This is a genomic window from Paenibacillus sp. OSY-SE (assembly GCF_000283315.1).
Lineage (GTDB): Bacteria > Bacillota > Bacilli > Paenibacillales > Paenibacillaceae > Paenibacillus_B > Paenibacillus_B profundus.
Genome location: NZ_ALKF01000183.1, coordinates 57,672 through 107,803 on the forward strand (window position 1 = coordinate 57,672; position 50,132 = coordinate 107,803).

35 protein-coding genes and 1 pseudogene (1 of these 36 only partly in view) are annotated in these 50,132 nt (G+C 49.3%); all 36 read left to right on the forward strand.

Annotation, left to right across the window (positions count from 1 at the left end):
* On the forward strand, positions 1-643 hold the 3' portion of the coding sequence (locus A372_RS0115545; protein WP_019421793.1) for a trans-sulfuration enzyme family protein. It extends 560 nt beyond the left edge of the window; only the last 643 of its 1,203 coding nucleotides appear in the window; the start codon falls outside the window, past its left edge; the stop codon is at positions 641-643.
* 275 nt (positions 644-918) lie between these two features.
* Entirely contained in the window at positions 919-2,058 is a 1,140-nt protein-coding gene (gene mqnC / locus A372_RS0115550) for a cyclic dehypoxanthinyl futalosine synthase (RefSeq protein WP_019421794.1), read from the forward strand.
* 704 nt (positions 2,059-2,762) lie between these two features.
* The gene (locus A372_RS0115555) at positions 2,763-5,873 is read left to right on the forward strand and encodes a collagenase (protein WP_019421795.1); all 3,111 of its coding nucleotides are present in this window, start codon (positions 2,763-2,765) and stop codon (positions 5,871-5,873) included.
* Between the two features lie 301 nt (positions 5,874-6,174).
* On the forward strand, positions 6,175-7,095 hold the full coding sequence (gene ytxC, locus A372_RS0115560) for a putative sporulation protein YtxC (protein ID WP_019421796.1): 921 nt from the start codon (positions 6,175-6,177) through the stop codon (positions 7,093-7,095).
* A 533-nt stretch (positions 7,096-7,628) separates the two neighbouring features.
* Positions 7,629-9,593 (forward strand): threonine--tRNA ligase, encoded by a 1,965-nt coding sequence (gene thrS, locus A372_RS0115565; protein ID WP_019421797.1) that lies wholly within the window; start codon positions 7,629-7,631, stop codon positions 9,591-9,593.
* Positions 9,594-9,621: 28 nt separating this feature from the next.
* Positions 9,622-9,762 carry a hypothetical protein gene (locus A372_RS37410; RefSeq protein WP_019421798.1) on the forward strand — a complete coding sequence of 47 codons (141 nt, stop codon included), beginning with the start codon at positions 9,622-9,624 and terminating at the stop codon, positions 9,760-9,762.
* A 148-nt stretch (positions 9,763-9,910) separates the two neighbouring features.
* Positions 9,911-12,151 (forward strand): M1 family metallopeptidase, encoded by a 2,241-nt coding sequence (locus A372_RS0115575; RefSeq protein WP_019421799.1) that lies wholly within the window; start codon positions 9,911-9,913, stop codon positions 12,149-12,151.
* Between the two features lie 544 nt (positions 12,152-12,695).
* Positions 12,696-14,096: an ammonium transporter gene (locus A372_RS0115580; protein WP_019421800.1), complete on the forward strand. Its 1,401-nt coding sequence runs from the start codon at positions 12,696-12,698 to the stop codon at positions 14,094-14,096.
* Complete coding sequence (locus tag A372_RS34035; RefSeq protein ID WP_019421801.1) at positions 14,068-15,231, forward strand: DUF294 nucleotidyltransferase-like domain-containing protein; 1,164 nt, start codon at positions 14,068-14,070, stop codon at positions 15,229-15,231. Before A372_RS0115580 ends, A372_RS34035 begins: the two co-directional genes overlap by 29 nt.
* Positions 15,228-15,965 carry an exonuclease domain-containing protein gene (locus A372_RS0115590; RefSeq protein ID WP_019421802.1) on the forward strand — a complete coding sequence of 246 codons (738 nt, stop codon included), beginning with the start codon at positions 15,228-15,230 and terminating at the stop codon, positions 15,963-15,965. Before A372_RS34035 ends, A372_RS0115590 begins: the two co-directional genes overlap by 4 nt.
* 163 nt (positions 15,966-16,128) lie before the next feature.
* Positions 16,129-17,664: an MDR family MFS transporter gene (locus A372_RS34040; protein ID WP_019421803.1), complete on the forward strand. Its 1,536-nt coding sequence runs from the start codon at positions 16,129-16,131 to the stop codon at positions 17,662-17,664.
* Positions 17,665-17,681: 17 nt separating this feature from the next.
* Complete coding sequence (locus A372_RS0115600) at positions 17,682-18,281, forward strand: PadR family transcriptional regulator (RefSeq protein WP_233698331.1); 600 nt, start codon at positions 17,682-17,684, stop codon at positions 18,279-18,281.
* 130 nt (positions 18,282-18,411) lie between these two features.
* Positions 18,412-19,284, forward strand: a complete 873-nt coding sequence (locus tag A372_RS36425) for a 3D domain-containing protein (protein WP_019421805.1) — start codon at positions 18,412-18,414, stop codon at positions 19,282-19,284.
* Positions 19,285-19,426: 142 nt separating this feature from the next.
* Entirely contained in the window at positions 19,427-19,636 is a 210-nt protein-coding gene (locus A372_RS0115610) for a hypothetical protein (RefSeq protein ID WP_019421806.1), read from the forward strand.
* Positions 19,637-19,866: 230 nt separating this feature from the next.
* Positions 19,867-20,898 carry a cell wall-active antibiotics response protein LiaF gene (gene liaF, locus A372_RS0115615; RefSeq protein WP_019421807.1) on the forward strand — a complete coding sequence of 344 codons (1,032 nt, stop codon included), beginning with the start codon at positions 19,867-19,869 and terminating at the stop codon, positions 20,896-20,898.
* A 7-nt stretch (positions 20,899-20,905) separates the two neighbouring features.
* A complete protein-coding gene (locus A372_RS0115620; protein WP_019421808.1) occupies positions 20,906-22,000 on the forward strand; it encodes a HAMP domain-containing sensor histidine kinase in 1,095 nt (364 codons plus the stop codon).
* A gap of 27 nt (positions 22,001-22,027) precedes the next feature.
* On the forward strand, positions 22,028-22,693 hold the full coding sequence (locus tag A372_RS0115625; RefSeq protein ID WP_019421809.1) for a response regulator: 666 nt from the start codon (positions 22,028-22,030) through the stop codon (positions 22,691-22,693).
* A gap of 35 nt (positions 22,694-22,728) precedes the next feature.
* Positions 22,729-23,145: a YugN family protein gene (locus A372_RS0115630; protein WP_019421810.1), complete on the forward strand. Its 417-nt coding sequence runs from the start codon at positions 22,729-22,731 to the stop codon at positions 23,143-23,145.
* 494 nt (positions 23,146-23,639) lie between these two features.
* Positions 23,640-25,304, forward strand: coding sequence for a S1C family serine protease (locus A372_RS0115635; RefSeq protein WP_019421811.1), 1,665 nt, complete (start codon positions 23,640-23,642; stop codon positions 25,302-25,304).
* 163 nt (positions 25,305-25,467) lie between these two features.
* Positions 25,468-26,154: a response regulator transcription factor gene (locus tag A372_RS0115640; protein WP_019421812.1), complete on the forward strand. Its 687-nt coding sequence runs from the start codon at positions 25,468-25,470 to the stop codon at positions 26,152-26,154.
* Positions 26,155-26,157: 3 nt separating this feature from the next.
* Positions 26,158-27,636 carry a sensor histidine kinase gene (locus A372_RS0115645; RefSeq protein WP_019421813.1) on the forward strand — a complete coding sequence of 493 codons (1,479 nt, stop codon included), beginning with the start codon at positions 26,158-26,160 and terminating at the stop codon, positions 27,634-27,636.
* A 44-nt stretch (positions 27,637-27,680) separates the two neighbouring features.
* Positions 27,681-28,631, forward strand: coding sequence for a 4-hydroxy-3-methylbut-2-enyl diphosphate reductase (locus tag A372_RS0115650; protein ID WP_019421814.1), 951 nt, complete (start codon positions 27,681-27,683; stop codon positions 28,629-28,631).
* A gap of 57 nt (positions 28,632-28,688) precedes the next feature.
* Positions 28,689-29,159, forward strand: coding sequence for a DUF2062 domain-containing protein (locus tag A372_RS0115655; protein ID WP_019421815.1), 471 nt, complete (start codon positions 28,689-28,691; stop codon positions 29,157-29,159).
* Between the two features lie 309 nt (positions 29,160-29,468).
* Positions 29,469-30,530 (forward strand): 3-deoxy-7-phosphoheptulonate synthase, encoded by a 1,062-nt coding sequence (aroF, locus tag A372_RS0115660; RefSeq protein ID WP_019421816.1) that lies wholly within the window; start codon positions 29,469-29,471, stop codon positions 30,528-30,530.
* A 393-nt stretch (positions 30,531-30,923) separates the two neighbouring features.
* Positions 30,924-32,348: a type I glutamate--ammonia ligase gene (gene glnA, locus A372_RS0115665; protein ID WP_019421817.1), complete on the forward strand. Its 1,425-nt coding sequence runs from the start codon at positions 30,924-30,926 to the stop codon at positions 32,346-32,348.
* Between the two features lie 196 nt (positions 32,349-32,544).
* Complete coding sequence (locus A372_RS0115670) at positions 32,545-33,840, forward strand: sugar ABC transporter substrate-binding protein (RefSeq protein ID WP_019421818.1); 1,296 nt, start codon at positions 32,545-32,547, stop codon at positions 33,838-33,840.
* Positions 33,841-33,942: 102 nt separating this feature from the next.
* Positions 33,943-35,259, forward strand: coding sequence for a sugar ABC transporter permease (locus A372_RS0115675; protein ID WP_019421819.1), 1,317 nt, complete (start codon positions 33,943-33,945; stop codon positions 35,257-35,259).
* Complete coding sequence (locus A372_RS0115680; protein ID WP_019421820.1) at positions 35,260-36,093, forward strand: sugar ABC transporter permease; 834 nt, start codon at positions 35,260-35,262, stop codon at positions 36,091-36,093. It begins immediately after the preceding gene.
* Between the two features lie 18 nt (positions 36,094-36,111).
* Positions 36,112-37,848 carry an alpha amylase N-terminal ig-like domain-containing protein gene (locus tag A372_RS0115685; protein ID WP_019421821.1) on the forward strand — a complete coding sequence of 579 codons (1,737 nt, stop codon included), beginning with the start codon at positions 36,112-36,114 and terminating at the stop codon, positions 37,846-37,848.
* A gap of 86 nt (positions 37,849-37,934) precedes the next feature.
* Positions 37,935-38,849, forward strand: a complete 915-nt coding sequence (locus A372_RS0115690) for a LacI family DNA-binding transcriptional regulator (RefSeq protein ID WP_019421822.1) — start codon at positions 37,935-37,937, stop codon at positions 38,847-38,849.
* Positions 38,850-38,874: 25 nt separating this feature from the next.
* Positions 38,875-40,227 (forward strand): alpha/beta hydrolase, encoded by a 1,353-nt coding sequence (locus tag A372_RS0115695; protein WP_019421823.1) that lies wholly within the window; start codon positions 38,875-38,877, stop codon positions 40,225-40,227.
* Positions 40,217-41,548 carry an alpha/beta hydrolase gene (locus A372_RS0115700; protein ID WP_019421824.1) on the forward strand — a complete coding sequence of 444 codons (1,332 nt, stop codon included), beginning with the start codon at positions 40,217-40,219 and terminating at the stop codon, positions 41,546-41,548. Before A372_RS0115695 ends, A372_RS0115700 begins: the two co-directional genes overlap by 11 nt.
* Before the next feature lie 41 nt (positions 41,549-41,589).
* On the forward strand, positions 41,590-42,303 hold the full coding sequence (locus tag A372_RS0115705) for a stalk domain-containing protein (RefSeq protein ID WP_237728542.1): 714 nt from the start codon (positions 41,590-41,592) through the stop codon (positions 42,301-42,303).
* 239 nt (positions 42,304-42,542) lie between these two features.
* On the forward strand, positions 42,543-47,102 hold the full coding sequence (locus tag A372_RS0115710) for a discoidin domain-containing protein (RefSeq protein ID WP_019421826.1): 4,560 nt from the start codon (positions 42,543-42,545) through the stop codon (positions 47,100-47,102).
* 435 nt (positions 47,103-47,537) lie between these two features.
* Positions 47,538-48,821 (forward strand): helix-turn-helix domain-containing protein, encoded by a 1,284-nt coding sequence (locus A372_RS0115715; RefSeq protein ID WP_019421827.1) that lies wholly within the window; start codon positions 47,538-47,540, stop codon positions 48,819-48,821.
* Positions 48,822-49,696: 875 nt separating this feature from the next.
* A pseudogene (locus A372_RS39580) lies at positions 49,697-49,837 on the forward strand (MBL fold metallo-hydrolase); the annotation flags it as partial.
* Between the last annotated feature and the right edge of the window lie 295 nt (positions 49,838-50,132).

Genomic DNA, 50,132 nt, shown 5'->3' on the forward strand with positions numbered 1-50,132 from the left:
CACATTGCTCGATAATACGTTTATGACGCCTTACCATCAACGGCCCATCGAGCTTGGCGTTGACATTGTACTGCATAGCGCGACGAAGTTCCTCGGCGGTCATAGCGACGTGCTGGCCGGGCTGACGGTAACGGCGGACGAGAGCCTTGGACACCGCGTCAAGCAGATGCAGAACGGTCTCGGCACCGTATTGGGTGTTCAGGACAGCTGGCTGTTGATGCGCGGGATGAAGACGCTGGAAGCGCGCATGAAGCAGAGCGAGCAGAGCGCGCGGCGTCTTGCCGAGTGGCTTCACGAGAGAACGGATATTGCCCGCGTCTACTATCCCGGGCTGTTGAATCATCCAGGCCGCGAGGTGCATGAGAAGCAATCGCAAGGCTATGGTGCGGTCGTATCCTTCGATGTCGGTTCCGGCGAACGTGCGAAGCAGGTGCTGAACCAAGTGAAGCTGCCGCTGGTCGCCGTCAGCCTGGGGGCTGTCGAGAGCATTCTATCCTATCCGGCGATGATGTCACATGCGGCCATGCCGAAGGAAGTGCGGATGGAACGAGGCATTACGGATGGATTGCTCCGTTTCTCCGTAGGTCTGGAGCACATTGATGATTTGCTGGAGGACTTGGATCAAGCATTATCTTTGTCATAAAATATAAGTAGTGAAGTTGCTTTATTCCTCTCGTTACAGGTATCGTACCGGACAAATTATCGGTTCAGCCTGTACCGGGAGGTGCTGTTTTTTACGGGCAAACTATGTTACCATTATTGCAGTTGTTGACATGAACTAGGAAGTATCATGTCACGTACGGATGAGCCATATCGCGCACGTTCATATATCATTTGTGGCTGTGGCTGCGCCTAGATACGTTTTTCGCATGAGCATGCAACTTATGCAACTTATTTTTGAGAGGAAGTGACTGTACGATGTCACCGATTGACCGCATACTGGACAAAGCGCTGCGCGGCGAACGAATTGACACGGACGAATGCGTTACTTTGTTCGAAACCGACCAGATAGAAAAGCTTGGAGCCGTCGCCAATCAGAAGATGCAGAAGTGGCATCCCGAGCCCATTTCCACCTTCGTGATTGGTCGAAATGTCAACTACACGAACATTTGCGATACGTATTGTCGGTTCTGCGCGTTCTACCGCGCACCCGGATCGAAGGAAGGCTATGTCCTTCCGGATGAAGTCATTTTTCAGAAGATTCAGGAAACGATCGACGTTGGTGGTACGGAAATATTGATGCAGGGTGGAACGAATCCCGAGCTGCCCTTCAGCTATTATACAGATTTGCTGCGCGCGATTAAAGAACGTTTCCCAAGCATTACGATGCACTCTTTTTCGCCAGCTGAAATCTTGAAAATGCAGGAAGTATCTGACGGATTGTCGTTGGAGCAAGTCGTACGTGAAATTCATGAGGCAGGTCTGGACTCCTTGCCTGGCGGCGGTGCGGAAATATTGGATGATCGCACGCGCCGTAAAATTAGCCGGCTTAAAGGCTCATGGCGGGATTGGATGGACGTTATGCAAACTGCACATAAGGTCGGCATGAACACGACGGCGACGATGGTCATCGGCTTCGGCGAGCTGTTGGAAGAGCGTGCGCTTCATATGGAGCGTGTTCGCACAGCACAGGATGAATGCCTGGCGAATGGATATTCTTCTAAAGGGTTCCTTGCCTTCATTCCATGGACATTCCAGCCAGACAATACGAACATGAAGGCGGAGCGCGTCAGTCCGGAGGAATATTTGAAGACATTGGCTATCAGCCGAATTTTCTTGGACAACATTCCGAATTTCCAAGCCTCTTGGGTAACGATGGGGCCGGAAGTCGGGAAGTTGACGTTAAGCTACGGCTGCAACGATTTCGGCAGCACGATGATCGAGGAGAACGTCGTCTCCGCCGCTGGAGCGACGCACAAAGTGAACATCGAGAGCACGCTTCGTCTCATTCGCGAGGCCGGCAAGGTTCCGGCGCAGCGGGATACGAAGTACAACATCCTACAAGTGTTTGACGATGAAAATATGCGCGTAGAGCGTGATTTTATAATGCAGAATTAGTGTAGTGCAGAAGAACTCATAACATAGTGGTGCCATTATCATCATGCTGGCGTTGCCCGAGCCTCTTGCTTTGAAAGGGAGGAGGGCAGCGCCCTTTTTTGTTGGACGATGGGAGGTTTCCATTGTGCTCCATTGTATTTTGTCCATTGGTTACGATAATTAGGAGCTCAAGTGTGGGGTGTCATTGGAAATACTCCAATAGAATCCTATCCATACGGCATAAAGGCAAGAAAATACCCTGATTTGATTGGATGTTTTCCAATGGAATGAATGAATCGCGGTTGAAATGGACGAAATGACTGTATATTTTCCAATGGAAGTGCGCTGACTTTGACTTGTAAGAGGTAGAGATCCGAAAATAGACTAAGTTCAATCGATTAGATTCGTTTGGGTTAGCTCGCAAAATTCGACAACATCGGAAGTTCTTACCGGATGGAACTCCAAGTCCCATATTCGAAGCGTAAATAATAGTGCTATTACCCGAAAAGTGAAAACATGCAGCAAGGCGGTCGACGGGGAGTCAGCTGCCTTTTTGCCTTTTCACGTCCCGGTTACAGGAACGTTTTGTCGCAACGAAAGTCCTATCTGCTGAGAAAAACAGGAATTTAGTTTTATGTCCAAACTCCCGATTTCCTCCGATATTTAGGTTTGTCGTTCACAAATAGAAAACGTGAATGAACAGACACAAGGGGGTTGTTGTACACATGAAACAGAAAGTATGGACGAGACTGGCCGCCGCTTTGCTGGCGGTAACCGTAGCTGCGGGAAGCCCAGCAGGCTTCGCCGCGGCCATGCCTGTCGGTACGGCGGAAGAGCCGCACGGATTTATCCAATCGGAGAGCGGCAGCATATGGTCAATGACGGAAGACGAGCGGCTAGGCTCGCCGCTAGGAGCCGTAGGGGAGTTGCCTTCCGCAGATTCGGCAGAGGCTGGCATGGAGGAACCGAAGCCGGCTCAGGCGCTTAAGAGCGAAGCGAGGCAGGATGTCCAGTCGACGTACAGCATGGCGCATTTGAACTCGTTGTCGAATGAAGAACTTACGGATCTGCTCGCGGGCATCGAATGGCGGACGATTCCCGAGCTGTTCAAATATAACGAGGATACCCGCCGGTTTTATGCGGACGGGGACCGCTTTCAGGCCATCGTGGACCGGTTGGAGGAGAGTGGAAGACGGTTCACGGCGGAGGACGATCAAGGCATTCCTACGTTGGTGGAGGTGCTCCGTTCCGGTTACTATTTGGGGTATTACAACGAGAAACTCGGACATATCGATGAGGCAGCGTACCGGGAAAAAGTACTGCCCGCTGTGAAGGCAATTATGGAAAACCCAGCCTTTGCTTGGGGGACGCCAGTGCAGAACGAGGTCATCGGAGCGACGGGCAAGCTGATATCCAACACTACGGTCGAACGGGATACCGTTAACCGCTTGGCGGGCGTCCTGGCAGCGTTCGTCGACCGGACGGATGCGTACGACGGCGATCGTTCGGCGGGAGAGGCATTCTACAGCCTCATTCAAGGAGTCGGCTATGTGCTCATGTGGCGTATGGACGATCCTGTCCAGGAAGCTGCGTTCAAAGGGGGCATCGACGCTTATCTGGAGCAGCTGTTCCGGATGGTGAAGCAGGGGCCGAGGTCGGCGGACAAGCTGTGGCTGACGAACAACGCGATATACTATACGGGTTCGCTCGGGCATTATTACAGCGACTCGTTGCAGGCGAACCGGGTGCTGACGGAAATTATGCAGACGGAGCCGGCGCTTGGCGAGGTGTATTTCGTGGCGGCCGACCAAATTGAGCGACACTTCGCGGGGATGGATGCCAACGGAAGCCTGGTGGATATGACCGTGTTGAAGCAGCAGGGAAAGGAGCGCTATCTTCCGCAGCGGACCGAGTTCGATGATGGCCGGTTCATATTCCAGACGGGCGACAAGTTGAGCGAGGAGCAGATTCAGCGTTTATATTGGGCCGCGAAAGAAGTTCAAGCCCAATTCCACCGCGTCATCGGCAGCGATAAGGCGCTGGAGCCGGGCAATGCGGACGACGTGCTGACAGTTGTCATTTACAACAATCCGGACGAGTACCGGATGAACCGCTATTTATACGGATACGAGACTGAAAATGGCGGCATCTACATTGAAGGCGACGGGACGTTCTTCACGTATGACCGGACGATCGAGCAGAGCATTTACAGTCTGGAGGAACTGTTCCGGCACGAATTTACCCATTATCTGCAGGGGCGGTACGTGGTGCCGGGCATGTGGGGCCGGGGACCGCTCTATGACGGGGGGCGCATGCAGTGGTTCGACGAAGGCGGAGCCGAATTCTTCGCGGGCGCCACGCGGACGGAAGGGATTCAGCCCCGCAAGTCGGTCGTGGGCAATCTGAGGCACGACGGGCCGGAACAGCGTTTCTCCGTGTCGGATACGGTGAATGCGCAGTACGGCACGTGGAAGTTTTACGATTATTCGTTTGCCTTGTACGACCATCTATACCGGCACGACTTTGCGGCGCTTGACCGGATTCACGATGCCATCCAGTTCAATGATGCGGGGGCCTATGAAGGGCATCTCGCGGCAATGAGCGGCGATGCGGGATTGAATCAATTGTACCAGCGCTCCATCGAGGAGCAGGCCGCCCAGTATGACAGCTTGACGGTGCCGCTCGTATCCGACGATTATATGCGGACACCTGAGCCTAAGCCGGTGCGGGACATTTACGGAGAGATTGCGGCCATCGCGGGATTGAGCAACGTGAGCACGCAGGAACGGGAGTCCCGTTTCTTCCAGACGTTCGAGCTTCGCGGCACGTACGCCGGCGGGGCTGCGGCAGGGGAAACGCAGGATTGGCAGACGATGAACGGTTTTGCCGACGAATTCCTGAAAACACTAACGGCTCGTTCGTGGGCCGGGTATAAGACTGTGACTGCTTATTTTACTAATTACCGTATGGACGGGGAAGGGCGATTCGTCTACGATCTCGTGTTCCACGGCAAGCTGCCTGCCGACAGGGATAGCGTAGAGAACCCGGATGAAGACGGTAACGGCGGCGACGGGGGGGACCCGAACGGCGGCCATGACGGTAATGGACAACCGAACGTAGAACGGGAGCCGAACGATACCTGGGAACAGGCCGTCCGCTTGACTGCGGGCAAATCCGTATCCGGTAAGCTTGAAGACACGGATCGGGTCGATATCTACCGCTTTGATGTCGAGAAGGCGGGAGATTGGATGTTAGAGTTGGAGACCGCACAGGCGCAAGGGGCGGCTTGGGTGCTCTACCACGAGTCTGACTTGACCAACTATGTCGCTTACCCGAGCCGCGTGGCCGGCGCGAGTGTGGCCGGTTCTGTTGCGGCCCTGCCGGGCACCTATTACGTGTATGTATATGCAACGGCGCTGGGAGAGCAGCCATACCGCATGCTCGTCCAGCCGGGAACGCTGCCTGAGCAGCAACCGGAACCGGAGAATCCTCTGTTCGAAGAGTCAGAGCCGAACGATTCGCCTGATACGGCCAATGGGCCGATTCCAACGGGCCGGACGGTCATCGGAGCTCTCGAAGGGGATGACGATAAGGATGTGTTTGTGGTGGACGTGGATAAGCCGTCGGCGCTTCGCATTGAGCTGGAGAAGCGGCTTGGCGAAAGCGTCAACTGGATGCTGTTCCGGGAAGGCGATACAGACCGTCCGGTCGCATATCCGATCGAATTGGATGACAAGCGGATGAGCGCCGGTTATGAAGCGGAGCCGGGCCGATACTATGTGTTCGTGTACAAGTATGCCGATGAGGATGTTCATTACACTTTGCAAATCCGTTAACAAGGGTCAGTCTCCCGCACCGCGGTCCAACCGTGGGCGGGAGGTTTTTTTGATTGGGAGAGAGGGCGTATCTATCACTTGGTGAAAAATTTCACTAATTAAAAGACAATTAAGCAAGAACGGCCTGGCGAATGTCGAACGGCCATAATGAATAAATGACGCGCCTGACTCGAAGGGAGATTGATGCAAAGGGCTCTAACATGATTGTCTGAAATATTCATCCCTGTATTTCCAGAACCCTCTTCGTATATCTGTTTCTGTGCCCCCATATACTGAATAAGGAACAGAAAGGAGTGAGTTCATGGAACTGTTCACGATATCGTTACCACATGCATCGCAGGACGACATGGCAGCTTTGACGGGCTTACTGCAGCAAGAGCTGAGCGATTTACATAAACAGCCGAATGGCGTGGAGTTCGATCAATCGATCACCGAACAGATGGCTTTGATTACTTGCCGCGGTCTCATGCCCGGATTTCAGCTTGCCAGACAAGGACAAGACGTGTGGAATAAAGCCGCACGGGCACTTGCCGAATATATTTTGTCCATGAAGGAAAAATCGCTCATCCGTTCCTTTATTACAAAAGAATCTCACTATGACGAGGGCGAACAAAGCAAAATAGAGGAATATTGCCTGCAGTTGCTTAATGGGGTGGACGAAATCGGGGCTACGGAGGCGCGCCGCCGTCGCAAAGGCAAAGTGATGCGCGTACTGCGCCGTTATTTAGAGGAGCATACGGAATTGAACCTGGAGGGGTTTATCCGGTTCCGCTTAGTGAAGTATATGAATGAATTGCGCGAAGTCGTTGATTACGCGATTGACGAATATGTGCTTGAACGCCAGTATCAAGAGTTTATCGGATTGTTGAAATATTTCGTGTTCATTCAAGAGACGAAAATACCGCTTGCTCATTTGATGCATAAGGGTGGACATGAGTTTACGCTTCTCAATGAGCAAATGCAGCCGCTGGAGCCAAACCACGTTGTTGACGGCATGATTGTAGAAATGTTGGATTACGATATGGAAATGGAAGATATGATCGTAAGCACACTCATTAACGTGTCTCCGCAAAATATTATTATTCATACGCAAGAACCGGATTCCCAAGTAATTAAGACCATTCAGCAGATCTTTGAGTCACGTGTGCAGGTATGCATTTACTGCAGTTCTTGCCAACCGCTTGCAAGCGAACCGTTGCAAACGCAGGACAGCTACACTTGAATCCGTCTCATGCAGAAGGTGATTTCCGTCTGGTTCGGACAAATGTCCGAAGCAGCGGTAACCGCCTTTTTTATTTGACTGCATTGACTCTTGACCACCAGTGAAAGATCGCATATAATATGCCATATTGAAATAACAGTTGCATAACGTCATGCGATGACGAAGATATGAATGACGGATGGAACCGCGCAGAGAGAGAGACCGAGGCTGCAAGTCTCTTCGGAGTACGCCGTACATTTACCCCTTTGGAGCATTGAATGGGAACTCCTTGGCCGTTCTGTACCTTGCTGTACGGAGACCAGAGATAGTATCATTCGACGTGTCATTCCCGTTACCGAATGCTCAAGGATTGCTATAGCCCTGTCGACATGCAGATGTTGAATCGTGTGCGGCAGCAGCAAGGCAGTCGAATGAGGGTGGAACCACGAGTTGCTATGATTATGAACGCTCGTCCCTTTTATAGGGATGGGTGTTTTTTTATTTTTATAGAGGTTGAACACACACTTCTATCGACAAACAAGGAGGAACAGCACATGTCTATGGTTAACGTAACATTGCCGGATGGCGCCGTACGCGAGTATGAGCAGGGGAGCACAATTGAAGATGTGGCCGGCTCAATCAGCAGCGGTCTGAAGAAAAATGCATTGGCTGGGAAAATCGATGGGAAAGTGGTCGATTTATATACGCCGATTGAACAGGATGCAAAGGTCGAAATCGTGACGGCAGATTCTGCTGACGGTCTGGAAGTGATGCGTCATAGTACGGCTCACTTGATGGCGCAAGCGATCAAGCGTTTATATAAAGATGCGAACGTCAAGCTCGGAATTGGTCCGGTCATCGAGGATGGCTTCTATTACGACATCGATATGGATATATCGCTTACACCTGAGGATTTGCCTAAGATTGAAAAAGAAATGGAACGGATCGTATCGGAAAATTTGCCGATTCGCCGTCGTGTCGTATCACGTGAAGAAGCGCTCCGCATCTACAATGAGATCGGCGATGAATTGAAAGTGGATCTTATTTCTGACTTACCGGAAGATTCGGTCATTACGATTTATGATCAAGGCGAATTTTTCGATCTATGCCGTGGGCCGCACTTGCCTTCCACTGGCAAGATTAAAGTGTTCAAGCTGCTGAGCTTGGCGGGCGCATACTGGCGCGGCAACTCCGACAACAAAATGCTGCAGCGCATTTACGGTACGGCTTTCGTGAAGAAGGCGCAGCTTGATGAATACCTGCATTATCTGGAAGAAGCCAAGAAGCGCGACCACCGCAAGCTTGGCAAGGAGTTGAAAATCTTCACGTTCTCCCGTGAAGTCGGACAGGGCTTGCCGCTCTGGCTGCCTAACGGCGCAACGCTGCGCCGGACAATGGAGCGTTATATCGTGGATCTGGAAGAACGCCTCGGCTACAGCCACGTCTACACGCCAGTATTGGCGAATGTCGATCTGTATAAGACGTCGGGGCACTGGGATCATTACCAAGAGGACATGTTCCCTGTAATGACACTCGACAATGAAGAGCTCGTGCTCCGTCCGATGAACTGTCCGCACCATATGATGGTGTATAAGAGCGATATGCGCAGCTATCGCGAACTGCCGATTCGTATCGCAGAGCTGGGCACCATGCATCGCTACGAAATGTCAGGGGCGCTGACAGGCTTGCACCGCGTTCGGGCTATGACGCTGAACGACGCGCACATCTTCTGTCGTCCCGATCAGATCAAGGAAGAGTTCGCCCGCGTTATTAACTTGATTCGCCGCGTATATGAGGACTTCGGCATTAAGGAATACCGGTTCCGTTTATCTTATCGCGATCCGCAAGATACTGAGAAATATTTTCCGGATGATGCGATGTGGGAAATGTCGCAGCGCATGCTGCGTGAAGTCGTGGAAGAGCTTGGCTTGCCGTTCTTCGAAGAAGAGGGAGAAGCGGCGTTCTACGGCCCTAAGGTGGATGTGCAAATCAAGACCGCGCTCGGCAAGGAAGAGACGTTGTCGACAGCGCAGCTTGACTTCCTGCTTCCTGAGCGCTTCGAGCTGGAGTATGTAGGCGAAGACGGGCAGAAGCACCGTCCGGTCGTTATTCACCGCGGTATTATTAGCACGATGGAGCGTATGACTGCGTTCTTGCTCGAGAACTTTGCCGGCGCGCTGCCGCTCTGGCTGTCTCCGGTACATGCGAAGGTAATTCCGGTATCGCCGACTTATGAGGCGTATGCGAAGGAAGTTACGGAAACGCTGCTCGATGCAGGCATCCGCGCGGAAGCGGATCTGCGCAACGAGAAGCTCGGCTACAAAATTCGCGAAGCGCAGCTTGAGAAAATGCCGTACATGCTCGTTGTGGGTGAGAACGAGAAGAATGACGGTGCCGCATCTGTCCGCAAACGTGGAGAGGGCGATCTCGGCATGAAGCCGCTCGCGGAAGTGATCGCGCTGCTGCAAGAGGAAATTCGTACCCGTCATGTACCGGAAGCAGCGCCGAAAGAACAATAAAATGCTGCTGTAACAAAATGAAATGAAAATGAAAGAAAGACGCCTGTCGCTGACGGGCGTCTTTGTTTATCCTTTCGTTCGGCTGCCGCTTCGAGGACGCGACAAGCCTTCGATAGAGGCAGGCTTCGCCATATGCGGCGGACTGGAGGCTATCAAGTCGGCGCAATAACCTGCCGAGCGCTGGAATGCCAGATAGCGGCAGCCATACCTGACAAAAATGTAAGGATGTCATAAGGTAAATCACACGCTGCATGAACGCGTCTGAACTATAATGAATGTAACATCATGAGGTGATTCTCAAATGAAGGAAGTGCATTATGACAACGAAAACGAAACGTACAGGACGCCAACTGCTGCAGACAACGATAGCGGCCGCCATGGCATTTACGATGCTTGCAGCTCCATTTACCTCTACAAACACGGCTTACGCGCAAGCAGATTCCAAAGGAAGCCCGACACAGGCTGCTTCCGCATTGGCAGCGCAAACGAAGCAAGATGTAAAAACCAACATTCAATATGATATTCAAGCCAAGCTGAACACGGATGACATGACGATATCCGGGAAGCAAACGGTGAAGTACCGCAACACGTCCTCTGATAAGCTTAACGATGTCGTGTTCCGCTTGTTCGCCGATGCGCACCGCTCGAAAGAAACGCAGCCATCGATGTTTGCCCGCAGCAACGAAGAAATTGCACAAGAAAATCCAGATAAAAAACCGGAGGATTTTCTGGGCGGCATCGATATTATTAGCGTAAAGGATACGGCTACAGGGCGCACGCTTGCCACGAAAAACGAAAAGCAAGCGCTGACCGTTCAGCTTGAGAAGGCACTTAACCAAGATGAGGAAGTTGCTTTGGAGTTGGAATACAAGACAAAAATTCCATTTGGTTCGCAGCGACTGTCTTATCAAAAAGATATCATTAACGGCGCTCATTGGTTCCCGGTCATGTCCGTCTATGACGAGAAGACGCATACTTGGAACAAGACGCCTTATAGCACGAAATTCGAGACCGATTATTACGAAGTGGCTGACTACAATGTAAACATGAACGTGCCAGAGAAGCTCCAAGTGGTGATGCCGGGACAAATGTCGGAGCAGCCAGCTGAAGCCGGCCGCAAGGTCGTATCGACGAAGTCGGACAAGACCCGCGAGCTTGTGTTTTTCTCTAGTGAAAAATTCCATAAAGCCAGCAAGACAAAGAACGGTTTGACAGTAGAGTATGTGTACTACAATGACAACAACGATCCGGCTAAGACGGCCGTAATCAATAAGTATATTGATCAAGCGTTCAAAGCCATCGAATTTTTCAGCGACAAATTCGGCAAATATGAATATCCCGAGTTCCGCATCGTGGAGTCCCACGTGGAAGGCGTAGCCGTAGAGTTCTCGCGTGTTATTCAGATGGGCCTTGTTGACGCTAATGCCGCACCGGAGAAAAAAACCGCATTTGTCCATGAAATCGCGCACCAATGGTTCCACTCCATTATCGGCAATGACTCCGAGACGGAATCGTTTTTGGATGAAGGCTTTGCGGATTTCGCCATGAGCTATTTCTTTAATGAGCAAGGCAGCAAGCTGAGCGGCTTCGATGATGTTCGGAGCGATATATATCCGCTGGACATAGCGATCAACTCCACGAACGACAACGCCGGGGAATCGCCGGATGCTTTGTTCTATAAGAGAGGCCGACTCGCCATTTACGAGCTGTACCGCACGGTCGGGCAAGAGAAGTTCGACGCGTTCATGAAGGAGTACTTCAACCGTTACGCATACCGCAACGCGACCGTTGATGGCCTGCTGCAGACAATCGAGGACCAGTTCGGCAAGGCGGTCCGCGATCGAATGGATGACAATCTGAATAAGCCTAACTTCGAGCTCAAGCCGGAATACGGCATGACAGAGGCGGAACAAGCAGAATTTATGCGTTTAGGCATGGTAGAGATGTATGATGGGGTCGAGCAAGGTTACCCTGATCTGTCGAAAGAAACGATGTTTAAAATAATGTCCAAAGCGCTGCACGGCGAACCGCTGACCATCGTTTACAGCAATCCGGTCAGCAAAGCAGCCAAGGAACAGCAGGAAATGATATTCAGCGGCATTCAAAATATGCTTAGCATGACCGGTATGAAAGCCGACATTATGTCCGAGCGGCAAGCGATTAAGAAAAACATGGAGACGACGCTGGCCAAAAGCAACGTCATCGTCATTGGCAATCCGAAGCATAATACGTTCATTCAAGCGTTGAAGCCGGCTATTGTGGCAAAGGCCGAGCAAGCGGGCTTCCCGTGGAAAGAAGTGATGAACAAGCCTGGACTTCACGGTGCATATGGCGTCACGCATCCGTATAACAAAGACCGTATGGTCGTGCACTACTTCTGGACGGACGATCATGTCAACGAGAAAGCGGCAGCTGGCTTCTTGCCTTTGGCTGGAATGAAAACATTGATGGTAACGAACAATTTTTATCAGTACTTTATTCAAAAGGCAGACGGCTCTATCTATAAAGAAAAATTTGTGGACAACCCGATCTCGAAGCTTTTCCAGACGGAGGAATAAATTAGAATTTAAATAATGCAGCCAATATACTATACGCTAAAGCCGCAGGGGTGATCCCTGCGGTTTTTTCATTTTCACATCTCGAAGCTACTTCTCGTGTTCACTTGTCTCTGTTTCGATCTGCCTTTTTGTCCACTCTCCCCAATGTTCAGATTGCGTAATGAAGCTTGGGGGTACATAAACGTCTCGTGAGGACGATGGGGAAAATGACCCTTGCTCTTAAAGGAAGGCGAGCGTTGACAAAGTACAGAGTGAGTGAGCGAAGAACAGTACCAACAATCGCAATTCGAGCTTATGTCCAATTATTTCTGAATAATTGGGATAGTGGGCAAAAGAACGATTTGGCGAATTCGAAAGCAGATCCGCACGGTAATGGAGAAAGCCATAGGTTAGCAACTATAATGTTAGGTTTATTTACATATATTGAACAATTGTATGGATTCTTTTCAATAACCCATTGAATAGAGCTCATTTCACGTCTATAATTTCCATGAATCAGTTTATGTTTGTTATATTATCTAACATGATGGGGAGTGTGGAGAAAATGAGAAGTAACAATGTGAAGCGCGCAATGCGAGATGGGGGCAGGTGGGCGGTGGCCGCTCTCCTAGGTTGCGGATGGTTCGGGCTTGTTCCAAGCTTTGCCCTGGCCGCAGGAGAAGCGTCTGTCCAGACGCTGGAGACGGGACTTAACGCCTTGTGGGTAATGCTGTCCGCCATCCTCGTGCTGTTCATGCAAGCGGGCTTTATTTTGCTTGAATCCGGATCTACGCGGATGAAAAATGCGGGACATGTCGCCGGGAAAACCGTTTTCACCGTCGGTTTGTGCTCGCTCGTATACTGGGCGGCCGGTTACGGCCTCATCTTTGGCAGTGAGGGCAATGCTTTCGTCGGCTGGGGCGACTTCTTCTTCAATCCGCAAGCTGCCGTCGGCATGCCTCCGTTCGTCTTTTTCACCTTTCAGTTCGCATTCGCTGCAGTTTCTCTATCCATTGCTTGGGGCGGATTTGCCGAGCGGGCTAAGCTGTCCGTCTACGTTCTCTTCACGGTGTTGTTCACCGCTATCATCTACCCGGTCGTCGCGCATTGGATCTGGGGCGGCGGCTGGCTCGCCGAACATGGCAAGCAGGATTTCGCCGGCTCTACGGTCGTTCACTTGACTGGTGCGATGGCGGCGCTTGCAGCCACACTTCTCCTGAAACCCCGCATCGGAAAATACAACAAAGACGGCGCACCGAATAAAATCAAAGGTCATAACCAAGTGTATACGACGCTTGGCGTGCTTATCCTCTGGATCGGCTGGTTCGGCTTTAATGCAGGCAGCACACTGGCGGTCGGTGACGGATTTTTCGGCTACGTCGCGATGAACACACAGCTGGGGGCAGGCGCTGGCGCGCTCGCCACGCTCGCCATTAGCTGGATCATGAACGGCAAAGCCGATATCCCGACGATTCTGAACGGCACGCTAGCTGGCTTGGTCGCTATTACCGCGTCTTGCGCCTTCGTTGATCCGTGGGCAGCCATCGTCATCGGGCTTATCGCCGGTATGCTCGTCTTCTACAGCGCGAAGCTGTTCGAGAAGCTGCGCATCGACGACCCGATCTATGCCTTGTCTGTTCACGGCATGGCAGGCATATGGGGAACGCTCTCGAACGGCATCTTCGCTACGACGGAACTGGCAGAGAAGGTCGGTGTCGGCAGGGGCGGATTAATCGATACCGGCAGCCTCAAGCAGTTGTGGGTTCAAGTGTATGGCATTGCGTCGGCGGGAGCCTTTGCATTCTTCGTCTCCTATATCCTCCTGTTCGTCATCAAGGGGTTGACAGGTCTGCGCGTGCACGAGGAGCAAGAGATTATCGGACTCGACCTGAGCGAGCATGGCGAGTACGGTTATCCGGAACAGATGAAGCAGGCGCATGAATCCCTTGCTGGCCAACATTCCTGAGGCGGTTGGGATGACTCTGCCGCCATTGCAACTGCTCCGCCGCTTTATCGACAAGGCGCCCGACTTGGCGGCGCTGGGCCAGCTCCACCAATCATTGTTCCCCCTATTCGCGACAAGCTTCGTGCAGAACGAACAGGATGAGTTCGATTTCCATGAACAGTGGAACGACATGCAGGATCGGTTGATCGCACAGACGGTCCGCTTGACAGAAGCAGAGCTGCGCGGGCAAGGACTGAACGCGCCTTGTGCCTACGCGTTCGTTCTGTTCGGCAGCGGGGGCAGGCGAGAGCAATCGTATTGGAGCGATCAAGATAATGGCATCGTCTACGAAGACCCGTCTCGCGATCGGGTCCAGGAGGCTGAACTTTATTTTCGGCGGCTTGGGAAGGAAATAGAGAAGGCGCTGCAAACGGTCGGCTACCCGCCTTGCACAGGTAAAGTGACATGCGGCAACCCGCAATGGTGCATGCCTAGGGCGGAGTGGCAAGAACAGCTGCAGAGGCGGTTCGGTTATCCGACGTGGGAACATGTCCGCTATTTGCTCATCTGTGCCGATATGCGTCCGCTGATCGGAGAGAGCTGCTTGGCGGACGCTGTATCGGACCATTTCCGAATGCTTGTGAGACAGCATCCAGCGATCGCTGGACAGTTGCTCAACAATTCGCTTCGCCATCAGCCAGTGCTCGGGCTGTTTGGCAACCTGCTCCGGGTTCCTTACGGTGCGCATGCCGGAGGAACGGAAATCAAATACGGCATTTATATCCCTTTCGTGAATGGAGTACGATACATGAGCATGCTGTACGGGCTCACAGACACCTCCACGAAGGCGCGGATATCTGGGTTGCGCCGAATCGGCGTGCTGAAGCCAGAGGAAGAAAGACGGCTGCTGTCGCGATTCTCCATTTGTTTGCGCCTGCGCAAGCTGACAGAGAAGGAGATGACTGCAGACGGTCTATGGCAGTCGAGCGGCATTATTGCAAGGCAACTGTTAATGAGACCGATCCGGGCGCAGATCAAATCATGTGTGCGCGAAGTAAAGGCATTGCAGCAGCGGGTCTGTATCGAATGCAGAGGGCGGGAGCAGAAGCTGCACAATCATGCCGAAGCAGATAGGAATGAGGCTGATGAAGGATGACGCAATGGGGTCCGGCCTCGGAGGTGTGGAAAATATACCGTCAAGGCGGCCTCACGCCGGCGTTTGCTTCCATTTTCGATATGAAAAGCGCCCAGCAGATCGCCTTCGTCCGCTCTCTGGCGCGGGAGCAGAAGCGGCACAATCTGGACCATGTGCCGTTGACAGAGCTGGAGGCCGTCATCTTCGATCTCGAGACGACCGGGTTCTCGCCGCAGCAAGGAGACGAAATCATCTCGATTGGCGCTGTTGCGCTGCATGGAGAGCAAGGCGTCGAAAATGATCAATTCTATAGTCTGGTCAATCCGAATCGTGACATCCCGCCGCATGTAGAGCGGTTGACTTCCATCACGAATGAGATGGCGCAGCAGGCGCCGAGCTTAGTTACCGTGCTGGGGCAGTTTCTCCAATTTGTGCGCCAGCGCGTGCTCATTGCCCACGGAAGCGGACACGACAAGCGATTTATTAACGCGGCTCTGTGGAGGACGTCTCGTGTGGTGTCGCAGCACCGCATTTTGGATACGATGCACGTAGCTGCGAAGCTGTATCCTCGATATATGGCCTACACGTTGGACGATTGGCTTTCGTTCTACAGCTTGGACAACACGGGCCGCCATCACGCATTGAACGATGCTTTATTGACCGCCCGGCTGTGGTTCGCGCTGTTGCGCGACATTGAACGGCAGCAGGAGGTGCGGACGGTTGGGGAGCTATATGCCTTTCTCGGGCAGGAATAAACCGAATATGAGGTCTGAAGACGCCAACCGTCATTGGAGATGTTTTTGGCTGTCCTTCAGGCCTTTCTTTGCTTCGGTTCCAAAAACTAGTTGCACTATATTCTAATTTGAATATAATAATAAATGTATTAAAATTTGAATATATAAGAGGAGAGGGATTGCATTGTCTCGTGTTCATATGACTGTACTTGGATTGTTAATGGCGTTGCTTATCGTCTCGCTGGACCAAACTATATTGGTCACCGCCTTGCCTACGATTGTGGCGAAGCTGGGCGGCATGAATGAGTTCACTTGGGTGTTCTCTGCCTATTTAATTGCGAGCGTGGCTGGCATGCCGTTGTTCGGGAAGCTTTCCGATATGTACGGGAGAAAACGATTTTTTGTGTTCGGAATCATCGTGTTTATGCTCGGTTCGATATTGTGTGGCACAGCATCGTCCATGAGCGAGCTTATTGTGTACCGTGTCGTTCAGGGGATTGGCGGTGGGGCGCTGATGCCGGTTGTGTTCACGATCTTGTTCGATATTTTCCCGGCCGAGAAGCGGGCGAAAATGACCGGGCTGTTCGGCGCTGTCTTCGGGCTGTCCAGTGTGCTTGGACCGATAGCGGGCGCATTCTTCACGGATCATTTGCATTGGCGCTGGATATTCTTCATTAATTTGCCCATTGGGATTATTGCGCTGCTGATTGTTATCTTCTGCTATCGCGAATCTTTAGTCTTCCTGAGTCAGAAGCTTGATTGGTTCGGCACATTTACGTTGGTCGCCTCGATTCTGTGCTTCATGTTCGCCATTGAAATGGGCGGCAAAGATTACGCCTGGACGTCTCCGCTCATACTTGGTTTGTTCGCCGGAGCGATTGTGCTGGTCATTGCGTTTCTGTGGATCGAATCGAGGGTGGCGGAACCAATCATTCCATTGAAGCTGTTCAAAAATCGGCTCTTCACCTCCAGCATGGCTGCCGGGATGTTATTCGGCATGGTTCTGATGGCAGGAGCTACCTTCATTCCGTTGTTCGTGCAGGGCGTTGCCGGCGGGAGCGCCACAAATGCAAGTACGGTGCTCACGCCCATGATGCTTGCTCTTGTTGTAAGCAGCATGGCTGGCGGCATGCTGATGAGGAAAATGCCATTCCGCAATATTATGATAACCGCGATCTTGTTCCTGTTGTTGTCGGTCGTCTGTCTGGCAGGAATGACACCGGATACGACGCGACTGCAGATGACGCTTTATATGGTATTAATGGGGCTTGGCATAGGGGCATCTTATCCCGTAACTTCCTTGGCTGCTCAGCATAATATCGACTATCAGCAACGGGGAACGGTCAACTCGCTGGTCCGTTTTTTTCAGACACTTGGAAATACACTTGGCATCGCTATTTTCGGCAGCATTCAAACTTCCTACTTACAAGAAAAATACAGCGCGGTGCTATCGGATCCGAAGCTGGCGGAAAAGTTCGGCAATCCTCAGGTTCTGCTTCAAGACGAAGTAAGACAATCGATGCCGGGCTCCTTGCTGAAGCAGCTGCTTGAAGTATTGTCCGATTCGATCGCGTACGTGTTCCAATGGTCTATTCTGATTTGTCTGTTGGCGGTTATGTTCATTTTGATGATGGGTCGTGTTAAAATGGTGACAACAAAACCTCATGGACATTCGACAACTGCTGCCGTTCAGGTGAACCGCTCATCCGTTGAAAGGTAAAGCAAGGTTGTTGTCTCATGGATAAAGAGGTGGAACCGATGTCGATGCAACTGGCTATTCTTGGATTGCTCATGGACAAAGACTATCATCCTTATGAAATGAGCCAGGAAATGAAAGAACGCGAAATGCACAACTATATGAAGCTTCAATACGGCTCTCTTTATTATGCGATCGAAAAATTGAAAAAGAACGGATTGATTGAAGCGGTAGAAGTAATTAGCGGAGGATCGCGTCCTGACAAGACGATTTACCGGATTACGGAGCAGGGGAAGTCAGAGTTTGAACGGTTGCTGCTTAAGGAGATGAAGCTGCCCCCGCATTTGCAGCATCCCTTCTTTGCGGCCTTGTCCTTTGTCAGATATGGCGATCAGGAAGAGATTAAAGCGATTATCCAATCGCGCATTGAATTGTTCGAGAAGGAAGCGGAGCGGATGTGGGCTCTATATGAAGAGCATGTCCCTCACGCATCGCGTGCCGTGCTGCACATGTTGTATGGAGGATACCGATACACGGTTACAGAACTGAATTGGTTGAAGGATCTGTATAAAGACGCTGCAGCCGATCGATTAAGTGATGTCGGTGAGCCGCTCCCCGTGCTTCCGCTGCACAAATCTTGAACTCCTGTGCTTCGCTCCATAAATATTGTCGAAAGAACATTCCAGCCTGTCGGGAATGTTCTTTTTTTGATGAATATGAATAAAAGGAAAAAGCGGTGGACATCCTTCCCACTAAGGGAGGGGTAACCATATGTTTACAATGTATATCACACGCTCGGAACGGAAGGGACGAATGGCATCGAGAAGAGACCGTCAGACATACGTGTTGGCAAGGTTGTCTAGGTTGGTTTGTTTAACTGCATTGCTCATGACGATTGCAGCATTAGTGCCGTGGCATACGGCAATGGCATATCTGTCTGCATCCCAGACATATCAGTGGAATAAGGCGCTTCCAGAAAAATACAGAACATCATTTCCATGGTCCGATGACCGTTTGCAGCCGATGCAAACATTGACTGAACAGGCCATCAATAATCAAAATAGGAACCAGTGGAGTAATTACCTGCGACCAACCAATCAGATTGCATCACCACTTGCACTTGTGTTCGTCGAACCGCCATTGAAAAAGCCATCGGCAAAGCAGCCGCAATCAGCGGTGCCGGTCTCTTCGGCGCAAATGTCGTTTACGGATTCGAATCTGGCTCCGCAGCAGCAGCAAGTGATTAAAAGCCTGAAGGTTGTTGCGACAGGGTATACGGCTGGTGTAGAGTCGACTGGAAAAAAACCGGGACATCCAGAGTACGGCATTACGTATTCGGGAGTGAAGGTGCGCAGAGATTACGTCTCGACCATTGCGGCCGATTTATCGGTCTTCCCTTTAGGAAGTATATTGTATATTCCTGGATACGGATACGGCATCGTGTCGGATATCGGTTCCAAAATAAAAGGGAAGAAAATCGATCTGTACTTCGACACCACGAAGCAAGTATACAGTCAGTGGGGCAAAAAAGAAGTGGAAGTGCAGTTGATCAAGCAAGGAAGCGGTAAAATATCGGAGAAAACGTTAAACGAATTAAATGAAGCGGTATTTAAGAACGGAAACATACCAAAATCAATGCTGTAGCTGTTGCAGAAGAACCTGACAAGTTGCATGTGCCGCCCCGCCGAATAAAGGGGAGGCTGTCATCGCATAATACTTCTTGGGGAAACGATGGTTTCCTTGACATGTCCGTGAATCCAGCGGAAACTTCAGGAGGTGAATAACGATGGTAAAAAACAACAAAGCAAACCGCATGAATCCTGCTAATGCGAAATACAATTCGGAATTCGGAGCAGAATCTGTAACGTCAGATACTGAGTTCGGAGCAGAATCTGTAGCCGCAGATACTGAATTTGGCGCTGACTCAGTAGGAGATGTTGGAGCAATCAACAATAATGATGCAATGAAAAATATTGTGAAAAAAACAAAAAAATAGGTACCATTCGCATGGATGTTATCTATAACGGAATCAAAAATGGCTGCCTTGCTCAAGGCAGCCATTTTTTCTTGGTTGCCGGTATAGTTCGATGTGTGAGCAGTCAGACAATTCCAGCGCCTCCGCCTCGAGACCGAGATCAACTTCCACCCCCCGCCGCTAGCGCAAGGACGAGACTTCGCGTACACTGAAGTTACAAGGTTGAAGTATAACGGAAACGAGGGGTAACTATGGGTGATCAACATCGCGGACGGTGGATAGGAGGGCTTGTTCTCATTGCCATCGGTGTCTTTTTCATGCTGAATCAGCTAGGTTTCATCGATATGAATATCGGAGAGCTTTTTCGTACCTACTGGCCGCTTATCTTAATTGTTACGGGGCTGAACGCATTGCTCCATGGCGGATTCTGGGGGCTGGTTTTGCTAGGTATCGGCGGCTATTTCCAACTGACGAACTTGGGTTACTTGTACATGTCACCCGGTGAATTTTTCAAGCTGCTGTTCCCGCTTATTATTGTCCTCATCGGAGTAAGCATGCTCTTCAAGCCGAGAAAATACGTGGATAAATGTAAGAACAAGCAGAAGAAGGGCGACTGGAACGACGGTAACTGGGGTGGGGGTTATGACCCGCATTACAGTGAACCGCAGCCGTTGGATGATGATTTCGACAAGAAGTTCAACAAAGAGTTCAATAAGGACTTTGACAAGGATTTTAACAACAAGGATTTTAACAACAAGGATTTCAACAAAGACTTTAACAAAGACTTTAACAAAGACTTTAACAAAGACTTTAACAAAGACTATGATCCGTCTATGAAGGGAGGACCCTCGTACTCGGGGTCAATTCCTCCACCGCCTATAGGATCATCTGGAGACAAACGTAAGACGGTAAATAAATCCGGATTTATCGGGGATATTCATCTGGGCAGCGACTATTGGGAATTGAGACCGATGAACATTTCTCACTTTATTGGCGACACTGTGCTTGATCTGACGAAGGCGCAGGTGCCGTACGGAGAAACGAAGGTGAATGTCTCCTCTTTCATCGGCGACGTTAAAGTGTATGTGCCCAATGATATGGATTTGGGTGTCGTCGTCACATCGAGCTCTTTCTTGGGTGACGTGAAAGTATTTGACCGCGAGAAGGATGGCTTTATTAACAATTTGCAGGTGGAGACACCGTACTTCTACGAAGCTGGGAAAAAAGTCCGTATCGTCGTCAGCACGTTCATCGGCGATGTGAAGGTGATGAGAGTGGGGTAACGCATTCATGCTATCACGGTGGTTCCGAAGTTCGAAAAGTGTAAAATGGGAGCTGCTCCTTACCTTTGTCATCTCGGGCTGCATTATTATGAGCGTTTTCTGGATTGGACTCGTATACGGCGGCACGTGGTATCAAGGCATGAACTGGTGGCTGTTCGGAATTTCGACCGTCATTATCGTGTCGATCATTATGGGGTATGTGGCAGGCGTGCGGCTGCAGCGGCGCTTGGATGTGCTTCACATCAGCATGTTGCAGGTAATGAAAGGGAACTGGTCTGAACGGATTCCGCTTGGGGACGATGCGTCATTCGATCGTCTGTATGAGGATTTTAATACGATGGTGGGGGCCATGGAGCAGAAGCTTCGCATTTTGCAAAAGCTGTCCGAGCAGCAAGTGATGGATCGGGAGCGGGAATGCGAAGCGGTTGTATTGGAGGAGCGCCGGCGGCTGGCGAGGGATTTGCATGATACAGTCAGCCAGCAGCTCTTCGCGCTGCATATGGCCTCCTCTTCATTGCCCAAAGTGATGGAAATGGACATGGATCGGGCGCGTCAAGTGGTGGAACATCTGATTCAGATGTCGCATACGGCTCAAAGGCAAATGCGCGGATTAATCGCTCAGCTGCGCCCGCTTGAGTTGGATGGGCGCACACTGCAGGAGGCGCTTGAGCGTTGGTTCCCTGATTATTGCCGGCAAAATGGGCTGCAGGGCAAGATTGATATTGAATTGAATTATGAATTGTCTGAAGCGAAGGAGCATCAATGCTTCCTTATGATCCAGGAAGCGATGGCGAATGTCGTGAAGCATGCGCAGGCGAAGCAGGTTACGCTGACGCTTCAGGAGACGCCGAATCAAGTGATTTTATCGGTCGGAGATGATGGCAAGGGCTTCGATCAGAAGAGCGCATCCTTTAAAGCCGGGAGCTATGGATTGACGACGATGCGTGAACGGGTCGACAAGCTGGGCGGCCATATGGATTTGATAAGCCGGCCTGGTGCGGGAACGACGATTCGGGTGCATATTCCGATATTCGAACATGAGGAGACCAAGGAAGCGCAGGAGCAATCCGAGGATTCTTCTTCAGCAGCGGACCGTGCATAGATGGTAGAAGAGACGGGGGGACAGCCGATGGGAGACCGGATGACGGTATTTCTCGTGGACGATCATGAAATGGTAAGACTGGGGCTTAGAACGTATTTAATGCTGGATCCGAGTATTGACGTATTGGGCGAGGCCAGTGGAGGCGTTGAAGCGATTCAAGCCATACAAGCGATGGCTGCCCGCGAGGAGCCGGTGCCTGATTTGGTCTTGATGGACTTAATGATGCCGGATATGAACGGAGTAGAAGCGACGCGAGAGTTGATTGCTTCATTTCCGGAATTGAAGATTGTCATGCTAACGAGCTTTATGGAAGATGAGCAGGTCGTCGAAGCGATTCAAGCCGGTGCCGTCAGCTATGTGTTGAAGACGGTATCTGCTGAGGAGCTCGTTTACGCGCTTCGCGGGGCTTTGAAGGGAATGCCTGTGATGAGCGGAGAAGTGTCACAAGCGCTGACCCGCGGATTACGTAAACGCGCTGCACAGCCGGACGATGAGGGCTTGACCGAACGGGAGAAGGAAGTGCTGCTTCTTATTGCAGACGGAAAGGCGAACAAAGATATTTCCGAGGAACTTCATATTAGCATTAAGACGGTGAAGACGCACGTATCCAATCTATTAATGAAATGCGAGCTGCAGGATCGCACTCAGCTTGCCGTCTTCGCCCACCGCAACGGATGGGTTAAAAGTGGGTGACTTCGTCTATCCTATGTAACAGAGGGGGTAATGCCATGCAGCTGTTACAGGGGAAGATGACAGGACGAAAATATGATACGAATGAACTTGTGAGGGAACTGGGGCCGCTTGGCTTCAGCATCGGCGGCAATTGGGATTATGCAGGCGGCAGCTTCGACTGCGCGCTGAACGACGAGCAAACGGTGTGGCTCAGGCTGCCTTTCCATGCGGTGAATGGTACTTTCGATGCTGACTCCGCTGAAACGGTCCTTGTCCAATTAGAGCGGCCGTATGTGTTGAAGCATCAGTATCAGACTGGAAATGATCCATCGGCGGATGCGCAGCTGTTCGGCAGTCTCATTAACCAGTTTCAATCGCCGACAGATAAGGATGCTTCGCTGCAGGAAGAGGAGTTGAAGCTTGCCCGAGCAAAGCTTGACGAAGCCGAGGCTAAGCTGGACACGAACAAGTAGCGTGCGGAAGCGACAGCATAATTTTATTGATATATATACAATAGGGCACCAATCGGTTAAAACAGGTCTGGGGGCCTGTTTTTTTTATAAAAATCTGATGGAAGATGTCTATCACCTTAGAATTGTCATGTTGCTCTTCCCGAAGAAGATATGCCTGTTCCTATCTCTTGTCTCACTCTCCCCATCATTCAGACAGGAAATCCCGCCTCCTGAAGGATGGGGAGAATGAAGCAAAGAGGTTGATGAAGCGAATCACCGTCAGTCTGAACGCACCACTGCCCGAATGGAACATTTTGTTAATTATGAAGAGTCAGTGCCTTATTATTCTCATCAAGAAAAGCGTGACATCCTGTGTTAAACAGTCCTTAGGGAACGGCTCTTTATCTTTTATCGTGTTTTATAATGATTTTAAGCTAAGTTTAAGGTTCATCATCCATTATATTAATATATCAACACGATACTTTGATACGAGTTAACTCTAGGAGGTAAGCACTATGGATGAACAACGACGCAAGTTTTTTTCAACATCCGATAAGGATTCTAATACATCATCTTCTACAGAGTCTATGAACAGACAGACTGCAGCTTATGAGGACCACGGCCGTGAGGATGAGACAGAACGCAAATCGCAAGAAGGCAGCCCTTATTATTACGCATATGGCCCTTACCAATCGGTGAAAAATACGGACTCGGCGTCGACGACATCCGTGGATCCTAAGGGGCGGATGAGCGACGTGCAAGTTACCCCGCCGAATCCAGTCAAGCCGATGCCTTTCTCTAGCGTAACGCAACACGAAGCAAGCCTAGGCGGCTATGCAGGCGGGGGAGCCGGCGGTGCTGGCGGTATGCCTCCTCAGGGGGCTCAAGGCAATTGGCAGTTCAATGAATCGAAGCGCAAGCGTGGAACATCATTCTTGACGATTTTCGCTTCTTTCATGGCGGGCGTGCTTGTCGTTGGTTCACTTATGTTCGCAGCAGATAAAACAAACCTGTTTACAGGCGACCAAGCGCTCGCAGGGAATGGAAGCGCAGCAAGCGAGGCGCCGAACGCCGTCGTCACGAACGGTCCAGGCACGCCGTTCCCTGATGGAGCGAGCAGCGTAGCCGAAGTTGTCAAGCAGGCAAGTCCAGCTGTCGTTAAGATTGAAACGTATGCGAGAAGCGGTGGAGGCAGCCAAGGCAGCAACCCGTGGGCGGACGATCCGTTCTTCCGCCAATTTTTCGGCGATTCCTTCGGTGGTAACGGCAGCTCCAGGCAAGATGCGCAGCAGCAGCAGCTGCAGCCGCTTGGTATCGGTACTGGCTTTATCTTCGATAAATCCGGATATATTTTAACGAATCAACACGTCGTTGAAGGCGGGGAAATGATTCAGGTGACGGTCGAAGGCTATAAGAAGCCGCTCAAGGCGGAGCTGCTTGGTCACAGCAAGGATTTGGACTTGGCCGTGTTGAAAATTACGGGCGAAGGTGACTTCCCGATCGTTCCGCTCGGCAATTCCGATTCGACGCAAGTCGGCGACTGGATGGTAGCTATCGGGAACCCTTCCGGCTTCGACCATTCGGTGACGGTTGGTGTGCTTAGCGCGCGCGAGCGTTCCATCGACGTTAACGATAACGGCAGCGCACGGAAGTACGAGCATCTGCTGCAGACGGACGCTTCCATTAACCCAGGGAACTCCGGCGGTCCGCTCCTGAACATGAAGGGCGAAGTCATCGGCATGAATGTGGCCGTCAGCAAGCAGGCGCAAGGGATTGGCTTTGCGATTCCGTCAAATATTATGAACAAAGTTGTGGATGACTTGAAGGCGAACAAGGAAATTGCGAAGGAGCCGGTTCCGTTCATCGGAGCTACACTGCAAACCATGACAGAGGATTTTGCCAAGCAAATGGGCATTTCTAATATAGATGGCTCGCTCGTCAGGAACGTCCTGTTCGGTTCGCCTGCTTATGAGGCAGACCTGCGTGCTTATGACATCATTACAGGTATGGACGGCAAGAAGTTCGCGGCCAAAGAGGATTTGATCGAAGAAATAGGGAAAAAGAAGGTTGGCGATACTGTAACGCTGCAGATCATCCGCAATGGCAAAAAGGCAGATGTGCAGGTTAAGATTGGTGACCGAAATAAATTTGAGAACCAATTGCAACAGCAGCAGCCTTAAGTGTGCACTTGCGGCAGCAGCGGTAAGGGTTGATTTTCCCGCTTATGCGTGACAACATAGGAAGCACAGAACTGCGATATGCAGTTCTTGGCTTCCTTTTCGTATGGAAACAGGGTGAATGAACCTCTGCAGCCCTAGACTATAAAAAGAGAGGACTTACACGATGCGTTCTAACATATTGGTTGTGGATGATGACGAGAAGATCACATCAATGCTTCGCCGGGGGCTCGTATTCGAAGGCTATGAAGTGCGCACAGCGTCGAACGGCACGGAAGGATTGCGGGAGATTATGATGCAGGAGCCAGAATTGGTCATTCTTGACGTCATGATGCCAGAGGTTGACGGATGGGAAGTGTGCCGCCGTATACGTGAAGCGGGCAGCGCCGTGCCGGTTCTCATGCTGACGGCGAAGGATGAGGTGCAGGATCGGGTACGCGGATTGGACAATGGGGCCGATGATTATTTGGTCAAGCCGTTCGCTCTGGAGGAACTGCTCGCCCGCGTGCGCGCGCTTTTGCGCCGCCGTTCGGATAGTGAAGGGAGCTCCCATCGCCTGACCTTCGAAGATATCGTGCTCGATCTGCATACAAGGGAAGTGCAGCGGGACGGCAAGTCGGTCGAGCTGACGGCGAAGGAATTCGAGCTGCTGCATCTATTCATGCAGAACCCGAAGCGGGTGCTGCCGCGCGACATGATTATGGAGAAAATATGGGGCTACGATTACAGCGGCGAATCGAACGTGCTTGAGGTATACATTGCGATGCTGCGGCAGAAGACGGAGGAGCATGGGGGAAAACGCATCATACAGACGATCCGGGGAACGGGTTATGTGTTGAGAGGGGACAACTAGAGCATGTCGATTCGTCTTCGCCTGACCGTATGGTATTCCGTTCTGCTGGCGTTTACGCTCTTTTTGTTCGGAATCTCGATTTATACGTTCGTCGATTATAATTTGTATGATGATATTAAGAAGCGGGTAAAAAGTGAGTTCGACCGTATGTCGCTCGAACCGACGCTTGATTGGTTTAACGGAATCGATTTTGACGTGAATGAATCCGATGTGGCCCGGTTGATGAATCAAGATTTGTACATCCAAACGATTAATTTTCGCAATCAGAAGACGATCAAATCGACTAAATTGGACCGCCTCGGCTTGAAGTTGCCTTTGCCTTTGAAGCCAAACCAAATTCGGCAAGGATACCGGAAAGTTGAAGTTCAAGGGCTTGAATTTCTAGTATATGAAAATGCGATTGTATTAAGGAACGGATCGACGATTGGCGCGCTGCAGGTTGCCGCCTTTACCGGGCATGAAGCCAGATTCACCAATGAGCTGCGCAGTATTCTCGTTACTGCATCAATGGTCACCCTTGTGCTTGCCTTTTCGCTAGGGCTGTTCCTGGCGCAGAAGTCGCTCAGGCCGATCGGGAATATCATTCGGGCAACGAACCGCATTCAGAAGGGTGCGGACTTGAGCGTCCGTATTCCGCGCGAAGGACCGCCAGAGGATGAGATCGGTCAGTTGACGGACACGATCAACAGCATGCTCGGCCGCATGGAGACGTTCTATAACGAGCTGGATGATGCATATCTGGCGCAGCGGCGCTTTGTGTCTGACGCTTCTCATGAACTGCGGACGCCGCTGACGACTATTCGCGGGAACGTCGATTTGCTAGAAAAAATGTGGATTAATGAGGTTGCTTCTCCAGAGACGCTCCCATTGAGTGAACGGGAACGGGAGCAGATGTCTTTGGAAGCTCTGCGCGATATTGCGGATGAATCGCGCCGCATGAGCCGGTTGATCAATGATATGCTATCGCTCGCCCGTGCGGATGCGGGTTACAATATGGACAAATCGCTCACCGAACTGAAGCCTTTAGTGGAGGAAGTCGTACGCAGAGCTCAGTTTTTGCCGCGCAAAGCAGGGTGGGAGCTCGGTGATATTTCTGCATTGGACGATACGGTCGTCTATGGAAATAAAGATTATTTGCAGCAAATGCTGTTCATTTTCATCGAAAATGCATTCAAATATACAGATGAAGGATGCGTGCGCTTGGATGCGATTCGTCAGGATGAACAGATCGGGTTGAAAGTGAAAGATACGGGCATGGGCATGAACGAGCAGGAGGTTCCGCATATATTCGAGCGCTTCTACCGTGCAGACGTATCCCGTGGAGTCACCTCGGGAACCGGTCTAGGCTTGTCGATTGCGAAATGGATTATCGACGAGCATCACGGCTCGGTTGAAGTGGTCACGAAGCCTGGGAAAGGAACGACATTCATTGTATGGCTTCCATTAGCATCGGTCGACGAGGAACCTTCACTTCCGGTATAATAGAAAGGCAAGCTGAAGTGAAATCTAAGAAAGCAGGTGTACCGATGGAAGTCGTGAAAATAACACCGCGAGGCTATTGCTACGGCGTTGTCGATGCGATGGTGCTGGCCCAACAGACGGCACGCAATCTGGATCTGCCTCGTCCGATTTATATATTAGGCATGATTGTTCATAACAGCCATGTGACAGATGCGTTCAATGAAGAGGGCATCATTACGCTGGACGGAAACAATCGTTTGGACATCCTCGATCAAGTGGAGTCTGGGACGATCATCTTCACGGCGCACGGCGTGTCGCCGGAAGTCCGGCGCAAGGCGCGGGAGAAAGGGCTGACGACTGTTGACGCTACTTGTCCCGATGTAACCCGAACGCACGATTTGATTCGGGAGAAGACTGCCGAAGGCTATGAAATTATTTATATCGGCAAGAAGGGCCACCCGGAGCCGGAGGGGGCAATCGGTGTTGCACCGGACAAGGTGCATCTGATTGAGAAGGAAGAAGAGATCGAATCGCTGTCCTTGACGGCGGAGCGCATTATCATTACGAATCAGACGACGATGAGCCAATGGGATATCAAGCACATCATGAACCGTTTGATCGCTAAGTATCCCAAGGCTGAGATTCATAACGAAATATGCATGGCAACGCAGGAACGGCAGCATGCCGTAGCCGATCAGGCGAAGGGCTGCGACCTTCTTATCGTCGTCGGAGATCCGAGAAGCAACAACTCCAACCGTCTTGCGCAAGTGTCCGAGGAGATCGCCGGTGTGCGCGCGTACCGGATTGCAGACTTATCGGAGCTGGAACGGGAATGGCTGGACGGCGTGCGGGTCGTCGGGATCACATCCGGCGCTTCCACGCCGACGCCAATTACGAGAGAAGTTGCCAATTACTTAGAGCAGTACGACGAGAACAATCCGGACACATGGGAGAAGAAGCGCACCGTCAACATGCGCAAGCTTCTGCCGACCGTGAGAACGAAGTCTACAAAGTAATTTTTAATCTGGTATCTACATTAATAGGCAATCGCTGCCGGGAGAGGGAACGTGGAGATGGCCGTGAAGAGATGGTTTAAGTATCAGGCGTTGAAGCTCCTCAGAACACACGGTGGGGCTGCTCAGGTGGCCAAAGGATTCTGCATCGGACTGTTCATAGAAATGTTCACGCTGCCTACAGCCGGCTTGGCGTTCTTGCTTCTCTTCCCGTTGGTATACATGGTGCGGGGCCGGGTGGCGGCAGCTTTCATTGGCTTTGTGTTGGGAAAGGTAATCTACATTCCCGTCGCTGTCTTGAATGAAAGGGTAGGGCATTGGCTGTTGCCTTCGCATTGGACCGTGCACTTCTCCATGTTGCCGGAGTGGCTGAACCATGTGCTCACGATCAATATGTATTTAATTGTCGGCGGCATCATTGACGGCGCCATTCTCGGCATCATGCTATATTTTCCGGTAAAGCAAGGCCTTCGGTTCATGCAGGAACGCCGCAGGCAGAAGCGCCGTTGGCGTCGTGCGGAAAGCCAATAGTTAAGAAGAGCTCTCTTCCATCTCAGCTCACCTCGCAAAGGGGGAATCGAGAATCGAAGAGGGCTTTTTTTATGGCGGGATGTTATCTTTTTCACATGGTAAGAAATTGGCTTAGATAGAGGGTTGACGATTTCCTTTCGTTTCGATATAGTTACTTTAATGATTAAAAGCTTAAAAGCGTAAAAGCGTATAAGCGTTGTAGCGGAAAAGAAGTGCGAGGATACTTCGTTCGGCACTGCTAATAATGTACATGAATACTGCTTGCGCGGATAGCATTATCGAAACGATATATGGAAGGATGAATTTGTCATGATCGTAATTGTATCCAATCATACACCGGAAGAACGAATCGCGGAGCTGGTCCACGTAATCGAGAACGCCGGCAATCAGGCTCACATATCCCGAGGTACGGAACGTACCGTCATCGGTATCGTAGGGCAAGCGGAACCAAAATTAGCAGAACAACTTAGACAGATGAAAGGCGTAGAGAACGTGATGAAAATAACGAAATCATATAAATTGGCGAGCCGCGACTTCCATCCGGAAGATACCGTCATTGACATTCGCGGCGTTAAAATCGGCGGAGGCAATCTGGCCGTAATGGGCGGTCCGTGTGCCGTAGAATCTCCAGCTCAAATCGATGAAATCGCACGCCTCGTGAAGGCTGCTGGCGGGCAAATATTGCGTGGGGGCGCATTCAAGCCGCGCACCGGTCCTTACAGCTTCCAAGGCGTCGGCGTAGAGGGGCTCGTCATGATGGCAGAAGCGGGACGCAAGCATGACCTGCTCACGATTACGGAGGTCATGACGCCGGATTATGTAGATATTTGTGCGGAATATGCGGATATTTTGCAGGTGGGCACGCGCAACATGCAGAACTTTGATTTGCTGCGCAAGCTAGGGGAATGCGGCAAGCCGGTATTGCTTAAGCGCGGCTTCAGCGCAACCTATGATGAGTGGTTAAATGCGGCGGAATATATTTTAGCGGGAGGCAATCCGAACGTCATGCTGTGCGAACGGGGCATCCGCACGTTTGAAACGTATACGCGCAATACGTTGGATCTGACCGCAATTCCGGTCATGAAGCAATTGAGCCATCTGCCGATCATCTCGGATCCGAGCCATGGGACAGGCCGCCGCGAGCTGGTGGAGACGATGTCGAAGGCGTCGGTCGCCGCAGGTGCGGACGGACTTATCATCGAGATGCACACCGATCCGGATCACTCCATGACAGGCGACGGGGTGCAATCGCTATTCCCTGATCAATTCGCGAACTTGCTGCGTGAATTGGAACAACTCGCGCCGCTGTGCGGCAAGACGTTCCATACGGAGAAGAAGGAGCCGGCTCATTTCGCAACATGGGTGAAATAGCGGCATCGTCCTTTTTTAGCATAAACATAGAGCAAAAACCGGTTCTTATCCTTTTAGGATGAACCGGTTTTTTGTCGTTGTGATGAATTTTAACACAATAAATATGTAGAAAAGTGCAAATTAAAAATGGGTGGCGCAATTGTTGTTCTCAATAGGGAATGTACAAAATAAGCTCTTTACTTCTTTGAATGATAAGATAAAAGCTGGTTTTTTACATGAAAACAATGGAAAAAACGGTTGTGTGTAATGTTATCTGACATGAAAATAAAAAATACCTGACATGACTATTGACGAAACCTCCTGCTGCAAATTATAATTACATCAACCAAAAACTACAAAGTGAACAATTGATGCGTTAGTAACGTTTAATGTTCGGAAACAGGAGGAATTATCATGTCGGTGAACGCAGTGTTGGAGTTGATTCAAGAGAAGCATATACAATATGTGGATTTCCGTTTTGTTGATTTAATGGGCCGCGCACATCATATCAGCTTGCCTGCAACAGAGGTAGATGAGGGGACGTTCGAGAACGGCGTTGCGTTTGACGGTTCATCCATTGCCGGCTTCCGCGGCATTGAAGAGTCCGACATGGTGATGATGCCGGATGCCGACAGCGTGTATGTCGACCCGTTTACCGCGCATCCGACGCTGATTGTTATGTGCAATATTTACACGCCCGATGGCGTTCGATATGACCGGGATCCGCGCAGCATCGCACAGAAGGCGGAAGAGTATTTGCAGACGTCTGGTGTAGGCACGGATGCTTACTTTGCTCCTGAATCCGAATTTTTCATCTTTGACGATGTGCGTTATGAAAGCACGATGAACAGCTCTTCCTTCTATGTCGATTCGGAGGAGGCATCCTGGAATACGAACCGGAAGGAAGAGGGCGGGAACCTCGGCTTCAAGGTACACACGAAAGGCGGCTATGTTCCCGTGGCCCCTGTGGATTCTCAGCAGGATCTGCGCAGTGAAATGTGCCGCTTGCTTCAAGAGGCGGGTCTGCGCATCGAACGTCATCACCATGAGGTGGCGACGGCAGGCCAAGGCGAAATCAACTTCCGCTTCGATTCGTTAACGCGCACGGCCGACAATCTGATGAAATACAAATATATCGTGCACAACACAGCACGCCAATTCGGCAAGGTCGCGACCTTCATGCCGAAGCCGCTGTTCGGGGATAACGGAAGCGGGATGCATGTGCACCAATCGATCTTCAACGGCGATACTCCGCTGTTCTATGAACAAGGCGGCTACGCGAACATGAGCGAGATGGCGCTGCACTATATCGGAGGTATTCTGCACCATGCTCCGGCCTTGATCGCGCTCACGAATCCGAGCACGAACTCATTCAAGCGTCTGGTGCCTGGCTATGAAGCTCCGGTCAATCTCGTCTTCTCGAAAGGCAACCGCTCGGCAGCGGTGCGTATCCCGGTTGCTGCTGTAACGCCGAAAGGCTGCCGCGTCGAGTTCCGTACGCCGGACTCCACGGCGAACCCATACTTGGCGTTTGCCGCGATGCTGATGGCGGGCTTGGACGGAATTAAGCGCAGGCTGGATCCGACCGCACTGGGCTATGGTCCGTATGACCGCAATATTTATGAGTTGTCCGATGCAGAGAAGCGAGAAATTCGCAGCGTGCCAGCTACGCTGGAAGAATCGCTCGACGCTCTGGAAGCCGACTGCGAATTCCTCGTAGAGGGCGGAGTGTTCACGAAAGAGTTCATCGATAATTACTTGCAAGTAAAGCGTGCGGAAGCGAAATCCGTCGCCATTCGCATCCATCCTCAAGAATACAGCCTTTATTTCGACTGCTAATCTAATTGTAGATGGAACACCCCGCGTCCGGCTTGGATGCGGGGTGTTTTTGACAAGCGGGTGTATGTGGCGCTGCAACGCTGGATTTTTGGCTTTATGAAGCCAATTGTTTAATTTTTGTTGACTCGTTGCACAAAGAGAAGTTATCATATTAGTGAAATCACTTAAACGTTTAAGTTGACTGGAGGGGAAAGGCATGTCAAAACGATTTTTGATTTCCACATTGATGGCAGCTCTTTTCAGTATGTTACTGCTCACGGCTTGTGGGTCACAGGATATGAATCTGCCTGCCACGCAAGAGCAAGGGAACGAAGGACAGCATAGCGCAACACAAAGGGGATTACAGCCAGAGCAAGGGGCTGAATTGCTTGTGTGGGAATCCAAAGGCCCAGAATTGGATTTTCTGAAAGCGGTCGCAGCCAGTTTTGAACAAGAGTATGGAGTAAAAGTAAAGGTAGAGGCGGTTCCATCCATAGACTCCGTTACGAAGCTGACAACAGATGGGCCTGCTGGGATTGGGGCCGATGTCTTTTCAGCACCGCATGATCATTTAGGCAATGCCGTGATAGCAGGGCTTGTACTGCAAAATGATGTTTTTGACGAACATGCGAAAAATGAATTTATGTCCTCGGCGATTGAAGGAGTCAGTTATGAAGGTGTGCTCTATGGCTTTCCAACCGCAATTGACACGTATGCGCTGTATTACAATAAAAAATTGTTGAAGAAGGCTCCCGCAACCTATGATGAACTGATTCAATTTGCCGAAACGTATAACGATCCGAAAAATAAAAAATACGCCTTCATGTGGAATGTAGGCCAACTGTATCAATCTTATTCTTTCCTGGCCGGTTACGGTGGATATGTATTTGGGAATGGGGGGACGGATGCCAACGATATTGGCCTCAATAGCGAAAAGTCCGTTGCAGGAGCGAAATATTTGCAATCGCTAAAAAAAATACTGCCCATCAACATTAACGATATCAATGATAATATCATCACCGGTTTTTTCGTGGAAGGGAAAACAGCCGCTGTAATCAATGGACCATGGTTAATGACGGATTTGACTAATGCGAATATGGATTACGGGGTAGTTCCATTGCCTCTATTGCCTAATGGAGAACATCCAAACAGTATGTCAGGCATTAGAGCTCTGTATGTAAACTCGTACACTGAATATCCTGCTGCAGCGAAGCTGTTTGCGAGTTATGCAACAACGAAGAAGAATGGGACCAAGCGGTTTGAAATGACAACTCAGCTGCCTCCAAGAAAAGACATTATGGATGAACCGATCATTGCGGAAGATGCGAATGCGCTGGCGTTCCTGGAACAAGCGAAGCATTCTACCCCAATGCCGTCCATACCTGAAATGGGAAATGTATGGGTGCCCGCAGGGGCTGCCTTGGCTGCGATGTGGAATGACAATCAAGAACCAAGCGTTGTCTTGAATAAAGCAGTAGAGCAAATTAAAACAGCAATGCAGACCAAAAAATAATAGAGGCAACTAAATAGTGCGTGTTCAAAAAGGGACTTATTGAACAACCTCTAATAGGCAGTCTAATAGGTACTCAAAAATTCGACTAAGGCGGTCTTCCGTATGGATGTAACAACAGGTGCGCGTCGGCATCGGACAAAAGCCGCTATTTTTTCCGCGGTATTTATAGGTTTGGGTCAACTTTACAACAAGCAATATACGAAGGGCCTGCTGTATATGATTATGGCCCAATTGTTCTTCTGGAACTACTATCCTATTGCTTATCAAGGGATTAGAGGGTTAATCACGTTAGGCGATGTGCCCACCAAAATCGTAGCCGGTAATGTTATTAAAGGAGACCATTCCATTTTTATGCTGATACATGGTCTCATCACCTTGGTGCTTATTCTTTTGTTTGCAGGCTTCTATGCTATGAATATTTACGATGCCAAGAAAAACGGTGAGCTGAGGGACGAAGGAAGGCCTGTCCCGGGGTTTATCGAATCCGTAAGGCGAGCAAAATTACGCAATTTTCCTTACCTATTGCTGCTGCCCGCCACTTGCTTCGTGCTTTTCGTTACGGTGATGCCGTTAGTTTTTAATGTGTTGATAGCATTTACGAACTATTCGGCGCCGAACCATATTCCTGACCGCTCCTTAGTGGATTGGGTAGGGTTTAGAACGTTTTATGATTTATTTGCACAAGAGTCATGGCGCACGACCTTTTTTGGGATTTCCGTCTGGAATGTAATCTGGGCTGTGGCTTCTACGCTGTCTGTCTTTTTTAGCGGTCTCTTGTTGGCGCTGATGGTGAATCACCCTAAAATTAAATTCAAAAAATTTTGGCGGACCATCTTTATTTTGCCGTGGGCAGTCCCGCAGTTTATATCGATTTTGGTGTTCAGAGTGCTGTTGAACGGCTCGTTTGGCCCTGTGAACGATATAATCATAAAGCTCGGATTATCACCGGTGCCTTGGCTTTCCGATCCGACGATGGCGAAAGTCACGATTATTATCGTGAACTTATGGTTCTCGACTCCGTTCCTCATGGCGTTGATGTCAGGCGTGTTAACGACAATGCCGCGTGATCTGTACGAAGCGGCCTCTGTGGATGGCGCCACCGGATCGCAAAAGTTTTTCAAGCTCACCCTTCCGCTTGTGCTAGCGGCGACGGCACCGATATTGATTATGCAATTTGCTTTTAACTTCAATAACTTTAATTTGATTTACATGCTTACGGATGGCAGCCCGAATCATCCTGATTACTATTACGCAGGCAGCACAGATATTTTGATCTCGTGGATTTTTAAGATGACATTGAATCAAAGCCAATTTAATATGGCTTCTGCCGTGTCGATTATTATGTTCGTCTTTATTACGGTATTTTCCTTGTGGAATTATAGACGGATGAAGACAACTCAAGAAGAGGATATGGTCTAAATGTCTAAATTACTAAACAACTTGGTCGTAATAGGCATTTACATGGTGTTTGCAGTGCTGCTGATTACGACGATATATCCGTTGATTTGGGTTGTCGGAACTTCGCTTAATCCGGGAAATACCCTTATGGTTAGCACGATGTTTCCTGACAAGCCCACGATCGCGCACTATGTTGATCTAATAAGAAACACCGATTTTGTGCTTTGGTTCACCAACACGATAACGATCGCCATTGCAAATGCGGTGTTGTCGACGGCGCTTGTGGCGGCGACGGCATATGCCTTCTCCCGGTTTCGCTTCAAAGGGAGACAGCAAGGATTGATGACGTTGTTAATATTGCAAATGTTTCCGGGCTTCTTATCGATCATGGCGATTTTTGTACTGTTGCTGCAGACGAAGCTGCTGGATACGCATTTGGGTCTCATCCTCATTTATGCCGGCGGGTCCATCTCGATGGGGACATGGGTGATGAAAGGCCATTTCGATACAATCCCGAAAAGTCTGGAAGAAGCGGCTTATATCGATGGGGCAAGTCATACGGAGACGTTATTTAAAATTATTTTGCCATTATCATTACCGGCGATTACCTTTGTCGCATTGAATAGCTTTATTACGCCGTTTATGGATTTTATATTACCGCAAATTGTGCTGAGATCATCTGAAAAAATGACGTTGGCGCAGGGCTTGTATAATATGGTGGCCAATGAGACGAATTCAAGCTTTACGACGTTTGCTGCCGGTGCTGTCCTCGTGGCGCTGCCGATTACGTTCCTATATATGTACTTCCAAAAATATCTCATCCACGGAATCACGGCGGGTGCGGACAAAGGCTAAAAAAGGAGAAAATATGTCATGCAATTAGAAGCTATCTATCACAGACCCGGCAATTCGTATTGCTATCCCTATGACGGCCACACGATTCATATTCGGCTGCGGACCAAAAAAGACGACCTCCAAGTTGTCAAAGCTCTCTATGGAGATAAGTATGATTGGGACAATACCGTTCGTGAAGCCGAGCTTCATAAGCTGGCTAGCGATGAGCTGTTCGATTATTGGCAGACGGAAGTCGATCCTCCGCACCTGCGGCTCAGATACGCGTTCGAATTGGTTGCGGGCGAGCAGACGGTTTGGTACACGGAGAAGGGGTTTTTCAAGGAAAGACCGACGGATCCGCTCCAATTTTTCGACTATCCATTTCTGTGGTCGAATGAGGTGCTGCAACCGCCTGCATGGGTGAAGGATGCTATTTTTTATCAGATTTTTCCCGATCGGTTCGCTAATGGGGATCAGACGAATGACCCTGATCAGGTTCGTCCGTGGGAAGATTCCAATCCAGGTCCGCAAGATTTTTATGGCGGCGACCTGCAAGGCGTATTGGACCGTCTCGATTACATTAGCTCGCTTGGCGTCAACGCCATTTATTTTACACCTTTATTTGAAGCGAAGACCAATCATAAATACGACACGACCGATTATTTAAAGGTGGACCCGCAGTTCGGCGATACCGAATTGCTGAAAAAGCTGGTGAAAGCGTGTCATGACCGCGGTATTCGCGTCATTCTGGATGCGGTATTCAATCATTGCGGCTATTGGTTCGCTCCGTTCCAGGATGTGCTCAAGCAGGGAGAAGCATCGCGCTTCCGGGATTGGTTCCATATTAAGCAGTTCCCGCTTGCGCGTACGCCTAGACCTTCTTACCACTGCTTTGCGTTCGAATCCCATATGCCGAAGCTGAATACGGTACATCCGGAAGTCAGAGCATATTTGCTGGACGTTGCGCAATATTGGATTAGAGAATGCGATATTGACGGATGGAGATTGGACGTTGCGAACGAGATCGACCACGAGTTCTGGCGAGAGTTCCGCAAAGCATGCAAGGGTGTAAAGCCAGACTTCTATATTTTGGGTGAGATTTGGCATGATGCGATGCCATGGCTGCAAGGCGATCAGTTTGACGCGGTGATGAATTATCCGGCCACCGAGGCTATCATTGATTTTTTTGCGAAGGGTACGATTGATGCGGAACAGTTTTCCTTTCAAGTGAATAAGCTCTTGGCCAACTATCCGCAGCAGGTCAACGAAGCAACCTTCACGGTTCTTGGAAGCCACGATACACCTAGATTGCTCACCGTTGCACAGAATGACAAAAAAGCAATGCTAGCCGTATTATTTCAGTTTATCTTCCTCGGCGCTCCATGTATATATTATGGAGACGAAGTGGGGATGACGGGCGGGCCAGATCCGGATTGCAGGAAACCGATGGTGTGGGAAGAAAAGAAACAAAACCGGGAACTTCTTGATTTTTATCAAGAGCTGATTTCATTCCGCACCAACCATCGCGCATTGCAAGAAGGTTCCTTTCAAATTATATATGCGAACCATCGACAGCTTGTTGTACAAAGAAAGCATGCAAGCGAGCAACTGTACATTTGCTTTAATAATAGCGAGCAGGAGGAGACATTCTCCTTCGAATGGATGCAACAGGATACTGCACCTATAACGGTGCTGGGCAACGGAACCTATACGATAGAGAAGGACGAGATTACGGTAAGTTTGCCTGCATTCGGCTGGATGATTGTAAGGAATTGAGACCGATAGAGCAGCTAAATTGACACGGAAAAGGCGGTATGCTTTAATTGACTTAAACGTTTAAGTTTAAGTGAGGTCGGATAAATATGAAAAAAACGACGATTAAAGATATCGCCAAAGAAGCTGGTGTATCCATAGCCACGGTGTCCTATATTTTAAACGATGTGAAGACGCAATCCATTTCCGATGAAACGCGTGTGAAAGTTCTTAAAGTGGCACAGCAGCTTAAGTATGTAACCAATCGGACGGCTCAATCTTTAAAAATCAAAAAGACCGGATTAATCGGCATTTTATTATTTAAAGACAACAAGCCAAGTCCTTGGTCTGATTTGAAATATGCCAAAACGATATACAGAATTGAGCAGCTATGCAGCGCGCTAGGCTACCATGTCATCTTGATGCAGATCGACAGCACGGCTCCATCTTATAAGGTCATTATGGAGAGAAATTTGGATGGCGTGTTTTTAATTAATGTGGACCAAGCGCGATTCTCAACGATCACTCCTTATTTCGGGTTCGGCATTCCCGTATTTGTCATAGACAGTTATATCGAAGATTCGCTCTTTCACAAGATTATGCCAAACATTGAAGCAAGCTTTCAATTCTCTCACACATTGCTCGGTGAAGATCCACAATTTCTTATTATGGATTCATACAACAATGAAAAATGGATGGATGCAATCAAGCAGGCATCGGGTTTGTCCGAGGAGCGGATTTATGTTTATGAGAGCCCGAGCGGCATGCGCGCTTTTTTAGCACGGTTTGACGGGCGCCCCGGTATCGTTATGAACGAATTTGTCGCCAATGAGGCAGCCAAAACCAATCAGAATATCATTGCATGGTGTACGTGCCATTGTCCGGAAATTCTGAGTGAAGATATGGCGAAGGTGTCATTCGATATGAGTGATTACACGGCAATTGTACATTTGATGGACAGTTACATTCATGATGTGGAATACGCAAACGAGGAGAAGTTTATATTATTGTCGGTCTCCTCGTAATTATTTGGTATGAGGAGAATGTCTAGTGGGTTCAGCACGGTTAATCGAAATCAACCAGTTTTATTCAAGCATCCTTGATAATACGAGAGATATGTTTATTTACTTGCCCCCTAGCTATGAAATGAATGAACAGCAGCGTTATCCTGTCCTCTATATGCATGATGGTCAGCATGTTTTCTGTGCGGATCATAAGGGGGAATCCTGGGACGTTCATAAAGCGGTAGACCAATTGGTGTCTGAAGGAAAGATGAAAGAGATTATTGTTGTCGCGATTTCCCATGTGGAAGATGCGAGGATTGCGGAATATATGCATGCGAATCCGGATGGACACAATGTGTTCCATACGGCCAATCAAGGCGAACTGTATGAACAATTTCTCGTTCATGAAGTCAAGCCCTTTATCGATCGGGAATACCGGACCTTAACGGGCAAAGAACATACGGCCTTGATGGGATCATCTGCTGGCGGATTAGTATCTTATAATATCGGTTTCCGTCAATCCGATACATTTGGCATGATAGGAGCGCTATGTCCTTTCTTTGTAAGTGTGAACCCGGACACGATGGAAGATAGATGGTTAAGCAACGTCTATACGGAGAAGAAGGATCTCAAAATTTGGATGGATGTAGGAGATTCCGAAGGCTTTACGGTCATGGAAAAGCATGTGCGGCAAGTGGTGGATGTGCTCATCAAAATCGGCTATGAGCCGGGGAATGATTTGATGTACTACTATGCAGTCGGCTCCGGTCATTCGCAGAAAGATTGGGCGGCCAGGGTACACGCGCCTCTTCTTTACTTTTTCGGAGATATCGGCAAGCCTGTTCATGTAGAACTGCGTGGGCCTGAGACAATAGGTATACAGGGGCCCAAGCGGACGTTGAACCCGGTTGTTCATTTTGATAGCGGCTTCGTCATGACGGATATAAACGCAACGTATAAAGTGGCCGATTCCGATGTTTTAGCGGTAACAGCAGACGGAACACTAATTCCGAAGGAAGCAGGGAAGACAACTATATCCTATGACAATCATCATGTAACAGCTCGTGTGGACGTCACCGTCGTTCCGTATATTTCCGATACGGCCACAGTGAACGTCTTCGTTAAGGTCCCGGAATTTACGCCTCGAACAGATAGGCTCTATGCCGGTATCGAATTGCCGATGATTGATGAAGGGCTTTATGGGGGAACGTTTGAGGTGCCGCGGGATATGTCCTTTGAATTTCGAATTTCCCGAGGCTTAGGCAAGCATGAAACCGATCGTCATGGCCAGGAAGTGCCTTATCGCAAATTTACGGTCGCGGATGGATTGGTCTTGCATTACGAAGTCGAGAATTGGGTGGATTTCATGGTGAGTAAAGGTGATGAATATGAAGCATAGGTCAAGCATATTGAGAATTGAAAATTTTCACTCCGGCTATCTGGATAACAAGCGGGAACTATTCGTATATCTTCCTCCCGGATATCATCATGACAAGAGCAAGCGGTATCCGGTATTGTACATGCATGATGGGCAAAATATTTTTCATCCAGCCTTCAATGGTTATTCATGGAATGTGCATGTCGCCGTCGATCAGCTGATTGCCGATCAGATCATCGAAGAAATCATTGTAGTCGGCATTCCCAATATGGGGCAGGAGCGGGCCGATGAATTCACCCATGACATGGAGGGCATTCTCCATCAAGCCGATAAAGTTCCGATTCGGCCGCGAGGTGAGCGGTATGAGCAATTTATCATCGATGAAGTGAAGCCTTATATCGATGCTGTGTTTCGTACGAAAACAGAGCCGGAGCATACCGCTTTAATGGGTTCCTCACGAGGGGGACAAGTCACGTACCATATTGGATTGCGCCGTCCCGACGTGTTCAGCATGCTTGGCATCGTTTCCCCGTATTTTTATTGCGTGGACCCAACGACTCAGGAAGAAGTGCCAATGTACCACTCTTTCGCTGCAAAACAGCCTATCGCTAAAATATGGATGGATCTGGGCAGCAGTGAAGGATTGTTGGTGATGGAAAAGCATGTGCGGGAAGTGGCCGAGAAGCTTCTGAACTTAGGTTATGAAGCAGACGACGAGCTTGTCTATCTCTATGAACCTGAAGCTGCTCATGTGGAAAAAGACTGGGCGGCAAGAGTGGCTGCGCCGCTTATCCACTTTTTTGGAAATAAGGGCAAGGCCTGTTCAATGACTCTGCACGGCAGTGAAGAGGTTGGAATCGTGGGTCCTCCATGCCGGTTGAATCCGATTGTGGAGTTCGATACGGGGTTCAAGCTGTCTCTATTAAGAACGGCTTATCAAGTAGAGGACGAGCGCATCGCAGAAGTTCGGGATGATGGAACCATTATCCCCTTACAAGAGGGGGAAACCAAGGTAACGGTTCAATACGACGGCTTGGAAGCTGCGATAACGATTCGTGTCATCTCGGAAATCAAAGCACATATAACGCTTGATATCGTCGTGAATGTCCCGCCGAATACGCCTGAAGATATCAAGCTGTATGCGTGGTTTCCTTTGAACTACAACCCGAGCAACCACACGTATTCCAATCGGCTGCAAATCCCGCTGCATACGGAATGGGTATTCCAGGTCAGCCGCGAGGATGGAATCGTCGAGGTCGATGCAGCGGGAAACACGGTGGAGCGCCGATATAAAGCGTTAGTTGACTCAAAACTCGAAATTTGCGTAGAGCGTTGGTCTTAGATGATAGCATCGGGTTAACGTAACCCCAAAGATTTTGTATATTGGAAGGAAAGATAACAATGAAGAAACTAGTTACTGGATTCATATGCGGCGCGATCTTTTTCTCAGGAATTGCATTCGCTGCATCGAACTTTACGGCCAAAGTCGAAGAACATAAAATTTACATTAACGGACAAGAGAAAGCGCTGAGCGACAAGCCCGTGTCCATCGAGGGCAACCTCTATCTTCCGGTTCGGGAACTGGCCGATGCGATTGGATATCGCGTTGCCTTTGAAAATGGCGACATCAAGCTGACTTCTAAAAAGAAGGATGAGCAGAAAGAAAGTACCTCTTCCGGCAGTACCGATACGAAGTTTGACTTTCAAAAATTGCCTATTACACAAACCGTAAAGGATGTAGAGGTTACGGTTCATTCGGTAAGGCTCACAGAGGGGAAAACGGACTTCGAAATTACAATCAAAAACAACACGGCTGATGAAAATATTACACCTGTATTAGGCAATACCGAGGTAGGAGCAAACTATAGCATCGAGGGTAAATCGTATGAAACGGTGGGGATTTCTCCGGCAAATCCCGACTTTGAAGACGGGTCCATCAAGCCCAAGAAGGAAAAACATGGCTGGGTAAGCAATCAAGGCTTGGAGGACCGTGATGTTAAAAACTTGACGTTGAGTCTTTCCGTAAATGGAAAAAAGGAAAAGAGAACCTTTAAGTTTTACATTGACTGCAAAGATCTGAAATTCCGCACTCTCTAAAAAAAGGAACTGCGTTTTTTCGGCTTCTCTTTCATAATTGAGCATCACCCTGAATAAGATGGGATATCTACCTTTTACGTGTTACCCGAGCGGGGCATGAGTGAAAAGTGTAAACTTTTTGCTCATGCCTCTTTTTGTGTTGCAGCAGTGTTCTGGAAATTATAGGATTAAAAAAGAGGGGGTGAAGGACCAATAACTTGTACTCAACCAAACCGATATCAAGATGATATGGAGGGACTATGAAGAAGACGATACAATTGAAAGCGATTTCGTTGCTGCTCAGTCTAATGGTTGCAATGACGACGACCTTGACCTTTGCCCAGCCGATGACAGCGCTGGCGAATTCCAGTGTGCAAGATGCAGCGAAAGATGCCGCATCAAGGCAGGCGGACACGCCTCCTGCAGTAGCAGTCCCAGATGTTCAGGATGGGCCGCCGCCAAGCGTCACGGATGCCGTCTATGACAAAGATGGCAATATGCTCCCGAGCGACTCTCCAGATGATGCATCCGCTGCGTTCAGCGGGACGAATCTAGCCTTGAACAAGCCGGTCTTTGCTTCTGGCAATGAAGTGGATTATCTTAATCCTGAATTAGCCGTAGATGGAAAGCCCAATACGAGATGGTCTTCTGCGAAGCAAGATGATCAATGGTTCTATGTTGACCTTGGAGAGCGGAAGGCTGTTGATCGCGTCGTCATTCGATGGCAGACACGGGCCGATACATACAAGATACTCGTATCTGATGACGGGGTGCAGTGGTCGAATGTGAAGGACAATGATGGCATGATCCAATGCAATGGAGGGACCGAGATCATTGATTTCACTCCGCGTCAAGCCAGATATGTGAAATTCCAGGGCGTGAAGCGGGCACCTGTCGATGGCATACTGTATGGCTACTCCTTTTATGAATTTGAGGTGTATCAATTGAATGACTTGCAATCCATCGTAGACAAAATAGCAGCAACATTGACGGTGCATGCCGGTCAGACGAAGCTGGATTGGTCTGCGGCTGAAGTGCCGAAGGGGTACCGCGTGGGCGTGTACGGCAGTGACCGATTGCCTGTCATTGATCGAGAGGGCAACATTCGCACGCCGTTGGTGGATGCCAAGGTGAATCTTCTCGTTCAGGTAGAGGATGTAAACGATTCGAATCGGAAGCTCCTGTCGGGAAATATCGCCGTGACGGTTCCAGGGCAGTACAAGCAGACCTCAGAACGAAATGCAGAGCCGGACGTCATTCCATCCTTGAGAGAATGGTATGGGGGCTCCGGCAATTATACACTGACCGAATCTTCGCGCATTGTCGTGAACCCGCAGGACGAGTCAGCGCTGCGCAAGGCAGCCGAATTGACACGCGAGGATCTGTTGGATCTTACGGGATACGAGCTTGAGATTGTCTATGGGCAACCGCAGCGTGGAGATCTGTACTTGTTGATAGACCCGTCATTAACGTGGCTTGGTGAGGAAGGCAATGTGTTTGAGGCAGGCGAGTATGTGTCGATTACCTCGGTGTCAGCGAAGGGGGCTTTCTTCGGTACGAGAACAGCGCTTCAGATCATCAAGCAGAACAAGGATCGAACCATCCCTCAGGGGGAAGCGAGAGACTATCCGAAGTACGAGAAGCGCGGACTGATGATCGATGTCGCTCGCAAGTTCTATACGATAGATTTCCTTAGAAGCTACGTAAAGCTGATGTCTTGGTACAAAATGAACATGTTCCAAATTCATTTGAACGATGATGTCGGCACGCCGTTTGCAGATGGAACGACGGCAGCTTACCGGCTGGAGAGCACCACATATCCGGGACTGGCCAGCCCGAACGGTTATTATACGAAGCAGGAATTCAAAGACCTTCAGCTTCTAGGCATGGATTATGGTGTCAACGTCATTCCGGAAATTGATACGCCAGGGCATTCCCGCGCATTTACCTCCTATGATCCTACACTTGGGAACGAACGCTCCTTAGACATTTCCAAACCGGAAACCGTTGCTTTTGTGAAGAAATTGTTCGATGAATACTTGGATGGAAGTGATCCGACCTTCGTCGGGCCTGAAGTGCACATTGGTACGGATGAATATTGGGGACCGGATGTTGAAATTTTCCGGCGGTACATGGATACACTCGTGAAGCATATTAACGGCAAAGGCAAGCACCCGCATTTATGGGGCGGATTGACGGAATACAACGGATCGGCACCGGTAAGTAATGAAGCTACGATGGACATCTGGTATGAGCCTTATGGCGCGCCGCAGCAGGCGGTAGATCTCGGCTTCGACGTTCTTAACGTTCAGAATGTATTCCTGTATATCGTACCTACATTGTATGGGGAATACTTGAATTCCCAGTTCCTGTACAATGAATGGGAGCCGATCAAATGGGAGACTGCGACGCTGCCATTCGGCCACCCGCGCGTGAAAGGAGGCATGTTCGCCTTATGGAACGATGTGTCTGATGCCAATGGCTTATCGATGGACGACTCGCATGAGCGGTTGCTGCCTGGGATCCAAGTCGTGTCGGAGAAGATGTGGACCGGCACGAGAGACGACAAGTCTTTCGAGCGGTATGTGAAGCGGGCGGAGGCCATTGGCGATGCGCCGAATGCGAATTTATCGCATAAGATCGTCGTAGATAATGAAGAGAATCGTGTCATTCAATATTTGTTCGAAGATCAATTCAAGGATCAATCAGGCAACGGATTTGACGGTGAGGGCGTCAACGTTGAAATGACAGAAGGGAAATACGACAAGGGTGTTCGCTTGAACGGAGGGAAGAGCTACATTGAGACACCGATCGTGGCGCTCGGATTCGGCTGGACCCTCTCGATGTGGGTGAAGCCGGACAAGAACAATCCGGATGACGCTGTGCTAATGGACTCTCCTGCAGGCAAGTTGAAGCTCAAGCAGGGCAAGACGGGCAAGCTTGGATTTACGAAGGAACACTATGACAGCACATTCAATTACGTCGTTCCGGAAGACAAGTGGACGCATATCTTCCTGCGGGGTGATAGTAAAGGCGTTACGCTGTTCGTCAATGTGGATGAGTACGTGGAGCGGCTTGAGAACACTTATCCTCATCTGCAGACGCTGGTGCTGCCAACGCTCAAGATCGGCAGCGATACGAACGCATTCAAGGGTGTTCTGGATAATGTCATGATATACAATAAACCGATTGAGCTGCTTAGCAGTGATAATGTGGCGCTTCATAAAGCGACGGAGTCTTCCGCGACTGAGTTCCCATATTATTCATCTGACATGGCGGTAGATGGAGTTGTATCCATAAGCTCCAGATGGTCCAGCGCTTATGTGGACGATGCGTGGTTTATGGTTGACTTGGGTGAGTCGAAAGAAATCAACAAAGTCATTATCAAGTGGCAAGCAGGTGCAGAGAAATATCAGCTGCTCGTGTCTGATGACAAGCAGAACTGGACGAATGTGTCCGGTGATGGCGGAGTCATCACTTCCAAAGGCAACTTGGACATCATTACATTCGATCCGAAGGTTGCGCGATATGTCAAATTCCAAGGCGTGAAGCGGGCGACTGTCTTTGGTTACTCCTTCTTCGAGTTCGAAGTGTATCAGCCGGATGAGGTGAAGGAGTACCAGCAGGCGATTAAGGAAATGGAAGAAGCTCTGCTGAAATATAACGGAAGCAGCCGATTAAGAGCGCTGTTGCTGCAGGTTCTGAATCGTTATCCGTATGACGCGACCCGTCCGGTTCAACCAATCAAGGATCTGATTCAACAATGGAAGGACTCGGTCGTTCCGGGCAACAACGGCGGCGGGGGCCATGGAGGCAGTGGAAGCACAGGAGGCAGCAGCGGCGGGGGTGTGACTTCGACGGCCCCGGCTGTGGAGAAAGAAGGGCAGCTGACGCTGAAAGCGGGGCAGTCCGGGACATTCGGAATAGGCAATCAATTCAGCATATCCATTCCTGCCGGCGCCACGGACGAAGAACTGCGGCTGACGTTGCGGCAAGTGTCCAATCCGTCCTCTGTTGTCAGTGACAAGGCGATGCTCGCCAGTGAAGTGTACGAGGCGCTGTATGACGGACGCGCCTTCGCTAAGCCGGTGGCGGTTACGATGGCATTCGATGCCGGCAAGCTCGGACCGGCTCACAAGGCGTCGTTGTTCCAATATGATGAAGCGAACAAAGCGTGGAGCGAGGCAGGAGGCAGCGTAAGCGGACATTTCATTACTGCTGAGGTTAAGAAGCTCGGGATATTTGCCGTATTTGCCGTGGCGGATGATACGGATGATGCGGATGACGTGGCGGCCTATACGGACATAAGCGGTCATTGGGCGGAACAGGGCATACGCGCTGCGGCGTGGAAGGGGATCGTCGGCGGTTACCCGGACGGATCCTTCCAGCCCGATGCTGCGGTCACGAGAGCGGAATTCATCGTCATGCTGGCCAGGGCGATGCATTGGCAGAACGATGGCGTGGAGCTGAAGTATAAGGATGCAGCGAGCATTGGAGCATGGTCGAGCAAGGCGATTGCCCAAGCGGTCGAGGCGGGCATCGTGAACGGCTTCGCGGATGGCACGTTCCGTCCTAATGCGTCTATCAAGCGTCAGGAGATGACGGTCATCATCGCGCGGGCGCTGAAGCTGAGCGCGGAGAATGAGGCGGCCACAGCTTTTGCAGATGACCGGGATATTCCGGAGTGGGCACGAGGCGCTGTCGCTGCGGCGGTCAAAGTGGGAATTGTTGGCGGCCGGGGCAGCGGCAAGTTCGCGCCGCATGAGACGGCAACCCGGGCGGAATCGGTTGCGGTCATGATGAAAGCGGCGGAACGGTGAGACCATTTCATTGATAGTAATTGCAAAAGCCCGTGTCCTCATGGATGCGGGCTTGCTGTCGCTATGTCTCTCCAGATGGAAACATCTGGAACTTCGGGCTGTTCCCTGCCGGATGGAGAGACGACATTCGAAGTTCGATCTTTCTCTGATCGCTGAGGAAGTCCTGAACGGTATGGTTTTTCGTATCGAGTATGCTACCAAGCTATAATGTTAAATGGTAAAGATAATGGTGATGTTGTTATAGTGACTGTTATAGCGAAACGTAAGTATAGACAAACCATGAATAAGTTGCAGAAAGGACGAAACACTTTTTGAGTGTTCGTCTTTTTTAGATGTTGACATTTTCACAAAATGGATAATGAGTTAAGAAATGTTTACTCTTCGTGAAAGCGGTGGTAAAATATAGGTGGTCAATAAAGATAAGGAGGGCTGATATTGGAAGTAGCAGTCGTTAAAACAATCGGGGAACTCATACGTGATACAAGACGCTCACTAGATATAACACTAACACAGTTATCAGAGTTGTCAGGCATTCCTAAAGGGACGATATCAAGAATTGAGAATGGTGATGTCAAACGACCAGAATTTCAGACCGTACATCCACTGGCAGCGGCGTTGAAGATATCCTTTGAAACACTGATCGATTATTACGTTGAAGTCGAAAAAAGATCAGAACATTTAATGCGCATCTATCAGGCAACAGTCCGTCAATGCAGTGATGTCGAGTTAATTCGAAAGGCTGCAACCAAGTACCTTGAATCATCGAATGAAGACAGCTTAGATTTAACAGAAAAGCTTTATCGAACGATTGACTCCGTCGAGGACACCTCCATTCAATTATCTTTGCTTAACCTCATCATTGACTACGCGCGCGCGCATGGAATCATGCCATTCATTGCAAAAGGTATGTACCAACGATACCTTGTTGAACGTAATGATTTCAGTAAATTGAAAGAAACCTACTACAGCGGAAAGTATGTTCTTCATTACATCGATTTCTTGCCACAAAATGATCGGATTGAGCTACACTACAAATTAGGGATTCATGCTTACAATTTGAGACTCTATGGTGAAAGCATTGACCATTGCAAGAGAGTAATTACGAAAGACAACGGCGAAAGCCCCTATAAAGTAAATGCGCTAGGAATCCTCAGAGATGCGCATTTTAGTATTGGAGAATACAAAGAGGCTGAATTGTACTCTATACAGTACAAGCAATTCAATCACCCACATACCAGAGAGAATATTGTGCTAATGGACGCACTATTCAATGCAAAGAAGGGTAATGTCGAGCAAGCGATTGAACAGCTCTTAGCATTCCTTGAGACTTGTAGTGAAGTTTCCTCCATACCTGCAACCAGACAACTCCTTCAATTGTACCTAAAGCAAAACGATCTTAAAAGCGCGAAAGACCAACTAGAAACTAGCAAAATAAACCCGTCCGTACTAGACAAGAGTAACCCTTTAATTTGTTCTAGATATGCCGACTACCTCCAAGTTAAAGGGGAATGTTATTTAGCATTAGAGGATTATGAAAAATGCATAGCTCATATGGTGGATGGGGCTTCATACTACTCCAAAGTAAACGATACGGTCAAAGAAAAAGAATGCCTTAACACGGTTATGCGTATCCACTTAGAGCATAATGTCTCCCCACAGCCTACATTTGAAAAGTTAAGCACTTACTACATTAAAAGCGCTAAAGAAATGGAGGGTTAAGCATGAAGAACTTAATCAAAAAACTATATTTTAAATCCCTTCTCTACACAGTTATATTTGTAACAACGGCGGCGTCTTTCTCTGGTGACTCTGGGAGTATTCACCCTTGGTAGTAATAGTAGTAGCACCTTAAAGGTGCTTCTTTTTTATTTCACCGTTTCTTTTTTTTACTATTTTCTAGAATATATGAAACATATTATATTTGTTATGTTACTTTTAGATTCACATGATTTTGACACAATGAAATATATTTTTGCATATATAACAAAAAATGGTTTGATTCAAAATGAAACGAGTCATTAATGCAGTTCCAATTTATGAACAACTATATTGCAGTTGGTGAAGACAAATTTAGCATTGATCCTACTGCTAAAAATGTAGTTGGGGCTGACATATATGCTCACTACGAAAAAGGATCAACAACCTCAATGACGCAGTTAGCCAAGGTTATATTATTGTAGAGAATGGGCAAGTCAGAGTGCCGGAGCAATAGCGCTTAACGTTCATTGGTTGCCAGTCATATATTACGAAGTTACAACAAACTCGTAAGCGCAATTCAACGTAGAGGAGGAGAGTTATGGAACTCAGTCAAATCGAAGCGTTATTAATCACCATTTCTTTTCTTACTCTGTACACATTAATAGTCGTTCTAGGAATTCACTTCATCTTTAGAAAGAACATTTTGGTAAGGAATTATGTTTTCTTGGGGCTTGTGGCATTAGGTGTTCTGACATCGTATTACAACACTATTTTCAAGAATAGCGATAATTGGATTCAATCTGTTCTCTTTACAATCATATTTATTGGTCTTTCTCGACAACAATGGATTTACAGAAAAAAGATGAAAAAATAATACAGCATTAAGGATCAAATCCATTCATGAGCCAACAACACTCGATATAGAGGAAGCTCGACTTTCGTTGAAAAAATATCTAGATCTTAACATTGAATCCGTAATATGTTATCGCGGAGGACTAAGCAAGGGAAGAATTAATGATCAAATTCGAATATTATAGATTAAACACAGCAGTTGTACCGACCGTAGACACACTACACTATCCACAACATCATTGTTGGACTGAACTAACGGAGAACGATAGCTCTACGAGCAACTTTTATTACTTTAGAGAAAAGTAATTATCCGAAAAGCTGCTTCACCTTAAAAAGAGCATTTTACATCAATTTGAAGTTGATATTTCCTTAGAACATTACAGAAATTAGCTAAGAAAGCCCTTGCCTTTAGGCTTGGGATGAATTGGCTTAGGACAAGGGCTGTCTTTAGACAGCTTAATTGTCCTACAGTTTTCCATG

What these genes read in the sequence shown, in the direction of transcription:
- aroF (WP_019421816.1), top strand. Translation starts at nt 29,469, where the DNA reads ATGATCGTAATTGTATCCAATCATACACCGGAAGAACGAATCGCGGAG.
- liaF (WP_019421807.1), top strand. Translation starts at nt 19,867, where the DNA reads ATGGGTGATCAACATCGCGGACGGTGGATAGGAGGGCTTGTTCTCATT.
- A372_RS0115645 (WP_019421813.1), top strand. Translation starts at nt 26,158, where the DNA reads ATGTCGATTCGTCTTCGCCTGACCGTATGGTATTCCGTTCTGCTGGCG.
- A372_RS0115580 (WP_019421800.1), top strand. Translation starts at nt 12,696, where the DNA reads ATGAGAAGTAACAATGTGAAGCGCGCAATGCGAGATGGGGGCAGGTGG.
- A372_RS0115635 (WP_019421811.1), top strand. Translation starts at nt 23,640, where the DNA reads ATGGATGAACAACGACGCAAGTTTTTTTCAACATCCGATAAGGATTCT.
- ytxC (WP_019421796.1), top strand. Translation starts at nt 6,175, where the DNA reads ATGGAACTGTTCACGATATCGTTACCACATGCATCGCAGGACGACATG.
- A372_RS0115685 (WP_019421821.1), top strand. Translation starts at nt 36,112, where the DNA reads ATGCAATTAGAAGCTATCTATCACAGACCCGGCAATTCGTATTGCTAT.
- A372_RS0115625 (WP_019421809.1), top strand. Translation starts at nt 22,028, where the DNA reads ATGGGAGACCGGATGACGGTATTTCTCGTGGACGATCATGAAATGGTA.
- A372_RS0115575 (WP_019421799.1), top strand. Translation starts at nt 9,911, where the DNA reads ATGACAACGAAAACGAAACGTACAGGACGCCAACTGCTGCAGACAACG.
- mqnC (WP_019421794.1), top strand. Translation starts at nt 919, where the DNA reads ATGTCACCGATTGACCGCATACTGGACAAAGCGCTGCGCGGCGAACGA.
- thrS (WP_019421797.1), top strand. Translation starts at nt 7,629, where the DNA reads ATGTCTATGGTTAACGTAACATTGCCGGATGGCGCCGTACGCGAGTAT.
- A372_RS0115630 (WP_019421810.1), top strand. Translation starts at nt 22,729, where the DNA reads ATGCAGCTGTTACAGGGGAAGATGACAGGACGAAAATATGATACGAAT.
- A372_RS0115555 (WP_019421795.1), top strand. Translation starts at nt 2,763, where the DNA reads ATGAAACAGAAAGTATGGACGAGACTGGCCGCCGCTTTGCTGGCGGTA.
- A372_RS36425 (WP_019421805.1), top strand. Translation starts at nt 18,412, where the DNA reads ATGTTTACAATGTATATCACACGCTCGGAACGGAAGGGACGAATGGCA.
- A372_RS0115710 (WP_019421826.1), top strand. Translation starts at nt 42,543, where the DNA reads ATGAAGAAGACGATACAATTGAAAGCGATTTCGTTGCTGCTCAGTCTA.
- A372_RS0115600 (WP_233698331.1), top strand. Translation starts at nt 17,682, where the DNA reads ATGGATAAAGAGGTGGAACCGATGTCGATGCAACTGGCTATTCTTGGA.
- A372_RS0115610 (WP_019421806.1), top strand. Translation starts at nt 19,427, where the DNA reads ATGGTAAAAAACAACAAAGCAAACCGCATGAATCCTGCTAATGCGAAA.
- A372_RS0115640 (WP_019421812.1), top strand. Translation starts at nt 25,468, where the DNA reads ATGCGTTCTAACATATTGGTTGTGGATGATGACGAGAAGATCACATCA.
- A372_RS0115620 (WP_019421808.1), top strand. Translation starts at nt 20,906, where the DNA reads ATGCTATCACGGTGGTTCCGAAGTTCGAAAAGTGTAAAATGGGAGCTG.
- glnA (WP_019421817.1), top strand. Translation starts at nt 30,924, where the DNA reads ATGTCGGTGAACGCAGTGTTGGAGTTGATTCAAGAGAAGCATATACAA.
- A372_RS0115690 (WP_019421822.1), top strand. Translation starts at nt 37,935, where the DNA reads ATGAAAAAAACGACGATTAAAGATATCGCCAAAGAAGCTGGTGTATCC.
- A372_RS0115650 (WP_019421814.1), top strand. Translation starts at nt 27,681, where the DNA reads ATGGAAGTCGTGAAAATAACACCGCGAGGCTATTGCTACGGCGTTGTC.
- A372_RS0115670 (WP_019421818.1), top strand. Translation starts at nt 32,545, where the DNA reads ATGTCAAAACGATTTTTGATTTCCACATTGATGGCAGCTCTTTTCAGT.
- A372_RS0115590 (WP_019421802.1), top strand. Translation starts at nt 15,228, where the DNA reads ATGACGCAATGGGGTCCGGCCTCGGAGGTGTGGAAAATATACCGTCAA.
- A372_RS0115680 (WP_019421820.1), top strand. Translation starts at nt 35,260, where the DNA reads ATGTCTAAATTACTAAACAACTTGGTCGTAATAGGCATTTACATGGTG.
- A372_RS0115655 (WP_019421815.1), top strand. Translation starts at nt 28,689, where the DNA reads ATGGCCGTGAAGAGATGGTTTAAGTATCAGGCGTTGAAGCTCCTCAGA.
- A372_RS0115700 (WP_019421824.1), top strand. Translation starts at nt 40,217, where the DNA reads ATGAAGCATAGGTCAAGCATATTGAGAATTGAAAATTTTCACTCCGGC.
- A372_RS0115675 (WP_019421819.1), top strand. Translation starts at nt 33,943, where the DNA reads ATGGATGTAACAACAGGTGCGCGTCGGCATCGGACAAAAGCCGCTATT.
- A372_RS37410 (WP_019421798.1), top strand. Translation starts at nt 9,622, where the DNA reads ATGAAAGAAAGACGCCTGTCGCTGACGGGCGTCTTTGTTTATCCTTTC.
- A372_RS34035 (WP_019421801.1), top strand. Translation starts at nt 14,068, where the DNA reads ATGAATCCCTTGCTGGCCAACATTCCTGAGGCGGTTGGGATGACTCTG.